47 protein-coding genes and 2 pseudogenes (2 of these 49 running past the window's edge) are annotated in these 57,152 nt (G+C 72.2%); 29 read left to right on the plus strand and 20 right to left on the minus strand.

Going from position 1 to position 57,152, the window contains the following annotated elements:
* The 3 genes and pseudogenes from N4G70_RS07355 to N4G70_RS07365 all read right to left on the minus strand — a co-directional run.
* Positions 1–314: pseudogene (locus N4G70_RS07355) on the minus strand (His/Gly/Thr/Pro-type tRNA ligase C-terminal domain-containing protein); its annotated part reaches 129 nt to the left of the window's first position; the annotation flags it as partial.
* 25 nt (positions 315–339) lie between these two features.
* Positions 340–588, minus strand: coding sequence for a type B 50S ribosomal protein L31 (locus N4G70_RS07360; protein WP_261711650.1), 249 nt, complete (start codon positions 586–588; stop codon positions 340–342).
* Between the two features lie 21 nt (positions 589–609).
* Positions 610–1,125, minus strand: a complete 516-nt coding sequence (locus tag N4G70_RS07365; RefSeq protein ID WP_261711651.1) for a DUF5709 domain-containing protein — start codon at positions 1,123–1,125, stop codon at positions 610–612.
* 183 nt (positions 1,126–1,308) lie between these two features.
* On the opposite strand from N4G70_RS07365, the gene N4G70_RS07370 reads away from it, so the two are divergent.
* The 6 genes from N4G70_RS07370 to rho all read left to right on the plus strand — a co-directional run bounded on the left by N4G70_RS07370 (position 1,309) and on the right by rho (position 8,309).
* Positions 1,309–2,265: a TIGR01777 family oxidoreductase gene (locus tag N4G70_RS07370; RefSeq protein WP_261711652.1), complete on the plus strand. Its 957-nt coding sequence runs from the start codon at positions 1,309–1,311 to the stop codon at positions 2,263–2,265.
* Between the two features lie 479 nt (positions 2,266–2,744).
* A complete protein-coding gene (locus N4G70_RS07375; RefSeq protein ID WP_261712066.1) occupies positions 2,745–3,749 on the plus strand; it encodes a hypothetical protein in 1,005 nt (334 codons plus the stop codon).
* A 136-nt stretch (positions 3,750–3,885) separates the two neighbouring features.
* Complete coding sequence (locus N4G70_RS07380; protein WP_261711653.1) at positions 3,886–4,263, plus strand: DUF488 domain-containing protein; 378 nt, start codon at positions 3,886–3,888, stop codon at positions 4,261–4,263.
* 42 nt (positions 4,264–4,305) lie between these two features.
* A complete protein-coding gene (locus N4G70_RS07385) occupies positions 4,306–5,883 on the plus strand; it encodes a bifunctional phosphatase PAP2/diacylglycerol kinase family protein (protein ID WP_261711654.1) in 1,578 nt (525 codons plus the stop codon).
* Between the two features lie 103 nt (positions 5,884–5,986).
* A complete protein-coding gene (locus N4G70_RS07390) occupies positions 5,987–6,838 on the plus strand; it encodes a carboxymuconolactone decarboxylase family protein (RefSeq protein WP_261711655.1) in 852 nt (283 codons plus the stop codon).
* Positions 6,839–7,184: 346 nt separating this feature from the next.
* On the plus strand, positions 7,185–8,309 hold the full coding sequence (rho, locus tag N4G70_RS07395) for a transcription termination factor Rho (RefSeq protein WP_261711656.1): 1,125 nt from the start codon (positions 7,185–7,187) through the stop codon (positions 8,307–8,309).
* 195 nt (positions 8,310–8,504) lie between these two features.
* Here the strand turns inward: rho and N4G70_RS07400 are convergent, their stop codons facing one another.
* Positions 8,505–8,702, minus strand: a complete 198-nt coding sequence (locus N4G70_RS07400; RefSeq protein ID WP_261711657.1) for a hypothetical protein — start codon at positions 8,700–8,702, stop codon at positions 8,505–8,507.
* A 248-nt stretch (positions 8,703–8,950) separates the two neighbouring features.
* Here N4G70_RS07400 and N4G70_RS07405 point away from each other — a divergent pair, with 248 nt between their 5' ends.
* From N4G70_RS07405 to N4G70_RS07420, 4 genes and pseudogenes are all read left to right on the plus strand, one after another.
* Positions 8,951–10,141, plus strand: a complete 1,191-nt coding sequence (locus N4G70_RS07405) for an acyl-CoA dehydrogenase family protein (protein WP_261711658.1) — start codon at positions 8,951–8,953, stop codon at positions 10,139–10,141.
* Between the two features lie 131 nt (positions 10,142–10,272).
* Positions 10,273–11,202, plus strand: a complete 930-nt coding sequence (locus tag N4G70_RS07410) for an oxygenase MpaB family protein (protein WP_261711659.1) — start codon at positions 10,273–10,275, stop codon at positions 11,200–11,202.
* Positions 11,184–12,242, plus strand: a pseudogene (locus N4G70_RS07415) (serine/threonine-protein kinase); the annotation flags it as partial. The gene N4G70_RS07410 and the pseudogene N4G70_RS07415, both read left to right, overlap by 19 nt.
* 628 nt (positions 12,243–12,870) lie before the next feature.
* On the plus strand, positions 12,871–14,436 hold the full coding sequence (locus tag N4G70_RS07420; RefSeq protein WP_261711660.1) for an NAD(P)/FAD-dependent oxidoreductase: 1,566 nt from the start codon (positions 12,871–12,873) through the stop codon (positions 14,434–14,436).
* Between the two features lie 33 nt (positions 14,437–14,469).
* On the opposite strand, the gene N4G70_RS07425 is transcribed toward N4G70_RS07420, so the two are convergent.
* Positions 14,470–16,161 carry a serine hydrolase gene (locus tag N4G70_RS07425; RefSeq protein ID WP_261711661.1) on the minus strand — a complete coding sequence of 564 codons (1,692 nt, stop codon included), beginning with the start codon at positions 16,159–16,161 and terminating at the stop codon, positions 14,470–14,472.
* Positions 16,162–16,430: 269 nt separating this feature from the next.
* Here N4G70_RS07425 and N4G70_RS07430 point away from each other — a divergent pair, with 269 nt between their 5' ends.
* From N4G70_RS07430 to N4G70_RS07440, 3 genes are read left to right on the plus strand one after another with little or no spacing between them, the layout of a single operon-like run.
* The gene (locus N4G70_RS07430; RefSeq protein WP_261711662.1) at positions 16,431–17,540 is read left to right on the plus strand and encodes a nitronate monooxygenase; all 1,110 of its coding nucleotides are present in this window, start codon (positions 16,431–16,433) and stop codon (positions 17,538–17,540) included.
* Positions 17,537–19,087, plus strand: a complete 1,551-nt coding sequence (locus N4G70_RS07435) for an acyl-CoA synthetase (protein WP_261711663.1) — start codon at positions 17,537–17,539, stop codon at positions 19,085–19,087. Before N4G70_RS07430 ends, N4G70_RS07435 begins: the two co-directional genes overlap by 4 nt.
* A gap of 41 nt (positions 19,088–19,128) precedes the next feature.
* Entirely contained in the window at positions 19,129–20,619 is a 1,491-nt protein-coding gene (locus tag N4G70_RS07440; RefSeq protein ID WP_261711664.1) for an acyl-CoA synthetase, read from the plus strand.
* 37 nt (positions 20,620–20,656) lie between these two features.
* Here the strand turns inward: N4G70_RS07440 and paaK are convergent, their stop codons facing one another.
* Positions 20,657–21,949: a phenylacetate--CoA ligase PaaK gene (gene paaK, locus N4G70_RS07445; RefSeq protein ID WP_261711665.1), complete on the minus strand. Its 1,293-nt coding sequence runs from the start codon at positions 21,947–21,949 to the stop codon at positions 20,657–20,659.
* A gap of 219 nt (positions 21,950–22,168) precedes the next feature.
* Here paaK and N4G70_RS07450 point away from each other — a divergent pair, with 219 nt between their 5' ends.
* Positions 22,169–23,683 carry an alpha/beta fold hydrolase gene (locus N4G70_RS07450; RefSeq protein ID WP_261711667.1) on the plus strand — a complete coding sequence of 505 codons (1,515 nt, stop codon included), beginning with the start codon at positions 22,169–22,171 and terminating at the stop codon, positions 23,681–23,683.
* Here N4G70_RS07450 and N4G70_RS07455 read toward each other — a convergent pair.
* The gene (locus tag N4G70_RS07455) at positions 23,676–25,322 is read right to left on the minus strand and encodes an acyl-CoA synthetase (protein WP_261712067.1); all 1,647 of its coding nucleotides are present in this window, start codon (positions 25,320–25,322) and stop codon (positions 23,676–23,678) included. The genes N4G70_RS07450 and N4G70_RS07455 overlap by 8 nt on opposite strands.
* A gap of 164 nt (positions 25,323–25,486) precedes the next feature.
* On the opposite strand from N4G70_RS07455, the gene N4G70_RS07460 reads away from it, so the two are divergent.
* The 5 genes from N4G70_RS07460 to N4G70_RS07480 all read left to right on the plus strand — a co-directional run bounded on the left by N4G70_RS07460 (position 25,487) and on the right by N4G70_RS07480 (position 30,119).
* Positions 25,487–26,287, plus strand: coding sequence for a crotonase/enoyl-CoA hydratase family protein (locus N4G70_RS07460; protein WP_261711668.1), 801 nt, complete (start codon positions 25,487–25,489; stop codon positions 26,285–26,287).
* 277 nt (positions 26,288–26,564) lie between these two features.
* Positions 26,565–27,521 (plus strand): Zn-ribbon domain-containing OB-fold protein, encoded by a 957-nt coding sequence (locus N4G70_RS07465; protein WP_261711669.1) that lies wholly within the window; start codon positions 26,565–26,567, stop codon positions 27,519–27,521.
* A complete protein-coding gene (locus N4G70_RS07470) occupies positions 27,521–28,582 on the plus strand; it encodes a thiolase domain-containing protein (RefSeq protein ID WP_261711670.1) in 1,062 nt (353 codons plus the stop codon). The genes N4G70_RS07465 and N4G70_RS07470 overlap by 1 nt, the downstream gene beginning before the upstream one ends.
* Complete coding sequence (locus N4G70_RS07475) at positions 28,579–29,745, plus strand: thiolase domain-containing protein (RefSeq protein ID WP_261711671.1); 1,167 nt, start codon at positions 28,579–28,581, stop codon at positions 29,743–29,745. Before N4G70_RS07470 ends, N4G70_RS07475 begins: the two co-directional genes overlap by 4 nt.
* A 107-nt stretch (positions 29,746–29,852) precedes the next feature.
* Positions 29,853–30,119 (plus strand): DUF397 domain-containing protein, encoded by a 267-nt coding sequence (locus N4G70_RS07480; RefSeq protein ID WP_388724849.1) that lies wholly within the window; start codon positions 29,853–29,855, stop codon positions 30,117–30,119.
* Positions 30,120–30,278: 159 nt separating this feature from the next.
* On the opposite strand, the gene N4G70_RS07485 is transcribed toward N4G70_RS07480, so the two are convergent.
* Positions 30,279–31,352 carry an isoafricanol synthase gene (locus N4G70_RS07485; RefSeq protein ID WP_261711673.1) on the minus strand — a complete coding sequence of 358 codons (1,074 nt, stop codon included), beginning with the start codon at positions 31,350–31,352 and terminating at the stop codon, positions 30,279–30,281.
* 331 nt (positions 31,353–31,683) lie between these two features.
* Here N4G70_RS07485 and N4G70_RS07490 point away from each other — a divergent pair, with 331 nt between their 5' ends.
* The 3 genes from N4G70_RS07490 (at position 31,684) to N4G70_RS07500 (ending at position 37,251) form a co-directional block, all read left to right on the plus strand.
* A complete protein-coding gene (locus tag N4G70_RS07490; RefSeq protein ID WP_399034502.1) occupies positions 31,684–34,542 on the plus strand; it encodes an ATP-binding protein in 2,859 nt (952 codons plus the stop codon).
* Between the two features lie 129 nt (positions 34,543–34,671).
* A complete protein-coding gene (locus tag N4G70_RS07495) occupies positions 34,672–35,172 on the plus strand; it encodes a hypothetical protein (protein WP_114034819.1) in 501 nt (166 codons plus the stop codon).
* Between the two features lie 750 nt (positions 35,173–35,922).
* Complete coding sequence (locus N4G70_RS07500) at positions 35,923–37,251, plus strand: N-acetylmuramoyl-L-alanine amidase (RefSeq protein WP_261711675.1); 1,329 nt, start codon at positions 35,923–35,925, stop codon at positions 37,249–37,251.
* Between the two features lie 73 nt (positions 37,252–37,324).
* On the opposite strand, the gene N4G70_RS07505 is transcribed toward N4G70_RS07500, so the two are convergent.
* Positions 37,325–38,458: an aminoglycoside phosphotransferase family protein gene (locus N4G70_RS07505; protein WP_261711677.1), complete on the minus strand. Its 1,134-nt coding sequence runs from the start codon at positions 38,456–38,458 to the stop codon at positions 37,325–37,327.
* A 234-nt stretch (positions 38,459–38,692) separates the two neighbouring features.
* Here N4G70_RS07505 and N4G70_RS07510 point away from each other — a divergent pair, with 234 nt between their 5' ends.
* Positions 38,693–40,186, plus strand: a complete 1,494-nt coding sequence (locus N4G70_RS07510; protein ID WP_261711678.1) for a hypothetical protein — start codon at positions 38,693–38,695, stop codon at positions 40,184–40,186.
* A 136-nt stretch (positions 40,187–40,322) separates the two neighbouring features.
* Here the strand turns inward: N4G70_RS07510 and N4G70_RS07515 are convergent, their stop codons facing one another.
* Together N4G70_RS07515 and N4G70_RS07520 are read right to left on the minus strand one after the other, a co-directional pair.
* Positions 40,323–41,756: a PP2C family protein-serine/threonine phosphatase gene (locus N4G70_RS07515; RefSeq protein ID WP_261711679.1), complete on the minus strand. Its 1,434-nt coding sequence runs from the start codon at positions 41,754–41,756 to the stop codon at positions 40,323–40,325.
* A gap of 189 nt (positions 41,757–41,945) precedes the next feature.
* Entirely contained in the window at positions 41,946–42,572 is a 627-nt protein-coding gene (locus tag N4G70_RS07520; protein ID WP_261711680.1) for a YoaK family protein, read from the minus strand.
* Positions 42,573–42,761: 189 nt separating this feature from the next.
* Here N4G70_RS07520 and N4G70_RS07525 point away from each other — a divergent pair, with 189 nt between their 5' ends.
* A complete protein-coding gene (locus N4G70_RS07525) occupies positions 42,762–43,532 on the plus strand; it encodes a DUF2127 domain-containing protein (RefSeq protein ID WP_261711682.1) in 771 nt (256 codons plus the stop codon).
* Positions 43,533–43,633: 101 nt separating this feature from the next.
* Complete coding sequence (locus N4G70_RS07530; RefSeq protein WP_261711683.1) at positions 43,634–44,044, plus strand: hypothetical protein; 411 nt, start codon at positions 43,634–43,636, stop codon at positions 44,042–44,044.
* Positions 44,045–44,048: 4 nt separating this feature from the next.
* Here the strand turns inward: N4G70_RS07530 and N4G70_RS07535 are convergent, their stop codons facing one another.
* Positions 44,049–45,053, minus strand: coding sequence for a cytochrome c oxidase assembly protein (locus tag N4G70_RS07535; RefSeq protein WP_261711684.1), 1,005 nt, complete (start codon positions 45,051–45,053; stop codon positions 44,049–44,051).
* Between the two features lie 195 nt (positions 45,054–45,248).
* Between N4G70_RS07535 and N4G70_RS07540 the strand changes: the two genes are divergently transcribed.
* Together N4G70_RS07540 and N4G70_RS07545 are read left to right on the plus strand one after the other, a co-directional pair.
* On the plus strand, positions 45,249–46,481 hold the full coding sequence (locus N4G70_RS07540; RefSeq protein ID WP_261711685.1) for a cytochrome P450: 1,233 nt from the start codon (positions 45,249–45,251) through the stop codon (positions 46,479–46,481).
* A 31-nt stretch (positions 46,482–46,512) separates the two neighbouring features.
* Positions 46,513–46,707 (plus strand): ferredoxin, encoded by a 195-nt coding sequence (locus N4G70_RS07545; protein ID WP_261711686.1) that lies wholly within the window; start codon positions 46,513–46,515, stop codon positions 46,705–46,707.
* A gap of 39 nt (positions 46,708–46,746) precedes the next feature.
* On the opposite strand, the gene N4G70_RS07550 is transcribed toward N4G70_RS07545, so the two are convergent.
* The 5 genes from N4G70_RS07550 to N4G70_RS07570 all read right to left on the minus strand — a co-directional run bounded on the left by N4G70_RS07550 (position 46,747) and on the right by N4G70_RS07570 (position 52,620).
* Positions 46,747–47,319, minus strand: a complete 573-nt coding sequence (locus tag N4G70_RS07550) for a TetR/AcrR family transcriptional regulator (RefSeq protein WP_261711687.1) — start codon at positions 47,317–47,319, stop codon at positions 46,747–46,749.
* Positions 47,316–48,791: an MFS transporter gene (locus tag N4G70_RS07555; RefSeq protein WP_261711688.1), complete on the minus strand. Its 1,476-nt coding sequence runs from the start codon at positions 48,789–48,791 to the stop codon at positions 47,316–47,318. Before N4G70_RS07555 ends, N4G70_RS07550 begins: the two co-directional genes overlap by 4 nt.
* Positions 48,792–48,900: 109 nt before the next feature.
* Positions 48,901–50,436: an alpha/beta hydrolase gene (locus tag N4G70_RS07560; protein WP_261711689.1), complete on the minus strand. Its 1,536-nt coding sequence runs from the start codon at positions 50,434–50,436 to the stop codon at positions 48,901–48,903.
* A gap of 190 nt (positions 50,437–50,626) precedes the next feature.
* Positions 50,627–51,295: a transcriptional regulator gene (locus tag N4G70_RS07565; protein ID WP_261711690.1), complete on the minus strand. Its 669-nt coding sequence runs from the start codon at positions 51,293–51,295 to the stop codon at positions 50,627–50,629.
* 206 nt (positions 51,296–51,501) lie between these two features.
* On the minus strand, positions 51,502–52,620 hold the full coding sequence (locus N4G70_RS07570; protein WP_261712069.1) for a hypothetical protein: 1,119 nt from the start codon (positions 52,618–52,620) through the stop codon (positions 51,502–51,504).
* Between the two features lie 191 nt (positions 52,621–52,811).
* Here N4G70_RS07570 and N4G70_RS07575 point away from each other — a divergent pair, with 191 nt between their 5' ends.
* Positions 52,812–53,612 carry a methyltransferase domain-containing protein gene (locus N4G70_RS07575; RefSeq protein ID WP_261711691.1) on the plus strand — a complete coding sequence of 267 codons (801 nt, stop codon included), beginning with the start codon at positions 52,812–52,814 and terminating at the stop codon, positions 53,610–53,612.
* A gap of 23 nt (positions 53,613–53,635) precedes the next feature.
* Here the strand turns inward: N4G70_RS07575 and N4G70_RS07580 are convergent, their stop codons facing one another.
* Together N4G70_RS07580 and N4G70_RS07585 are read right to left on the minus strand one after the other, a co-directional pair.
* The gene (locus N4G70_RS07580; protein ID WP_261711692.1) at positions 53,636–54,463 is read right to left on the minus strand and encodes a tyrosinase MelC2; all 828 of its coding nucleotides are present in this window, start codon (positions 54,461–54,463) and stop codon (positions 53,636–53,638) included.
* A 79-nt stretch (positions 54,464–54,542) separates the two neighbouring features.
* Positions 54,543–54,932: an apotyrosinase chaperone MelC1 gene (locus tag N4G70_RS07585; protein WP_261711694.1), complete on the minus strand. Its 390-nt coding sequence runs from the start codon at positions 54,930–54,932 to the stop codon at positions 54,543–54,545.
* 528 nt (positions 54,933–55,460) lie between these two features.
* Here N4G70_RS07585 and N4G70_RS07590 point away from each other — a divergent pair.
* On the plus strand, positions 55,461–56,978 hold the full coding sequence (locus N4G70_RS07590) for an FAD-dependent monooxygenase (protein WP_261711695.1): 1,518 nt from the start codon (positions 55,461–55,463) through the stop codon (positions 56,976–56,978).
* A 99-nt stretch (positions 56,979–57,077) separates the two neighbouring features.
* Here N4G70_RS07590 and N4G70_RS07595 read toward each other — a convergent pair whose 3' ends face one another.
* Positions 57,078–57,152 carry the end of a phosphatidylinositol-specific phospholipase C domain-containing protein gene (locus N4G70_RS07595; protein ID WP_261711696.1) on the minus strand. Its footprint extends 1,017 nt past the window's final position, so only the last 75 of its 1,092 coding nucleotides appear in the window; its start codon lies off the right edge, out of view; its stop codon occupies positions 57,078–57,080.

A 57,152-nucleotide genomic window follows, 5' to 3' on the forward strand; every position in this document is an offset into this window, starting at 1 on the left:
AATGGCGACCTCGGCCGACGCGGCCTCCCGGGCGCCGATCACCACCTGGTGCGGGACGAGACGGGCGGCCCGGATGCGGGCGCCGAGGGAGCCCTGCTCCGGTCCGGCGAGCTCCGCGCGCAGGCCGTCGGCCACGGCCCGCTCCACCACGTGGGCGGCGGCCCGGTCCGTGCGCCGGAGACGGGCACGACCACCAGTTGGACGGGCGCGAGCCAGGCCGGGAAGGCACCCCCATGGCGCTCGACGAGGTGTGCCACGGCGCGCTCCACGCTGCCGATGATGCCGCGGTGGACCATCACCGGACGGTGCCGGGCAGACCGGGGCGAGTGTGCGGCGGGCTCACTCCTTGCCCTCGTACCGCCGCTCGAACCGGGCGATCCGGCCCTCCGTGTCCACGGTCCGGGCCTTGCCGGTGTAGAACGGGTGGCTCTCGGCGGAGATCTCCACGTCGATGACCGGATAGGTGTTCCCGTCGTCCCAGTCGATGGTCTCCTCGCTGGTCGCGGTCGAGCGGGTGAGGAAGGCGAAGCCGGCCGCCCGGTCGCGGAAGACGACCGGCTGGTACGGGGGTTGCTTGTCGCGCTGCATGGGGGCTCCGGGGGTTGTCGGTCAGCGGGTGTCGCCGGGTTCGGCGCGGGCGGGGTCCTCGAAGCCGTCGAGGTACTCCGTGTCGTCCTCGTCCACTATGTGCATGGCCGCCTCCTCCGCCGAGGCGGCGGCCCCGTCGATGCCCACGTCCGTGGCGAGCATCCGGGTCTCGTCGTCGGGGTGGGCGCCCTCGTCGGGGGCCACCAGGCGTCCGGCGCGGGCGCCGCCGACCTCGTTGTCGCGCGGCTCGCCGTCGGTGTCCCAGGTGTCGCCCATGCCGTCGCCCTCGGCCGCGGCCACCTCGGGGAGCTCCGTGGCCAGGCGCTGCTCCAGACTGTCGCCGCGCAACCGCTCGGCGGCCGTCACGCCGGTGCGCTCCACGGCCCAGGGCCGCTCCGGCGGGGAGTAACCGACGTCGAGGGGGTCCGCGGGCCCGTCGTCCAGGGTGTCCTCGGCGCCGAGGATGCCTTCGTCGTCCTGGACCTCGGAGCCGTCGGGCTGGTAGACCTCGTCCCCCCACGCCTCACTGTCGACCACGGCTACCTCCTGGGTCGCGACCGGTGGCTCGCACGCCGCTCGGTCCGATCCGGCAGCCGTCCCCAGTCTCGGCGCGGCCCGGCGCCCGGCACCACCGCACGCCAGCCACCCGGGTGAGCGCCAGATCACTTTGAACGCGTTCAAGTTCGTGCGGTAGGGTCGCTTCCACATCGAGGGGGCGCCATGAAGATAGTGATTCCCGGCGGAACGGGGCAGGTCGGAACGGTTTTGGACCGGGCGCTCACCGCCGCAGGACATGAGGTCGTCATCCTCACCCGCAGCCCGCGCCACGAGCGGGAGGTGGCCTGGGACGGCGAGACGCTCGGCGCGTGGGCGGACGCCGTGGACGGCAGCGATGTCGTCATCAACCTGGCCGGCCGCAGCGTGAGCTGTCGCTACACCGAGGCCAACCTGCGAGCCATGATGGACTCGCGAGTGCGCTCCGCACGCGTCGTGGGTGAGGCGATCGAGGCCGCCGCGCGCCCGCCGAAGGTCTGGCTCCAGATGAGCACCGCGACCGTGTACGCCCACCGCTTCGACGCGGCCAACGACGAGGCGACCGGAGTCGTGGGCGGCGCCGAGCCGGACGTCCCGGGCTACTGGGGGTTCAGCGTGGAGATCGCCAAGGCGTGGGAAGCGGCCCAGGAGCAGGCCCGCACCCCGGACACCCGCAAGGTCGCCCTGCGCTCCGCGATGGTGATGAGCCCCGACCGTGCAGGCGTCTTCGACGTGCTCCTGAAGCTGGCCCGGCTCGGGCTCGGCGGCCCGGTCGCGGGCGGCGCGCAGTACGTGTCCTGGATCCACGACCGTGATTTCGTCCGGTCGGTGGAGTTCCTCGTCGAGCGCGAGGACATCACCGGTCCGATCAACCTGGCCGCGCCGGCACCGCTGCCGCAGCGGGCCTTCATGCGCGATCTGCGCCGCGCCTCGGGCATCCCGGTGGGGCTGCCCGCGACGAAGTGGATGGCCGAGCTCGGCGCGTTCGCCCTGCGCTCGGACACCGAGCTGCTCCTCAAGAGCCGCCGCGTGGTGCCCGGCCGACTCCTGGACGAGGGCTTCACCTTCGAGCACCCCGAGTGGCCCGGCGCCGCCGCCGACCTGGTCCGCCGGGTGCGCGCCGCGCGTCGAGAAGCCAACTAGCCGGTCCTGCACGGCAGTTGGGCCCGCTGTCGCGCCGGCCCGGCGGGCGTGAACACCCGGGCGAGCCCGGCGGTTGTGAACTGCCGGGCGCACCCGGCGGGTGTGAACTTCCGGGCGGCCCCGGCTCGCGCGTGAATGGCCGGGCCGCGCGCCGCGACCGTGATCCACGGCGCGACCTGCCGAGCGTGTGCACCCCGCCGCGCTCGCCGCCGTCGCCGCCCCCCACCACGATGCCCAGGACCCGCCTCTCGATCCCGGGTGGCTTCCGCGAGGAGATGCTTGTAGAGTACAACTCATTGGAGTTGTAAAAGCCAACCATTGGATGCGGGATCGCTCCCGGCCCTGCGTCCGATCAGAAGGGTCCTGTCATGTCCGGAGGCCACAAGGCCGGCCGGGTCGCCGCGCCCGGCGACGCGCGTACGGCGCCGTCGAACCCCGCGCTGCGGCACGTCCTCACCCATCTCGTCACCCCCCTGCTGATGTGCCTCGGCATGGGGCTCGCCTACCTCGGCACGTTCGTCACCCCCGAGCCGCACCACCTCCCGGTCGCGGTCGTCGGGGCGGGCCCCGAGGCGAAGGTGTTCGCGCAGACGGTGAAGGACAAGGCGGGCGACGCGCTCGACGTCCGTACGCTCGCCGACCGGGCCACCGCCGTCGACCAGCTCAAGGACCGGGACATCACCGGCGCCTACGTCCTGGACGCCAAGGCCCCCGAGCTCATCGTCGCTTCCGCCGGATCGGACATGAGCGCCACGGCCGTCGAGAAGGTCTTCACCCCGGTCGCCACCGCCCAAGGCGTCCCGCTCAAGGTCACCGACGTCGTCCCGCCGGTCTCCGGCGACCCGACGGGCTCGGGCATCTTCTTCCTGCTCATCGCCGTCAGCATCGGTTCCTACGCCTCCGTCGCCGTGCTCGGCGCCGCCGGGGCCGGCCTGTCCACCCGTACGAGGGCGGCGCTGGTGACCGGGGTCTCCTTCGCGGTCTCCCTGATCGGCGCGGCCTTCGCGGGACCGCTGTTCCACCTCGTCGACCACGGTCTGTGGGGCGTGTGGGCGATGTCCTGGCTGTACTCGGCGGGCATCCTCTTCCTCGGCGTGGGACTGCACACCTTCCTCAAGCGCTGGACCACGCTCGCCGTGATGGTCCTGTTCGTGATGCTCAACTTCACGAGCTCCGGCGGGCTCTTCCGGCCCGAACTGCAAAACGGCTTCTTCGCCGGCCTGCACGCCTTCTGGAACGGCGCCGGCCTTGTTGAGGGAATCCGCGATCTGGTCTACTTCGGCGGCCACGACCTCGCCCGCGATGTGTGGGTGCTCGTCGCCTGGTTGGTCCTCGGCCTCGCCGTCATGGCGATCGCGGCCACCGTCGAACGCCGCCGCACACCCGCCTCCGTCGCCCCCGCGCCGTCTTCCTCCCCGGCCGAGGCCGTCGAGGAAGAGGAAGAGGAAGAGCAAGAGGAGATCGAGGAGGCCGTGGGCGTCTGACACCGGCCCCACGCACCAGGGCGGCCCGCTCGGCGGAGCCGCCCCGCGCGTCACGGGCGCTCGGTCGCGCCGGGCGCGGGCCATTGACAGGGTGGCCGTCGAGACCGAAGCACGGCGCGACAGCGAGGAGGCAACGATGACGGCACGACACACACTCCGGGTCCGCCGCGTCTACGACCCGCCCGAGAAGGCCGACGGCGTACGCGTCCTGGTCGACCGGCTCTGGCCCCGGGGCCTGTCCAAGGAACACGCCGCCGTCGACGAGTGGCCCAAGGAGCTCACCCCCTCGACGGAGCTGCGCCGCTGGTACCACGAGGACCGCTCGCGCTACGCCGAGTTCCGGAAGCGGTACGAGGCCGAGCTGACCGGGACCGAACAGGCCCGGGCGCTCGACCGGCTCGCCGAGCTGGCCAAGGACCGTACCGTCACCCTGCTCACCGCGGCCAAGGACGTCGACCACAGCCATGTGCCGACCCTGGTCGCGGCCGTGGGCCGGGACCGCCCGTCCGGGTGAACCCGGCGGGCGGCCGCTCGCCATCCGGGCTAGGCAGGGGGCATGTCACCGATGTCACCGATGTCACGGATGGGGACGATCGACCGCCGCTGGTTCGAGCGCGTGGCCACCGCACGGCCGGCCGGCGCCGACCAGGTACTGCCCCGGCTCAGCCGCGCCGCCAACCACGGGGGCCTGTGGTTCGCCGCCGCGGGCGTGCTCGCGCTGGCCGGCGGCCCCGCCGCCCGCAGGGCCGCCCGGCGCGGAATCGGCGCCCTCGCGCTCGCCTCGCTCACCACCAACACCGTCGCCAAATACGCCACCCGGCGCCGGCGCCCGGTGATCGATGCGGTCCCGCTGGTGCGGCGCCTCACCAAGGCGCCGGTCACCACCTCGTTCCCCTCCGGCCACTCCGCGTCGGCCGCCGCCTTCGCCGCCGGGGTCGCCCTGGAATCCACCCGGTACGGGGCGGTGGTCGCGCCGCTCGCCGCCGCCGTGGCCTTCTCCCGCGTCTACGTCGGTGTGCACTATCCGGGCGACGTGCTCGCCGGATGCGCGCTCGGCGTGGCCGCCGCCGCCGTCACCTGCTACTGGTGGCCGCCCCGGCCCAGCCCCCCGCACTCCCTGCACACCCGGGTCGCGGCGGCCGAGCTGGCGCGCGGTCAGGGTCTCGTGGTCGTCCTCAACAGCGGCGTCGGCAAAGGAGTTCCGGGCCGTCTGCCCGCCCGGGACCACCTGAGGCTGCTGCTGCCCGAGGCCGAGATCATCGAACTCGGACCGGGCCAGGACCTGGGGGACCTGCTCGACGACGCCGTCGAACGGGCGGGCGCGCGCGCCAAGGTGCTCGGGGTGTGCGGCGGCGACGGCACGGTGAACGCGGCCTGCGAACGCGCCGCCCGCGCCGGGCTCGCCCTCGCCGTGTTCCCCGGCGGCACCCTCAACCACTTCGCCCTCGACGCGGGCGTCGCCGCCTTCGAGGACACCGCGTACGCCCTCGAACACGGCGAGGCGATCCGCGTCGACTTCGCCCGCGTCCGCGACGGGGCGGGCCACGACGTCGCCGCCTTCCTCAACACCTTCAGCATCGGGCTCTACCCCGACCTGGTACGTAGGCGCGAGGCCATGGAGAGCCGGATCGGCAAGTGGCCGGCCGCCGCCATCGCCCTCGTCCGGACGCTGCGCACCGCCGACCCCGTACGCCTCCAAGTGGACGGCCGGCCGCGCGCGTTGTGGCTGCTCTTCGCGGGCAACGGCCACTACCAGCCCGAGGGACTCGCCCCCTCCCACCGGCCGCGCCTCGACGAAGGACTCCTGGACGTACGCACCGTCGACGCCGAAGCACGTCTGGCCCGCACCCGACTCGTCATCTCCGCCCTCGCCGGCGCCCTGCGCCGTTCGCACGTCTACCGCGCCGAACGCGTCCGGTCGATCCGGCTCACCGGCCTGGAGAACATCAACGCCCTGGCGTACGACGGGGAGACCGCGGCCGCGCCGGACGCTCTGCTCCTCGACAAGGCGGAACGGGCGCTCGTCGTCTACAGCCCCGCCGAACCCCAGGACGAGATCGCCCAGCGAGCCCGCACCGCGCGGGCCGCCCTCGTCGCGGGGGCCACGGCGAGCAGGGCGCGGGCGGCCACGTGAGGTCCCTGGGTGTGGCGGCGGCCGGGACCGGGCGCCCGCCCCGAAGACGCGCCGGTCGCGGCCCCTTGTGCTGGAGCACACTCCAACTCGTAGCGTCTGTCGCATGAACAGCGCAGAGCACGCACACCACGCCTCCCCCCTCTCCTCCGGCAGTGAGACCAGCGACGAGCGGTTCGAGCGGGGCCTCGCCCTGCTGCGCACCGTCGGCGGCCAGGAGCACCCGGCGGTCCTGGACAGCCTGGCCGACATCGCCCCCGACCTCGGCCGCATGACCGTCGCCTTCGGCTACGGCGATGTCCTGTCCCGCCCCGGACTCACCCTGCGCCAGCGGCAGATCGCCACCGTCGCCGCGCTGGCCGCCATGGGCAACGCGGCCCCCCAACTGCGCTTCCACATCGACGGCGCGCTCAACGTGGGGGTCAGCCCGGCCGAGGTGGTCGAGATCCTCATCCACACCGCCGTGTACGCGGGCTTCCCCGCCGCCCTCAACGGCATCGGTGCCGCCCGCGAGGTCTTCGAGCGCCGCCCCGACGTCGCCGCCACACCGGTCGACTCCGAGCCGCTGCCGGGTGACCGGTACGAGCGGGGACTCGCCAAGCTCGCCGAGGTCGACGGACACGCCGGGGACCAGGTCGTGGCCTCGATGCGGGACATCGCGCCCGATCTGACGCGCTACATCGTCGAGTTCGCCTTCGGGGACGTCTACTCCCGCCCGGGGCTCGACCTCAAGTCGCGCGAACTGGCCTCCGTCGCCATGTGCACCGCGCTGGGCACGGCCGCCCTCCAACTGCGCGTCCACATCCACGGACTGCTCAACGTGGGCGGCAGCCGCGAGGAGGTCGTCGAGGTCATCACGCAGATGGCGGGCTACGCCGGCTTCCCCGCCGCCCTCAACGGCATCGCCGCGGCGCGCGAGGTCTTCGAGGAGCGCGGGGACGAGGGTCGCAGGGAGTAGCAGGGAACAGGGCAGCGGGGCCGGGAAGGGCAGGGGAGAAGGGGCCCGGGGCGCACACAGCCGAGGCCGCCTGGGACGGGCAGGCCGGCCGGCCCCGGCCAGGGCGGCTCATATGGCCCTGGTGGATGGGGAGTTGAGGAGAAGCGGTTCCGGCGTCGAGCGCTTTTCGGGACCGCCGGGCAGCAAGGGTGCTACTCTGCCCACAGCACGTGTGTACGCCCCTTCGTCGCGGCGTCCGTGCTTGTTTCCTCCCGGTGCCGCCTCCGGCGCGGCGCCCGCTGTTCCCCTCCCGGCCGCTGTACGGCCCGGACTTCTCCTGCGCCCCGTCGCGCGAAGGGACCCTCCTGTGCTGAGCACGCTCGACAAACCCACCATCCACCACGACCACCCCACCCGGACCCCGCTCGCCGGCGTCCTCGACCTCGCGGGCGGGCAGGGCAGAATCCGGACCGCCGGGTACGCCCCGGCCCTGGGCGACGTAAGACTTCCGCCCGCTCTCATCCGCCAACTCGGCCTGCGCAACGGCGACTTCATCGAATGCGAAGGCGTCGCGCCCGAACGTGTCGTGCGGGTCAACGGCCTCCCGGTCCAAGAGCTGCGCCACCGGCCGCACTTCGCCGACCTCACCCCGCTGCACCCGCGCGAACGGCTGCGCCTGGAGACCCGTTCCGAGCGGCTCACCACCCGTGTCATCGACCTCGTGGCGCCCATCGGCAAGGGACAGCGGGGTCTGATCGTGGCCCCGCCCAAGACCGGAAAGACCGTGCTGCTCAAGGAGCTGGCCCAGGCCGTCGCCGAGAACCATCCCGAGTGCCACCTCATGGTGCTGCTCATCGACGAGCGGCCCGAGGAGGTCACCGACATGATGCGCTCGGTCCGCGGCGAGGTGCTCGCCTCGACCTTCGACCGGCCGCCCAGGGAGCACATCGCGCTCGCCGAACTCGCCATCGAACGTGCCAAACGCCTGGTCGAGCAGGGTCAGGACGTCGTCCTGCTCCTCGACTCCCTCACGCGGCTGTGCCGTGCGCACAACAACGCGGCGGTGCCCGGCGGGCGCACCCTCAGCGGCGGCGTCGACGCGGCCGCGCTGCACGGCCCCAAGCGGCTGTTCGGCGCCGCACGGCTCACCGAGGAGGGCGGTTCCCTCACGGTCCTCGCGACCGCTCTGGTCGACACCGGGTCGCGCGCCGACGACTACTTCTTCGAGGAGCTCAAGAGCACCGGCAACATGGAGCTGTGCCTGAGCCGCACCCTCGCCGACAAGCGGCTCTTCCCCGCCGTGGACATCACCACCTCCGGCACCCGGCGCGAGGAACTCCTGCTCGCACCGGGGGAGTTGAGCGCGATGCGCGCACTGCGCCGGGCACTGCACCACCAGGACGCGCACGGCGCGCTCCAGGCGCTGCTCGACAAACTCCGCCGCACGCCCGACAACGCGGCCTTCCTGCGCCAGGTGCGCCTCACCGCCTGAAGCGTCCGTCCCGGGCCGGCTCCACCCGGGGGCCCATGGCCCGGCCGTGCGACGGAACGGCACGAGCGCGTGGCCCCGCCATGTGGCGCACCGGCACGAGCGCGGTCCAGCGCGGGCGCCGAGCCGCGCGGGCGCAGGCCCGCACCCCGGCGCGGCACCGGGCGCGCCCGCGCGGCCCCGCTCGCCGGGTGTCTCCTACGGCAGCAGCTTGTCGAGGGCGGCGGGGCCCTCGGCGGCCAGCTTGCGCTCGGCCCAGGCCAGGTTCTGCGGATTGATGTCCCGCCCGGACGCGAGCACCAGGTCCTCCGCGGTGACCTCGCCCCCCGCTCCCGTGTGCAGCAGGGCGTCGGGGGTCACGGGCTCGTGCGGGCTGGAATCGGGCCGGTCGTTCATACCGCCTCCTACGTTCGTCCGGTAATGCACCATTCTCGCCCCCGCCTACCCGGACCGCATCCGGCCCACACGCCCCCTCCGTCCCCGGGCCGCACGGGCGGGGGAGGCGGCGGTCCGCCCGGCGCGTACCGGGTGTCCGAAAGCGGGCGCCCAGCGGGCCGGGCGGGCGGGAGCGGCACTTCTCTTCCGGATTCTTGGAACACGTTCTACTGTGTGCGCCGCCGTACCGCGACCGTCCTGGAGGCGCCGTGCACCTCGAATACACGCCTGAGCAGCAGCAGTTGCGCACCGAGCTGCGGACCTACTTCGCCGGACTGGTGCCGGCCGACGTCCACGCCCGGTACGCCGACCCGGCCGCGCAGAAGCGGTTCTACCGCGAGACCGTGCGCCGGCTCGGCGAGGACGGCTGGCTGGGGGTGGGATGGCCCACGGAGTACGGCGGACGCGGACTCAGCCCCATGGAACAGTTCATCTTCTTCGACGAGGCCGCCCAGGCGGGCGTCCCCCTGCCGCTGATGGCGCTGAACACCGTCGGCCCGACGATTATGCGGTTCGGCACGGACGAGCAGAAGGCGTACTTCCTGCCGAAGATCCTCTCCGGCGAGATCGACTTCGCCATCGGCTACAGCGAACCCGACGCCGGCACCGACCTCGCGGCCCTGAAGACCCGGGCGGTACGCGAGGGCGACGAGGCCACCGGTACGTACACGGTGAACGGCCAGAAGATCTGGACCACCAACGGGGACACCGCCGACTGGGTCTGGCTGGCGGTGCGCACCGACCCGGACGCCCCCGCGCACAAGGGCATCACCATGCTGCTCGTGCCCACGTCCGACCCGGGATACAGCTGCACCCTCATCAACACGCTCGCCTCGCACGACACCACGGCCAGCTACTACGAGAACATCCGGGTGCCCGCCACCCGCCGGGTCGGCGAGGAGAACAAGGGCTGGCGCCTGATCACCAACCAGTTGAACCACGAACGGGTCACCCTGGCGGCGCACGGCACCATGGCGATCCGCGCCCTGCACGACGTCCAGCGCTGGGCGGCGGACACCAAGCTCGCCGACGGCCGCCGCGTCATCGACCTCGGCTGGGTCCGCAAGAACCTCGCCCGCACCCACGCCCGCCTGGACGCGATGAAGCTCCTCAACTGGCAGATGGTCAACGCCGTCCAGGAGGGCACCCTCACCCCGCAGGACGCCTCCGCCGTCAAGGTGTACGGCTCGGAGGCGCGCCGGGACGCCTACGCCTGCCTCATGGAGGTCGTGGCGGCCGCCGCCCCGATGAAGGAGGGCTCCGCCCACACCGTCCTGCACGGCGAACTCGAACGCGGCTACCGCTCCGCCGTGATCTTCACCTTCGGCGGCGGGAACAACGAGATCCAGCGGGAGATCATCGCCTGGATCGGCCTGGGGATGCCGCGGGTGCGGCGTTAGCCCCGGCCCCCGCATGCCCGCCCTCCTGACCGGACATCCCTGCCGCCGGCCCGTACCCCCGGAGGAACGCGGCGACTAGCCTCGGCGGAAGGCGCGCACGGTGCTGGGCGCACGCTCACTGGAGGTGGGGGATGACGGACGCCGACCCCGGGTACTTCGGGCCCGACTCGGTCACCTGGCAGTTGCACAGCGACCCCATGATGTGGATCGCGGGCGTCCGCGCCCTCTACCTCCAGGCTCTGCATCCACGGGCCGTGCGCGGGGTCATGCAGAACTCCGACTTCCGCCAGGACGCGTGGGGCCGCCTGATGCGTACGGCCGACTTCGTCGGAACGCTCTCGTACGGCACGAAGGAGGCCGCCGAGCGGGCCGGCGCCCGGGTGCGGCGCATCCACGCCCTGCTCACGGCGGACGACCCCGAGACGGGGGAGCGGTTCGGGATCGACGACCCCGAGCTGCTCCTGTGGGTGCACTGCGCCGAGATCGACAGCTACCTCGGCGTCGTCCGGCGCTCCGGATTCCGCCTCCACGACGCCCAGGCGGACCGCTACGTCGGCGAACACCGGGTGGACGCCCGCCTGGTGGGGCTCGACCCGGCCGGTGTGCCGGGCACCGTCGCCGAGCTCGCCGCCTACTTCGACTCGATACGGCCCCGTCTCGCGGTCACCGCCGACGCCCGGGCCGTCGACGACTTCCTGCGCCGCCCGCCCGTCCATCCCCTGCTGGTCCCGGCGCGCACGCTGGTGTGGCGGCGCGTGGCCGCCCTCGCCTACGCCTCGCTGCCCCCGTACGCCCACGAGCTCTACGGCCGTCCCGCCCCCGCCACAGGGGTGGTGGACCGCCGTCTGACCATGGCCGGAACCGCGCTGCGCCGCATCCCCGCGACGATCCGCTGGCAGCTCCCGCCGCGGCACATCCTGAAGGCGGTCGCCCGGCTCGGGCCCCAGGTCCGACCCGCGCCGTACACACTGCGCCGGGAGGCGGCCATACTGGACGGGCCCGGGAGGCGCGGGGTGGTGAGTGACGGGGGCGACGGCATCAGATGGCGGAAACCAGGCTGATCCACGGCCGCTACCGGCTGCTCGACGTGGTCGGGCGCGGTGGCATGGGCGAGGTGTGGCGGGCCCGCGACGAGTCGCTGGAGCGGCGGGTCGCGATCAAGCTGCTCAAGCCGCCCGCCCCGGGCCACGAGGAGTCCGTCGCCCGGGTCCTCGGGGAGCGCTTCCGGCGCGAGGCCCGGCTCGCCGCCGCGCTCCAGCACCGCGGGGTGACCGTCGTGCACGACTTCGGGGAGTACGAGGGCGGGCTCTACCTCGTGATGGAACTGCTCGACGGGCGCAACCTCAGCGAGTGCCTCGACGACAACGAGCAGCGGCCGTTGCCGGTCGCGGACGTCGTGGACATCGCCGAACAGGTCGCGGCGGCCCTCGCCTACACCCATCAACAGGGCATCGTGCACCGGGACTTGAAGCCCGCGAACATCATGCGGCTCGACGACGGCACCGTGAAGATCTGCGACTTCGGCATCGCCCGGCTCGACGCCGACATCGACCTCACCGGCCGCCTCACCGGCACCGGCATCGCCATGGGCACCCCGCACTACATGTCACCGGAGCAGATCGGCGGCGCCGAGGTCGACCACCGCAGCGACCTGTACTCGCTCGGCTGTGTGCTCTACGAGATCTCCACCGGCGTGCCCCCGTTCGACCTGGACGACGCCTGGGCGGTGCTCGTCGGCCACCGCCACACCGAACCCCGCCCCCCACGCGAACACCGCGCCGAGCTGCCCGGCTTCCTCGACCGCGTGGTGCTCGACCTGCTGGCCAAGGAGCCCGGTCAACGACCGGACAACGCGGGGGAGGTGGCGGCGCGACTGGCCGCGGGGCGGGGCGGGCGCCCGCTCGCCGACCCGGTGCCGCTGCGCCCGCGTGCCGCGCCCCGGCTGCCGTCCTGGACGAAGGGGATGACCACCGGGCACAAGGCGACCCGTGCCATCTCCCCGGCCGCCCCGCCCGACCACACCGCGGGCCTCACCGGCGCATGGACCGCCCCGCACCGCGCCCCGGCCACCCCGGCCCCGCCGCCCGCCGACCGGCCGCCGGGGGAGGTGCGGGGTGCGTCTTGAACCCGCTCTCGCCTGCGGGCGGGCGCGTTTCGCGCAGTTCCCCGCGCCCCCCAACCCCGCCTCCTTCTGCGGACCGTGCCCGCGTCTCGCGCAGTTCCCCGCGCCCCCAACCCCGCCTCCTTCTGCGGACCGTGCCCGCGTTTCGCGCAGTTCCCCGCGCCCCTAAACCCGCCTTCATCTGCGGACCGTGCTCGCGTCTCGCGCAGTTCCCCGCGCCCCTTGACTACGCGGTGCCGGTCAGCACGGGACGCCTCAGCCCGTCTGGCGTCTCCGGTACCGGCCGGCATGGGACACCTCAGCCCGTCCGGCGTTTGAGGACGAGGGCCCTTCAGGCCCGAACGGGGTCTGGGGCGGAGCCCCAGGGCGCCTGCGGACCGTGCCCGCTTCTCGCGCAGTTCCCCGCGCCCCCAAACCCGCCTTCTTCCGCGGACCGTGCCCGCGTCTCGCGCAGTTCCCCGCGCCCCCAAACCCGCCTCCTTCTGCGGACCGTGCCCGCGTCTCGCGCGGTTCCCCGCGCCGCTGAACCCCCCTTGGGCGCGCGGTTTCCCGGGGCCGGGAAGGTTGGGGGGTGGGGTGGGAGGAGGGTGGCGTGTTATCAAGGGGCATGTCCGTACGTAGCGCGTTCGACCGTGAGCTGTACGACGCCGTCATCGTCGGTGGAGGCCACAACGGCCTGGTTGCCGCCGCCTATCTCGCCCGGGCGGGCAAGTCCGTCCTGGTGCTCGAACGGCTCGACCGCACCGGTGGCGCGGCCGTGTCCACCCGGCCCTTCGCGGGGGTGGACGCCCGGCTCTCGCGCTACTCCTACCTCGTCTCGCTACTCCCGAAGAAGATCGTCGACGACCTGGCGCTGGACTTCGCGGTCCGCAAGCGCACCGTGTCCTCGTACACGCCGACTCTGCGTGAAGGGCGGCCCGGCGGACTTCTGGTGGGTGGGGGGCGGGAGCGTACCGCCGCGTCCTTCCGGCAACTGACCGGATCCGGCGCCGAGTTCGCAGCCTGGCAGGGTTTCTACGACACGATGCGTCAGGTGGCCGAGCGGGTCTTTCCCACGCTGACCGAGCCGCTGCCGAGCGCCGCCGCGCTGCGGGCGCGGGTCGGCGACGACGCGGCGTGGCGGATGCTGTTCGAGGAGCCCATCGGCGTCGCCGTCGAGGACCGCTTCAGCGACGACCTGGTGCGGGGCGTCGTGCTCACGGACGCTCTGATCGGCACCTTCGCCGACGCCCACGACCCCTCGCTCGCCCAGAACCGCTGCTTCCTCTACCACGTGATCGGCCAGGGCACCGGGGACTGGGACGTGCCCGTGGGCGGCATGGGCGCCCTCACCGACGCGCTCGCCGACGCCGCCCGCGCGGCAGGCGCGGAGATCGTCACCGGGCACGAGGTGACCGCGATCCGCACCGACGGGACCGAGGCCGAGGTCGGCTATGTCACCGGCGAGACCTCCGGCACCGTGGCCGCCCGGCACGTCCTGGTGAACGCCTCGCCGCGTGCCCTGGCCGACCTCACGGGCGCTACGCCGCCCGAACCCGCCGAGGGCGCCCAGCTCAAGGTCAACATGCTGCTCGAACGGCTGCCCCGGCTCCGGGACACCTCGGTGGACCCGAGGGAGGCCTTCGCCGGTACCTTCCACATCGCCGAGGGATACGCGCAGTTGGCGACCGCCTACGCCGAGGCCGCGCGGGGCGAGCTGCCCAGCGCGCCGCCCTCGGAGATCTACTGCCACTCGCTGACCGATCCCTCGATCCTCGGTCCCGAGCTCGCGGGCCGGGGCTACCAGACCCTCACCCTGTTCGGTCTGCACACCCCGGCCCGGCTGTTCGCCGAGGACAACGACAAGGCGCGCGAGCTGCTGCTCCGCGCCACCCTCGCCCAACTGGACGCCCACCTCGACGAACCGCTCGCCGACTGTCTGGCCCGGGACGCCGACGGCCGCCCCTGCATCGAGGCGAAGACGCCCCTCGACCTGGAGCGCGACCTGCGGTTGCCCGGCGGCCACATCTTCCACCGCGGCCTGGCCTTCCCCTACGGCGACGAGTCGACGGGCCGCTGGGGCGTCGAGACGAGCCATCCGAACGTGCTGCTGTGCGGGGCGGGCGCGGTGCGCGGCGGTGGTGTGAGCGGCATCCCCGGGCACAACGCGGCGATGGCCGTGCTCGGCCGGTGAGGGATCGCCCTCCTCAACGCCCGTCCGCACAGGTCAGTTCGGGGAGCGTGTCCAGCCGCGCGCCTCGATCCGGGCGGCGTCGTGCGGCCGCGACTCGTCGAACAGGACCCGGCCGTCCTCGACGATCCGCAGCCCGTCGACGTAGACCCCGCGACCGACATACAGGGGGCCGGTGGTGTACCGCCAGCGCAGCCGCACCGGTTCCGTCGGCCAGTCGGTCAGATCCGCGCTCACCTCGTGCCAGACCCGCCCGGACCACCCCGTCACCGATCCCGCCGGATGTTCCACGGCCGCCTTTCCGGGGAGCGCGGTCGTGAACGGCACGGGCCGCCAGGCTCCGCCGGATCCCGGCGAGGCCTCCAGGGCGACGGTGCCCACGCCCGGCTCGGTGTCCCACCACAGGGCGCAGCCCAGGCGGCGCTGGGCGGCCGGGGGAGAGGGGGGCAGGGTGAGGGTGGCGGTGGTCCCGCGCGCCATGCCCGCGAACCACGACTCCCCGCCGTGTGCGGGGCGTACCGGGACCGCGCGGGCGAGGGCGTCGCCCGCGGCCACTCGGGGCGCCGAGCCGGAGCGCCACGTACGGACCGGGTGAACGGAGTTGGCGAGCAGCACGAGAAAGGTGTCGGTGCCGGGGTCGATGACGATGCTGGTGCCGGTGAAGCCCGTGTGCCCGGCACTGCGCGGGGTGGCCATCGCGCCCATGTACCAGTGCTGGTACAGCTCGAAGCCCAGGCCGTGCTCATGGCCGGGGAAGGCCGTGTTGAAGTCGGTGAACAGCAGCTCCACGGAGTCGGGGCGCAGGATCCGGGCCCGTCCGTAGAGGCCGCCGTTGAGCAGGGTCCGGGCGAGGACCGCGAGGTCCCAGGCGCAGGAGAACACCCCGGCATGGCCGGCCACTCCGCCGAGGCAGTACGCGTTCTCGTCGTGGACCTCGCCCCACACCGGGCCCCGGTCGATCCCCGACCACGGCCGGCGGGCGTCCTCGGTCGCGGCGATCCCCGGCTTCCAGGACGCGGGCGGGTTGTAGCGGGTGCGGCGCATTCCGAGCGGAGCGGTGATCTCGTCGTGGAGCAGCGCGTCCAGGGGACGTCCGGTGATCCTCTCCAGGACCAGTTGGAGCGAGATCAGATTCAGGTCGGAGTAGAGGTAGGCGCTGCCGGGCGCGGTGGCCGGGGCCTCGTTCCAGATGAGCCCCAGCCTCGCTTCGTACGTCGGCGCCTCGTACAGCGGGATCCAGGACCGGAACCCCGAGGTGTGGGTGAGCAACTGCCGTACGGTGACCGCCTGTTTGCCCGCCGCGCCGAACTCGGGCAGATACGCGGCGACGGGACGGTCGAGGGCCAGCGCGCCCCGCTCGATCTGCTGGACGGCGAGCAGCGAGGTGAACAGTTTGGAGAGGGAGGCGAGGTCGTACACCGTGTCCTCGGCCGCCGCGATCCGGTCCTGGGGCGCCAGCTCCACGGCCCTGTCGCTCTTCTCGTCGTACCTCGCGTAGCGCACCGCGCTGCCGATCGCCCGGTGCAGGGCGACCGTGCCGCCGCGCCCCGCGAGCAGCACGGCTCCCGCGTACCAGGGGTGCTGGGGCGAGGGGCCGAGGTAGCGCTCGGCCTCCTCGGCCAAGCGGTCCAGGTGCTCCGGCAGCAGCCCGGCCCGCTCGGCCCGGCCGTGCCGCAGGGTGCGGCCCCGTTCGTCCGCCGTCGCCGTTCCCGGCGTCGAGCCCACCATCAGCGCGCCTCCACCACCATCGCCGCACCGGCCGGTTGTCGTCTGCTCATGCCCGGGACTTCCGCGGCCACCGGCCCGCACCCCTTCCCTTACGCGCCGCCCTGGCGCGGTGAAAGTATCTTTCGTGGTCGCGCAGATCCCCGGGAACTTTCTTCCCCGGCGTCGGCCGTGTCATGACCTGGCGGGCGTCCGGGGCATGGCGCAAAGAAACTGACGCAGCATCAGAAAATCTCTTCCCTCGTCGCTTCCGCTACGGCATCCTGCGCCCCATGCAGACGGAGCTGAGCAAGAAACTCGGAGTGGAGCACGCCGTCTTCGGCTTCACGCCGTTTCCGGCGGTGGCCGCGGCCATCACCCGGGCCGGCGGATTCGGCGTGCTCGGCGCGGTCCGTTACACGGCGCCCGACGACCTCGCACGCGACCTGGACTGGATGCAGGAGCACACCGACAACCTGCCCTACGGCCTCGACGTGGTGATGCCCGCCAAGAAGGTCGAGGGGGTCGGCGAGGCCGAGGTCGAGGCCATGATCCCCGAGTCGCACCGGCGGTTCGTGCGGGAGACCCTGGCCAAGCACGGCGTGCCCGAGCTCGCCGAAGGAGAGGCCTCCGGCTGGCGCATCACCGGCTGGATGGAACAGGTGGCCCGCAACCAGCTCGACGTCGCCTTCGACTATCCGATCAAGCTGCTGGCCAACGCGCTCGGCTCACCGCCCGCCGACGTCGTCGAGCGCGCCCACGAGCGCGGCGTGCTCGTCGCCGCGCTCGCCGGCAGCGCCCGCCACGCCCGCCACCACGCGGACGCAGGCATCGACGTCGTCGTCGCCCAGGGCTACGAGGCCGGCGGCCACACCGGGGAGATCGCCACCATGGTGCTGGTCCCCGAAGTCGTCGACGCCGTCGGCCCGTTGCCGGTCCTCGCGGCCGGGGGCATCGGCAGCGGCGAGCAGATCGCCGCCGGGCTCGCCCTCGGCGCCCAGGGCGTCTGGCTCGGCTCGCTCTGGCTGACCACCACCGAGGCCGACCTCCACTCCCGCGCGCTGACCCGCAAACTCCTCGCGGCCGGCTCGGGCGACACCGTCCGCTCCCGGGCCCTCACCGGCAAGCCCGCCCGCCAACTGCGCACCGAGTGGACCGACGCCTGGGACGACCCGGCGGGACCCGGCACCCTACCCATGCCGCTCCAGGGCCTCCTCGTCGCCGAGGCCGTCTCGCGCATCCAGAAGTACGAGGTCGAACCGCTGCTCGGCACACCTGTGGGCCAGATCGTGGGGAAGATGACCGCCGAACGCAGCGTCCAGGACACCTTCGACGAGCTGACGCGCGGCTTCGAGCGCGCCGTCGACCGCATCAACCGCATCGCCGGGAGGGACGCCCGATGAACCAGCCGCCCAACGGTTTCTGGGCCCAGGCCACCGCCGACCCCGACCGGCCCGTGCTCCTCGCGCCGGACGGCGAGGAGTGGACCGCGGGCCGGCTGCACGCCGCCGTCAACCAACTCGTCCACGGGCTGCGGGCCGCCGGCCTGGAGCGCGGCGACGCGTTCGCCGTGGTGCTGCCCAACGGCGTCGAGTTCTTCACCGCCTACCTCGCCGCGTCCCAGGCCGGGTTTTACCTCGTGCCGGTCAACCACCACCTGGTCGGCCCCGAGATCGCCTGGATCGTCGCCGACTCCGGCGCCAAGGTGCTCATCGCACACGAACGGTTCGCCGACGCGGCCGTCGCCGCCGCCCACGAGGCGAACGTCCCCGCCTCCCATCGCTATGCCGTGGGCGCCGTGCCCGGCTTCACCCCGTACGCCCAACTCCTCGACGGGCAGCCCGAGTCGGCGCCGCCGGACCGCACGCTCGGCTGGGTCATGAACTACACCTCGGGCACCACTGGACGCCCGCGCGGCATCCGGCGCCCGCTGCCCGGAAAGCTCCCGGAGGAGACCTATCTCGGCGGCTTCCTCGCCATCTTCGGCATCAAGCCGTTCGAGGACAACGTCCACCTGGTGTGCTCGCCGCTCTACCACACGGCCGTCCTCCAATTCGCGGGCGCCTCCCTGCACATCGGGCACCGCATCGTCCTCATGGACAAGTGGACGCCGCAGGAGATGCTGCGTCTCATCGACCAACAGGCCTGCACCCACACGCACATGGTGCCGACCCAGTTCCACCGGCTCCTGTCGCTGCCCGACGACGTGAAGGCGCGCTACGACGTGTCGTCGATGCGGCACGCCATCCACGGCGCCGCGCCCTGCCCCGACCACGTCAAACGCGCCATGATCGACTGGTGGGGGAACTGCGTCGAGGAGTACTACGCGGCGAGCGAGGGAGGCGGGGCGTTCGCCACCGCCGAGGACTGGCTGAAGAAGCCGGGAACCGTCGGAAAGGCCTGGCCCATCAGTGAGTTGGCGGTCTTCGACGACGACGGCAACCCGCTGCCGGCGGGGCAGCTCGGCACGGTCTACATGAAGATGTCGACGGGCGGCTTCAGCTACCACAAGGACGAGGGCAAGACCAGGAAGAACCGCATCGGCGACTTCTTCACCGTCGGCGACCTCGGCTACCTCGACGAGGACGGCTACCTCTTCCTGCGCGACCGCAAGATCGACATGATCATCTCCGGTGGCGTCAACATCTACCCGGCCGAGATCGAGGCCGCCCTGCTGACCCACCCGGCCGTCGCGGACGCCGCCGCCTTCGGCATTCCGCACGCCGACTGGGGCGAGGAGGTCAAGGCCGTCGTCGAGGTGGCCGAGGGCCACACCGCGGGAGAGGAACTCGCCGCGGGGATACTCGCCCACTGCGCGGACCGGCTGGCCGCGTACAAACGCCCCAAGACCCTCGACTTCATCGCGGCGATGCCCCGCGACCCCAACGGCAAGCTCTACAAGCGGCGGTTGCGCGAACCGTACTGGGAGGGCCACGAGCGCGCGATGTGACACGGCTTGACCCCGGCCTCCCGGCCGCCCAGGATCCAGCCATGAACGAGGTACGCAGCAGCACCGTCGACGGCATCGTGCGCCGCAGCGCCCGGCGCACCCCCGACCGCATCGCCCTGCGCTACGCGGAGCGCTCCTGGAGCTATGCCGAACTGGACGCAGCCGTGTCCACCGCGGCCGCCTTCCTGACCGCGCGGGGCTTGCACAAGGGCGACCGGGTCGCCGCCTACGGCCACAACTCGGACGCGTATCTCATCGCGTTCCTCGCCTGCTCCCGCGCCGGGTTCATCCATGTGCCGATCAACCAGCACCTCACCGGCGACGACCTGGTGTACATCCTGGAGCAGTCCGGCGCGGCCCTCGTCCTCGCCGACCCGGCGCTCGCCGAACGGGTGCCCCCACGCTTCACGACGCTCCCCTTGCGTGACGGCGCGGGCTCGCTGCTGGCGGCCCTGGCCGAGCCGGTCCCCTACGTGTGCGACGGCGACCGGCACGACCTGGTGCAGCTGCTCTACACCTCCGGCACCACCGCGCTGCCCAAGGGCGCGATGATGACGCACCGGGCGCTCGTGCACGCATATGTCTCCGCCATCACGGCGCTCGACCTGCGCGCCTCGGACCGGCCCGTCCACACCCTGCCGCTCTACCACTCGGCGCAGATGCACGTCTTCCTGCTGCCCTACCTGGCGGTCGGCGCCGAGAACACCGTCCTGGACGCACCCGACGCGGGCCGTCTCTTCGATCTGGTGGAGGCGGGACGCGCCGACTCGCTGTTCGCGCCGCCCACGGTGTGGATCGCACTCGCGGGCCATCCCGAGTTCGCCACCCGCGACCTGAGCGGCCTGCGCAAGGCCTACTACGGGGCCTCGATCATGCCGGTGCCGGTCCTGGAGCGGCTGCGCGAACGGCTGCCGGGGCTCGCCTTCTACAACTGCTTCGGGCAGAGCGAGATCGGCCCGCTGGCCACCGTGCTCGGCCCCGACGAGCACGAGGGGCGGCTCGACTCGTGCGGGCGACCCGTCCTGTTCGTCGAGGCGAGGGTCGTCGACGAGAACGGCAAGGAGGTGCCCGACGGGACGGCGGGCGAAGTCGTCTACCGCTCCCCGCAGTTGTGCGAGGGGTACTGGGACAAGCCGGCCGAGACCGAGGAAGCCTTCCGCGACGGGTGGTTCCACTCCGGGGACCTCGCGGTGCGCGACACCGAGGGCTACTTCACCGTCGTCGACCGCGTGAAGGACGTCATCAACTCCGGCGGCGTACTGGTCGCCTCGCGCCAGGTCGAGGACGTGCTGTACACCCACCCGGCGGTCGCCGAGGCCGCCGTCGTGGGGCTGCCCGACGACCGCTGGATCGAGGCGGTCACCGCGTTCGTCGTACGGCGGGGCGAGGTCACCGAGGCCGAGCTCATCGAGCACGCGCGGCGGTCGCTGGCCGGCTTCAAGACCCCCAAGCGGGTGCGGTTCGTGGACGAACTGCCCCGGAACGCGAGCGGGAAGATCCTCAAGCGCGAACTGCGCGACCGGTTCGCCTGAACTGCCGCGCGCAGGGCAGTAGTTGTGGCCGTGGAGGTCAGCTCCGCTCCTGTCTCAGATCGACGATGCGCTTGAACTTGCCGACCGAGCGCTCGATGGTCTCGGGGTCGACGACCTCCACGTCCGCCGAGACGCCGATACCGTCCTTGACCGCCGTGACGATCGAGCGGGCGGCCGCCTCGCGCTGCTCCGGCGCCAGTCCCGCCCGCGCCTCCACCCGTACCGTCAGCGCGTCGAGCCGGCCCCGGCGGGTCAGCCTGAGCTGGAAGTGAGGGGCGACGCCGGGCGTGCGCAGCACGATCTCCTCGATCTGGGTGGGGAAGAGATTCACCCCGCGCAGAATGATCAGGTCGTCACTGCGCCCGGTCACCTTCTCCATGCGCCGGAAAACCCTGGCCGTACCGGGCAGCAGCCGCGTCAGGTCCCGCGTCCGGTAGCGGATCACCGGCATCGCCTCCTTGGTGAGCGAGGTGAAGACCAGCTCGCCGCGCTCACCGTCCGGCAGCACCTCGCCGGTGAGCGGGTCCACCACCTCGGGGTAGAAGTGGTCCTCCCAGATGTGCAGCCCGTCCTTGGTCTCCACACACTCCTGCGCGACACCGGGGCCCATCACCTCGGACAGCCCGTAGATATCGACCGCGTCGATGGCGAACCGCTCCTCGATCTCGCGGCGCATCTCCTGCGTCCACGGCTCGGCGCCGAAGATGCCCACCTGGAGCGAGGTGGAGCGGGGGTCGACGCCCTGCCGCTCGAACTCGTCGAGCAGCGTCAGCATGTAGGACGGCGTCACCATGATGATCTCGGGGCGGAAGTCCTGGATCAGCTGGACCTGACGGGCCGTCATGCCCCCGGAGGCGGGGATCACTGTGCAGCCCAGCCGCTCGGCCCCATAATGCGCACCGAGTCCGCCCGTGAACAGGCCGTATCCGTACGCCACATGGACCTTGTGGCCGGGGCGCCCGCCCGCCGCGCGGATCGAGCGGGCCACCACGTCCGCCCAGGTGTCCAGGTCCCGCTGGGTGTAGCCGACGACGGTCGGGCGGCCCGTGGTGCCGCTGGAGGCGTGGATGCGGCGGACGTCCCCCTCGGGGACCGCGAACATCCCGAACGGGTAGTGGTCGCGCAGATCCGATTTCGCGGTGAAGGGGAAGCGGGCCAGATCGGCGAGCGAGCGACAGTTCTCCGGGCGGACCCCCGCCTTGTCGAAGGCCTCCCGATAGAACGCGACGTTGTCGTACGCGTGGCGCAGCGAGGCGCGCAGCCGATCGAGCTGAAGGGCTTCGAGCTCCGGCCGGCTCAGCCGCTCGGCCTCGTCCAGCTCAGCCGCCATGGTGCGCTCCCGTCCTCACCCCACCCCGCAAAGGGTGACGAAATCGGACGACCGATCATTCGGTCGATCTGTTTCGGATCAGTAATTCACCAGCCCCAGGGATGCGTCAAGGCCTGTGGACAACCCGGAACGAGTCCCTCGGCCCGACCGGCCGTCCAAGATCGCGCCCTGAGCGAAAGGCGTTGCCGCGCCCCGCGGACGGCTGTGAGGATCGGCGTCATGCCGAAGTTCACGACGTACGACGGAACCCGACTCGCCTACCACCTGCGCGGCGAGGGCGAACCACTGCTCTGCCTGCCGGGCGGCGCGATGCGCGCCTCGGCGTATCTGGGGGACCTCGGCGGCCTGGCCGCCCACCGCCAACTGGTCCTGCTCGATCTGCGCGGCACCGGGGACTCGGAGATACCGCGGGACCCGTCGTCCTACCGCTGCGACCGGCAGGTGGCCGACGTCGAGGCGCTGCGCGCCCACCTCGGGCTCGACCGGATCGATCTGCTCGGGCACTCGGCGGGCGGCAACTTGGCGATGCTGTACGCGGCGGCCCACCCCGAACGGGTCGCTCGCCTCGCGCTGATCACCCCGACGCCGTGGGCCCTCGGCATGCCGCCCACGCCCGAGGAGCGGCTCGCCGCGGCGCGGCTGCGCAAGGACGAGCCGTGGTTCGAGGAGGCGTACGCGGCCTACTCGGAGGTGCTCGCGGGCCGGCCGGCACACGCGGGCTACGAGGCGCTCATCTACGGCCGGTGGGACGCGGCGGCCAAGGCCCACGCGGCCGCCGGTGAGCAGCAGTACAACGACGAGGCGGCGGACCTCTACGGCTGCGACGGCGCGTTCGATCCCGTGACCACCCGTGCGGCCCTGGCCCGACTCGACGCCCCGGCCCTGGTGCTGGCCGGGGAGTGGGACGGCGGCCCCTGCCCGGACCTGGCGGCCAGGACCGCGGCCTGCTTCGCCGACGGACGGCTCCAAGTCCAGCCGCTCGCCGGGCACTTCCCCTGGCTCGACGACCCCGGAGCCTTCACCCGCACCGTGGCCGCCTTCCTCGATCCGGACGTCCGCACGGTCACCGTCGGCGGGCTCCGGCTCGCCTATCGCGTGTGGGGCGACGAGTCCGCGCCGCCCCTGGTCCTCGTGCACGGCCGGGGCGGCGACAGCCGGGACTGGGAGGTGATCGCCGGACGGCTCGCGGCCACCCGCCGCGTGTACGCCCTCGATCTGCGGGGCCACGGTCTGAGCGACTGGCCGGGCGGCTACTCCTTCGAGGCGTTCCGCGACGACCTCCGCGGCTTCCTCACCGAACTGGGCCTGGCGGGGGCCGACTTGGTGGGCCACTCCATGGGGGGCGCGGCCGCGGCGCTGCTCGCCGAGGACGAGCCCGGCCTCATCGGCCGTCTCGTCCTGGAGGAGACCCCGCCGCTCTTCCCCCTCAAGCCGCCGCGCGGCCCTGCCGAGCGCCCCACCGGCGAGCTGAACTTCGACTGGGCCGTGGTGCCGGCGATCGACGCCCAGCTGAACGACCCCGACCCGTCGTGGCGCGGCCGCTTCGCCGCCATCGCGGCGCCCACCCTGGTCGTGGCGGGCGGCCCGGCCAGCCATGTCGACCAGAAGAAGCTGGCCTGGATGGCCTCGCGCATACCGGACGCCCGCCTCGTCACCATCGACGCGGGCCACCTGGTGCACGCCGAGCGGCCCGCCGAATTCCTGGGCGCGCTCGCCGATTTCGGCATCAAGTGAGGGCCGCACCGCTTCCTTCTCCGGCGTCCGCCTCGGAGGCGACCGACCGCGCCCAGCGGTAGTCCGCCTTGCCGCTCGGGGAGCGCTGGATGGCGGGGGCGATCACCAGTTGGCGCGGCACCTTGTAGCCGGCCAGCCGTGTGCGGCAGTGCGTCTGGATCGCTTCGAGCGTGGGCCGGGCCGCGCCGTCGCGGACCTGGACCACCGCCGCCACATGGCTGCCCCAGGTGGCGTCCGGCACCCCGGCCACCAGCGCGTCGTACACGTCCGGATGCGACTTGAGGGCCTGCTCCACCTCTTCCGGATAGACCTTCTCGCCGCCCGTGTTGATGCACTGCGAGCCGCGCCCGAGCACCGTGACGATGCCGTCCTCGTCCACGGTCGCCATGTCGCCCAGGAGCACCCACCGTTCGCTGCCCCGCTGGAAGAAGGTCTCGGCGGTCTTCACCGGGTCGTTGTAGTAACCGAGCGGCACGTGCCCGCGCTGGGCAAGGCGCCCCGGCTCGCCGACCGCGACCATCTCGTGCGTCACCGGATCCACCACCCTGGTGCGGTCGTTGACCTCCAGGCGGAAGCCCTTCTCCGGACCCGAGTCGTCGGTCGCCTTCCCGTTGGAACCCGACTCGGAGGAGCCGAAGTTGTTGAGGATCAGCGCACCCGGTATCAGCTCCTGGAGCTGGTCGCGGACCGTCTGCGACATGATCGCGCCGGATGAGGAGACGCTGAACAGCGAGGAGAGGTCGGTCCCCCTGAGCGGGCCGTGCAGCGCGTCGATCAGCGGCCGCAGCATCGCGTCGCCCACCAGGGACACGCTGGTGACCTTCTCCTTCTCGATCGTGCGGAGCACCTCTTCGGGCACGTACTTGCGGTGGATGACCACCCGCTGGCCGTAGTCGAAGGCCACGAACGAGGTCAGAGTCGAGGTGCCGTGCATCAGCGGAGGAGCGGGGAAGAACGTCAGGCCAGCCCCGCCCTTGGCGACCCGCTCGGCCAGTTCCTCGGGCCGTTCCACCGGTTCGCCGGCCGGGTCTCCGCCGAACAACCCCGCGAAGAACAGGTCCTCCTGACGCCACATCACGCCCTTGGGCAGGCCCGTGGTGCCGCCGGTGTAGATGATGAACAGGTCGTCACCGGAGCGCGGCCCGAAGCCCCGCCCGGGCGACCCGGCGGCCTCGGCCTCGGCGAACGCGACCGTCCCGACAGGCGCCGCGCCCTCCTCGGCGGGCCCCACCCGGATCAGGTGCCGCAGCTTCTGGGCCTGCGTCAGCGCACCCGTCACCCGGGGGGAGAACTCGGTGTCGAACACGAGCGCCGCGAGGTCGGCGTCCTGGTAGAGGTAGGCCAACTCCTCTTCCACATAACGGTAGTTGACGTTGACCGGCACCAGGCGCGCCTTGAGCGCGGCCAGTACGGTCTGGAGGTACTCGACGCCGTTGTAGAGGTGCAGGCCCAGGTGCTCACCGGGCTTGAGCCCCGCGTCGATCAGATGGTGCGCGAGCCGGTTCGCCGCCGTGTCCAACTGGCGGTAGGTCAACCTGCGTTCGGCGCCCGTTCCGGGATGGTCGAGGTAGACGAGGGCTTCGCGGTCCGGAACCACGTCGACGACGGACTCGAACAGGTCGGCAAGGTTGTACTCCACCATTCCTCCTGACACCGGCCCCGACTGACTGGGGGTCATCAGAGCAAAGGCGCGCACAACTGGGAAGGGCGCCGCCGAAGAAATCTGACTGGCTGTCAGAAAACTATTGAACTGGCACCTCCCCTACTGCAACCTGTTCTAGGTCTTGAGACGGGAGGACGGCAATGGGTGGTACCGAACACCTCACCGTGCAGCGCGAAGGCGCCACACTGGTGCTCACCCTCAACCGGCCGGAAGCGAAGAACGCGCTCTCGCTGCCGCTGCTGGTGGGGCTCTACGACGGCTGGCTGGAGGCCGACGCCGACGACTCGATCCGCTCGGTCGTCCTCACCGGCGCGGGCGGCGACTTCTGCGCGGGGATGGACCTCAAGGCCCTCGCCGGGCGGGGCATGGCGGGGGACCACTACCGGGACCGGCTCACCGCCGACCCCGATCTGCACTGGAAGGCGATGCTGCGCCACCACCGGCCCCGCAAGCCGGTGATCGCCGCGGTCGAGGGGTACTGCGTGGCCGGGGGCACCGAGATCCTCCAGGGCACCGACATCCGGGTCGCGGGGGCCGGTGCGACGTTCGGGCTCTTCGAGGTCAGGCGCGGGCTCTTCCCCATCGGGGGCTCCACCGTGCGCCTCCAGCGGCAGATCCCGCGCACCCACGCGCTGGAGATGCTGCTCACGGGGCGGCCCTACAGCGCCGAGGAGGCCGCGCGGATCGGGCTGATCGGGCGGGTCGTGCCGGACGGTACGGCGCTCGACGCGGCGCTTGAGATCGCCTCGGCGATCAACGCGTGCGGGCCGTTGGCGGTGGAGGCGGTCAAGGAGTGTGTGTACGCCACGGCGTCCATGAGTGAGGCGGAGGGGCTTGCGATGGAGCTTGAGCGGGGGTGGCCGGTGTTCGCGACGGAGGATGCGAAGGAGGGGGCTGCCGCGTTTACCGCGAAGCGGGTGCCTGTCTATCGGCGGGCCTGAGGTTTCCCCACCCCGCCCCTTCCCGAAACCCTCCGGGGGCTCGTTCGGGTGCGGGTCGGTGGTCGCTCCCGGGGCTCCGCCCCGGACCCCGTTCGCGCCTTGACGGCGCTCGTCCTCAAACGCCGGACGGGCTGTAGGTGGCCCCACGTCTCACATGTCGGACGGGCTGTAGGTGGCCCCACGTCTCGAACGCCGGACGGGCTCTAGGTGGCCCCAGCGACCCGAGGGCCCGAACGCCGGACGGGCGTCAAGTCGTCCAGGATCTAGGAGTTGGACCATGGCAGGATCTGCCGCTACCGACGTGTTGCGTGCGCCGCTCGTCGTCGAGTTTCCGTTCACCCGGTCCCTCGGGCCCGTGCAGAGCGCCTTTCTCACGGGGCTGCGCGAGCGGGTCGTCCTCGGGGTGCGGGCCGGGGACGGGCGGGTGCTGGTGCCGCCCGTCGAGTACGACCCCGTCACCGCCGAGGAGATCCGCGAGCTCGTCGAGGTCGCCCCCACCGGCACCGTGACCACCTGGGCCTGGAACCCCGCCCCGCGCCGGGGCCAGCCCCTGGACCGGCCCTTCGCCTGGATTCTCGTCAAGCTGGACGGGGCCGACACCTCGCTCCTGCACGCCCTCGACGCGCCCGGACCCGACGCCGTGCACAGCGGGATGCGGGTCCGGGTCCGCTGGGCCGCGGACCGCACGGGCGCCATCACCGACATCGCCTGCTTCGAACCGGGCGAGGGGGACAAGCCCCAACTGGTCGCTCACAGCGGGCAGTTCGAGGATGCCGTCACCGGGATCGTCGCGCCCGCCAGGCTCGACTACACCTACAGCCCCGGCCGCGCCCAGTCCGCGTACATCAACGCCCTGTCCGCCCGCAAGACCGTCGGCGAGCGGTGCCCGGACTGCCGCAAGGTGTACGTGCCGCCGCGCGGCGCCTGCCCGACCTGCGGGGTCGCCACCGTGGAGCGGGTCGAGGTCGGGCCGGCCGGGACCGTCACCACGTACTGCATCGTCAACATCAAGGCGAAGAACCTCGACATCGAAGTGCCCTACGTCTACGCGCACATCGCGCTCGACGGCGCCGGGCTCGCCCTCCACGGGCGGATCGGCGGGATCCCGTACGACCAGGTGCGGATGGGGCTGCGGGTCGAACCGGTGTGGAGCGAGGGCGGCCGCTACCCCGACCACTACCGGCCCACCGGCGAACCCGACGCCGACTACGAGACGTACAAGGAGCTGATCTGATGGCGCCCACCGGGCCCGGCCGGGACGTGGCGATCGTCGCCTTCGCGCAGAGCGACCACCGACGCCGCACCGACGACCTGTCCGAGGTCGAACTCCTCATGCCGGTACTGCACCAGGTCCTCGACGTGACCGGCCTCAAGACCAGCGACATCGGCTTCACCTGCTCCGGCTCCAGCGACTACCTCGCCGGGCGCGCCTTCTCCTTCACGATGGCGCTCGACGGCGTCGGAGCCTGGCCGCCGATCTCCGAGTCCCATGTGGAGATGGACGGGGCCTGGGCCCTGTACGAGGCCTGGGTGAAGATCCTCACCGGCGAGGCCGACACCGCGCTCGTCTACGGATACGGCAAGTCCTCGCCCGGCGAGGTGCGCGACGTGCTGACCCGGCAGCTCGACCCCTACTACGTGGCGCCCCTGTGGCCCGACTCCGTCTCGCTCGCCGCCCTCCAGGCGCAGGCGCTCATCGACGCCGGTGAGACCGACGAGGCGGCGCTCGCCTCGATCGCCGGGCGCAGCCGCTGCGACGCGGCCGCCAACTCCCATGCGCAGGTGCGGGGTTCACGCCCGCAGGGCGACTACCTGGTGCGTCCGCTGCGCACCGGGGACTGCCCGCCGATCGGGGACGGCGCGGCCGCCGTGATCCTCGCCGCCGGAGACCGGGCGCGCGAGCTGTGCGCGCGGCCCGCCTGGCTCCGCGGCATGGACCACCGCATCGAGGCCCACAGCCTCGGCGTGCGCGACCTCACCGACTCGCCGTCCACCCGACTCGCCGCCGAACGGGCCGGAGTCTTCGAACGGCCGGTGGACACGGCCGAGTTGCACGCGCCCTTCACCTCGCAGGAGGTCGTCCTGCGCAAGGCGCTGCGGCTCGGCGAGGAGGTCAGCGTCAACCCGTCGGGAGGCGCGCTCGCCGCGAACCCCGTCATGGCCGCCGGGCTCCTCCGGCTCGGCGAGGCGGCGGCCCGCATCCACCGCGGCGACTCCGACCGGGCCCTCGCGCACGCCACGTCCGGCCCCTGCCTTCAGCAGAACCTGGTCGCCGTCCTGGAGGGGGAGTCATGAGCAAGGAACCCGTGGCCGTCGTCGGCGTCGGCCAGACCAAGCACGTGGCCGCCCGGCACGACGTGTCCATCGCCGGTCTCGTGCGCGAGGCGGCCCAACGAGCGCTTGACGACGCCGAGTTGACCTGGGCCGACATCGACGCCGTCGTCATCGGCAAGGCGCCCGACTTCTTCGAGGGCGTCATGATGCCCGAGCTCTACCTCGCCGACGCGCTCGGCGCGGTCGGCAAGCCCATGCTGCGGGTGCACACGGCGGGCTCCGTCGGCGGCTCCACCGCGCTCGTCGCCTCCAACCTGGTCGCCGCCCGCGTCCACCGCACGGTGCTCACCCTCGCCTTCGAGAAGCAGTCCGAGTCCAACGCCATGTGGGGTCTGTCCCTGCCCGTGCCCTTCACCCAGCCGCTGCTCGCGGGCGCCGGGGGCTTCTTCGCGCCCCACGTACGGGCCTATATGCGGCGCACCGGCGCCCCCGACACCGTGGGCTCCCTCGTCGCGTACAAGGACCGGCGCAACGCACTCAAGAACCCCTACGCCCACCTCCACGAGCACGACATCACCCTGGAGAAGGTCCAGGCCTCGCCCATGCTGTGGGACCCGATCCGCTACTCCGAGACCTGCCCGTCCTCCGACGGCGCCTGCGCGATGATCCTCACCGACCGGGCGGGCGCCGCCCGTTCGCCCCGTCCGGCGGCCTGGGTGCACGGCGGCGCCATGCGCAGCGAGCCGACCCTGTTCGCCGGCAAGGACTTCGTCTCGCCCCAGGCGGGCAAGGACTGCGCGGCCGATGTGTACCGCCAGGCCGGCGTCGCCGATCCGCGCCGCGAGATCGACGCCGTCGAAATGTATGTGCCGTTCTCCTGGTACGAGCCGATGTGGCTGGAGAACCTGGGCTTCGCCGCCGAGGGCGAGGGCTGGAAACTCACCGAGGCCGGTGTCACGGAACTGGACGGCGACCTGCCCGTCAACCCCTCGGGCGGCGTCCTGTCCACCAACCCCATCGGCGCCTCCGGCATGATCCGGTTCGCCGAGGCCGCCCTCCAGGTGCGCGGTCTGGCGGGGGAGCACCAGGTGGAGGGCGCCCGCAAGGCGCTCGGCCACGCCTACGGCGGCGGATCCCAGTTCTTCTCGATGTGGCTGGTAGGCGCCGAACCGCCCACCCGCTGAGGCCGACGGGCGACGGGCGGGCCCCGGTACTCCTTCCGCGGCCTGTCCGTCCCTCCGCGCGATCGCTAGTGTGGCCCCGGACGACAGCACCGGGGAGGAGCACGGACGTGGCCGACACCACCACCACCCAGCACACCTTGCAGACCCTTGCGGGGCACACCCGTTCCGGCTGGGAGAAGCCGGAGCTCGACCTCAGCGAGGCCGAGTGGCGGTCGAGCAGTCAGGGGGCGGGAGACGTCCAGATCGCCTTCGTCGAAGGCTTCATCGCCATGCGCAACAGCGCCAGCCCCGGCAGCCCACCCCTGATCTTCAGTCCCGCCGAATGGCGGGCCTTCGTGATCAACGCCCGCGACGGCGAGTTCGACCTCACCTAGCCCAGCCGGGCGCGGCAGTGCGCGCGGGTCCGCAGCCGCCACCCCCCGTGGTGCCGGCTACGGACGCGCCCCGCCCGCCTCCGGGCGCCCAACTGCCGGGCCGACAGCGCAGGATGAGGGCCTCGGCCACCTGCTCCTCGCCGCAGAGGCGAGCAGCCGCTACGCTCCCTCGCGCTCCCCGGAGGCCTGCTCCGGGAACAGCTGGGCCCAGGGTCGCTGCCGGCCCTCGCTGACCGCGGCGATGCCCGCCTCGCCGTACCGCGCCGTCTCCAGGGACCAGGCGAGGTTTCCGCTCATCAGGGCGCGCATGCCGTCGACGTAGTCGTCCACCTGGGCCCGCACCTGCTCGGGCAGCTCGGTCTTGTCGAGCCGCGCGGCGAGTTCCCCCGTCAGCTCCTGGAAACGCGCGATCCGGGAGTTGGCCATCGCCGCCACCCGCCGCACCGCCTGATCGACGGTGCACATCTCCTGCCGCAGCAAAATGATGACGCTGTTGTTCACGTCGCCCGCCGCCAACTCCTTGTCCACGGACACCATGTCGTTGACGAAGATGACCACATCGGCGGTGATCACCCTCATCTCCGCCAGGGGCGCCCCCTCGTGCAGCTCCCTGGGCAGCGTGTAGCCCCCACAGCGCTCCACCAGGTCGAGACAGGGCTGCACCCCTATGGAGTCCCGGCGGCCGCGCAGAAAGAGAGGCAGCGTCAACGTGCCGTTGCGGGTCCGGTTCAGCGCCTCCCAGTGATAGGCCGTCAGATACTCCCGCCAGTGCGCCCGGAAACGGTCCTGCCACAGGAGCGGGGTTCCCGCGGTCACCCGCTGCCACAGATCACGGAAACTTTCGGCCAGCCGGTTCGTCGCCTCGCCCGGCACCGGCGGTTCGTCGCTCATGGTGCGCAACACCGTGTCGATCTGGCGAACCACCACGTCGGGGCGTTTCCCGAGCGGCCCGTCGAACTGGTCGTCGAAGACGAAGAACCAGGCGTTGAGATCCGTCGCGAGGGCCAAATGCGCGTCCGAGGCATCCGGATAGAAGTACGCCATCAGCCGTTCCAGGCCCATCGCGTCGTATTCGGCCGTCGCGTGCTCCCCGGCCAGCATGCCGAACTCGTACAGCCAGTCCAGCGTGTGCCGCCGGGCCAGCTCGTGCCGGGGATGCCTGCGCGCCGGGAAGGGAATGTCAACGAACCCCGTCCGCGTCCGGGCCGACCGGACTCTGCCAGTGCTGCCCATACGGCACCGCCTCCTTAGTACTCCGTACGTCGTTCAATCATCAAGGGGCGGTGGGCCGGTGACCAGTCGCATCACGCCGGAGCCCGACAGCGCGCCGGGGGCGTACGCGGCCCTTCCTGGCGCCCCTCGGGGACATTCCGAGCCCAACCGCCCATGGATTCAGCCAACTTAACGAGTCAAGGAGAAGACGGAAGTAGGTTATTCATGTCACGGTACGTGTCCGGGGCGTAGGCTCGGCGCTACTGCCAGAAGGGGAACCGCTGTGGCGGAGACGAGAGGTCGGGGCGGAGCTCCGCGCCGGACGCTCTTTGAGCGCGACGAAGAACTGCTGGTGTTCGACAGCATGTTGAACGATCTGTGCGGCCGGGCCGGTGAGGGGAGCGCTGCCAACGGCGGCCTGCTCGCCATCGCCGGATCGGCCGGCCTGGGCAAGACCACACTGGTGGCCGAAGTCCGGCGAAAAGCCGCCGCACGCGGCTGCACCCTGCTGGCCGCACGCGGCAGCGAGCAGGAGGAGGGCGTCGCCTTCCACGTCGTGCGCCAGCTCGTGCAGCCGGTGCTCGCCGCGACCACCGAGGCCGAACACCGCAAGATACTGGGCAGTTGGTACGACATCGTCGCGCCCGCCGTCGGCCTCATCGCGGGACAGAGCGGGGTCTCACCCGACCCCCAGGGCGTGCGGGACGGCCTCGACTGGCTCGTCACCCGCTTCGCCGTCCAGTACGCGCCCGTGGTGCTGGTCGTCGACGACGCGCACTGGGCGGACGAGGAGACGCTCGCCTGGCTCAGCTCCTTCGCGCTGCGCGCGGGCGACCTGCCCCTGCTGATCGTCGTCGCCTACCGGCCCGAGGAACTCCCGCGCCACGCGGCCGAGTTCCGCCGGCTCGCCATGCGGCACGGCTCGCGCCCGCTGGACCTGTCACCGTTCACCCCGGCCGCCGTCAGCGACCTGGTGCGCGGTGTGCTCGGCGACGGCGGCGACGAACTGTTCGCCCGCGAGTGCTGGGCGCTGACCGCGGGCAATCCGTACGAGGCCGTCGAACTCGTCGCCAGGATCCGCGACCGGGGCATCAAACCGCAGTACGCCAACGCCGGCGAACTGCGCGAGCTGGCCTCCGCGGTACGCGGCAGCGGACTCATCGAGCGCCTGGAGCGGCTCGGCCCCTCCGCGGTACGGCTCACCTGGGCCGTCGCCGTGCTCGGCACCGACGCCGACCGGGAGATGGCGGCCGGGGTCGCGGGACTGGGCGCCGAGGAGATGGCCGACGCCGTCGAGCGACTGCGCGACGCCCGCATCCTGGCCGCGCCGGCGGAAGGTTCCAGCCGGCTCGACTTCTTCCACCCGCTCGTCGGCACCGCCGTCTACCGGGCCATCCCGGCGGCCATGCGGGTCGCGATGCACGGCCAGGCCGCCTTCGCGGTCACCGAGGCCGGACTCGGCGCCACCGCCGCGGCCCGGCACATCCTGGAAATGCATCCGGAGAACGACCGCTGGGCGGTCCGCCAACTGCGCTCCGCAGCCCGCGACTATCTGCGGGCCGGCGCCCCGGACGCGGCCCGGCGCTGTCTCTCCCGCGCCCTGCGCGAACCACCCGCGCTCGAGGAACGCGCCGAGGTGCTGTACGAACTGGGCTGCTCGGCGCTCCTGAACGAGCCCGCCACCACCGTCAACCACCTCAAGGCCGCCCTCGAAGAGCCCGAACTCGCCCCGGAACTGCGCGAAGCCGTCACCTACCGGCTCGCCCAGGCTCTGGCCCACACCGACCGCATGGCTGAGGCCGCGGCCCTCGTGGCCGCCGAGGCCAAACACTCCTCCAGCGCCCGCACCCGGCTGCGCATGCAGGCCGAGACCTTCCAGTGGAACGCGTTCCGCGCCGACGAGGAGGACTCGCCGACCCGCTCGCGCAGCCTGGCCCGGCTCGCCGAGCACCTCACCACCCGCGGCAAGGCCGAGCGCTACATCCTGGGCCTGCGCGCCTGGGACGCGATGGTGCGCGGCGAACCCGCCGAGACCGCCCTGCGCTACGCCGAGGAGGCCCTGGAGGGCGGGCTGCCCTGGACCGACGACGACTGGGGCTTCGAGGTGCCCGTCCTGGTCGCGCTCACCTTCATGTACTGCGACCAGCCCGGCCGCGCCGACGAACTGTTCACCCAGGGCATCGCCGACTGCGAACGCAAGGGCTGGCGCGGCGCCCACCTCTCCTTCGGCCTGACGCTCCTGGGGTACATCAAGTTCCACCGCGGCCGGCTCGCCGAGGGCGAGGACCTGGTACACAGCGGCCTGCGCATCGCCGACCGGGTCGGCCAGCAGATCCCCGCCCAGTGGTTCGCGCTCGGCATCCTCATCGAGATCCTGCTCGCCCGCGGCCGGGTGCAGGAGGCCCAGGAACTGTCCGACGCCTACAACTACGGCCAGGTCGTTCCCAACGCCGTCGTCTACCCCGACTCCGAGACCGTCTACAGCGAACTCCTCCTCGCCCGGGGGCTGCGCACCGACGCCGAGGAACGGCTGCGCGCGGTCGGCCGCAGGCTCGAACCGCGCGGCATGCGCAACCCGATGTGGTGCCCGTGGCGGCCGCTCCTGGCCCAGACGATCGCCCACACCGATCCCGCCGAGGCCGCCGCGATCGCGCAGGAGGGAGTCGAGATCGCCCGGCGCTTCGGCACCCCGGGCGCCATCGGCCGAGCCTTGCACGCGGCCGCGAAGGTCGCCTCCGGCGCAGACAGCCTGGCCCTGATGTCCGAGGCCGTCCGGCAACTCGAACGGTCGCCGGCCGCCTACGAGCTGGCCCAGGCCCTGGTCGACCACGGCGCGATGCTCAGCCGCGCCGGGCTGCCCCAGGACGCCGCCGACCTCCTGATGCGCGGCCTGGAGAGCGCCGCGCTCTGCGGGGCCGACGCTCTGGCGGCGCGGGCCCGCGAGGAACTCGCCGCCTCCGGTCTTCGCCCGCTCCAGCTGCGGGCCGTCGACTCGGACTCGCTCACCTCGCAGGAGAAGGCGGTGGCCGAGCGGGCCGCCCAGGGCTGGGAGAACCGGCGCATCGCGGAAGACCTCGGCATCAAGGAACGCACCGTGGAGCTCCTGCTCTCCGGCGCCTTCCGCAAGCTGGGCACCGACCGCGGCGGTCTGGCCGGGCTGCTGCCCCACCAGACCCGGGGCGCCGGCATCCGAGGCGTCCCCGGCCCCTGAGCCCGGTGACCCGGCCCCGGCCCCCGAGCCCTGACACGGCGAGGGAGCCGGGGCCGCGCCCCGCGCCGAACCGCCCAGGGCGCCGGGCCCGGCTCCGCCGGGGCACCGGGGGCACGTACCATTGACGGCATGTCCTTCCTCCGCCGCCGCAGCGCCGCCACCCCCGCGGGCCCGGACTTCGATGTCCTGGCCATGGACCCGGGTGACTGGCCCGGCAACCTGGGTGCCGGTCTGCTGCCCGCCCCCGACGGCAGCTGCCAGGGTGTCTTCCTGCGCTACGACCTGTTCGGCGGCCGCGGCCCGGCGATGATCATCGGCAATCTGCCGGAGGGATCCCCGGCCCGCGAGATGGCCGAGGGCCAGGTCCCCTTCGAGGTGGCGCAGCTCCTGGTGGCGCTGGAGAACGACGAGCCGATCGAGGTCGTCGGCAGCGAGGACATGCCGGTGATGCAGGGCGACAACCTGCTGATCGTGCGCCGCCTCAAGCTCTCCGAAAGCCGCATCTCCTGCGTGCAGTTCGACCGCAGCGACAACGTCCTGGTCACGATCGCCAGCTGGGACCGGCCGATCACCGACGACCTGTACGCCCTCCTGAAGCCGCTGCCCGCGGAGCTGTTCCAGCAGAGCTGAGCGGACACGCCCGCGACCGGCCCGGCACCTCCCGTCCGAGGTGCCGGGCCGCTTCATGTCCCACGCGCTGGGGCCCGCCCGGGGGCAGTTGAGGCCACCGCGCATCGCCAGGCCAACCCCGACTCCGGCTGCGAGCCGTGGCCGCTTTTTTGCGCAGTTCCCCGCGCCCCTGAACCCGCTGTCGGCTGGCGGACCGTGTGTGGCTGGTCGCGCAGTTCCCCGCGCCCCTAACCCCGATTCCGTCCGCGGGCCGTGGCGGCTTCTCGCGCAGTTCCTCGCGCCCCTGAACCCGCTGTCGGCTGGCGGGCCGTGTGTGGCTGGTCGCGCAGTTCCCCGCGCCCCCAACCCCGCCTTCGTCCGCGGGCCGTGGTCGCTTCTCGCGCAGTTCCCCGCGCCCCCAAGAAACCCGCCTTCGTCCGCAGGGCGTGTGTGGCTGGTCGCGCAGTTCCCCGCGCCCCTGGCAGGACCGGTGCCGGCCCGTATGGAGGCATTTCAGCCCGTCCGGCGTTTGAGGACGAGCGCCCTTAAGGCGCGATGCGGGGTCTGGGGCGGAGCCCCAGGAGGGGCGGGAGGGGATCGGCCGGCATGTTGGGGATGCCGCGCCCGCCACAGGTCTCGCCCACTGACACAAGTCGCTTTCCGCGACGACCACTTGACGAAGCGTCATCGCGGGTCACAGTGTGTCCCCGCGCGGACCCGCGCGCCGCACGGCGAGAGAACCCACCGCACCCCCGGCAAGAAGGGTTGTCCATGACGTCCAAGAAGAGGATCAGACTCGCGCTCGCGACGGCGACGGCAGGCGCCCTGGGCCTCGCCCTGGCCCCCGCCTCCCCGGCGGGCGCGGCCGGGCCGGACACCGAGTGCCCGCGCACCCTCACCTGCGACTGGGTTCCGGCGGCCTACCAGCAGACCGGCGACCCCGCCGACAAGAAGACGTACGGCAACTACGACGTCTCGGACCGCCCGGGCACCAACAAGATCAAGTACATCGTCCTGCACGACACCGAGGAGACCTTCGCGACCACCCTGAAGATCTTCCAGGACCCCAAGCGGGCCGCCTCCGCGCACTATGTGGTGCGGTCGAACGACGGGCACGTCACCCAGATGGTGAAGACCAAGGACGTCGCCTGGCAGGCCGGCAACTGGTACATCAACTCCGAGTCCATCGGCATCGAGCAGGAGGGCTACGCCACCGCCGGCGCCGCCTGGTACACCCCCGAGATGTACCGCTCCACGGCGGCGCTGGTGCGCTACCTCGCTGCCAAGTACGACATCCCGCTCGACCGTCAGCACATCCTCGGCCACGACAACGTGCCGCCGACCACCGCCGCCGGCACCCCGGCCATGCACTGGGACCCGGGGCCGTACTGGGACTGGAACCACTTCATGTCCCTGCTCGGCAGGCCCACCGAACAGACCGGCCGCCCCGGCGGTCAACTGGTCACCGTGGACCCGGTGTTCAAGAAGAACGTCCAGGCCTTCCGCGACTGCGAGAAGAACGTCGACCTGCCGGCCGCGCCCTCCAGCGCCGTCCCGCTGTACACCCGACCGTCCACCGACGCGCCGCTGTTCGCCGACCCCGGCCTCCATCCGCCCGGCACGCCCGGGACCAACTGCGCCAACGACTGGGGCAGCAAGATCAGCGCCGGCCAGCAGGCCGTGGTCGCCGAACGCAAGCCCGGCTGGACCGCGATCTGGTGGTACGGGCAGGAGGCCTGGCTCCAGAGCCCCGCCCACACCCGCACCACCACCCCCACCGCGGGCCATGTCGTACGCCCCAAGCCGGGCCTGACCGATGTGCCCGTCTACGGAACCGCCTACCCGGCGGCCGGCGACTACCCGGCGGACTTCACGGCGCCTCGCGTGAGCACCCCGCTCGCCTACACCATCAAGGCCGGCCAGTCCTACCCCGGCGGAACACCGACACCCGCCGGATACTTCTACGCCCCCACCATCGACTCGTCGTACCCCTACGACCACACGTACTTCCCCGGCAGCACCCGCTATGTGACGGTGCAGATCGGCCACCGGATCGCGTTCGTCAAGGCCTCCGACGTGGACGTGGTCCGGGTGCGCTAGGCCCACGACAGCGTGCCGCGCGCCCAGTGTGTCGGCACTGGGCGCGCGGCGCGCTTCCCCCTCGGACCGGTCGTCAGCGCGTGCCGACCGCCGCCCGCACGGCCCGCCGCGCCAGGGCGCAGTCGTCGTGCAGCCTGCGCAGCAGCAGCCTCTGCTGTTCCCCCGCGGACGGCACACCCGGCGGGTGGTTCTGCGCCGCGCTCGCCGGCGCCGCGTCGCGCATGGTGCGCTGCACCGCCGTCTCGTACGTCCTGATCTCCCGGGTCAGTACGAGCATCAGGTTCACCAGGAACGCGTCCCGCGAGGCGGGGCCCGCAAGTTGGGCGGCCTGGCTGATCCGCCGGCGCTCCATCGGGGCGTCCCCGAGCACCGCCCACAGCGTCGCCAGGTCGTACCCGGGCAGATACCAGCCCGCGTGCTCCCAGTCGACGAGGACCGGACCGGCCGGCGAGAGCAGGATGTTGGACAGGAGCGCGTCGCCGTGCGAGAACTGCCAGTCCACCCGGCCCGAGAGGGCCAGACCGTGCACCAGTTTCTGAAGGTCACTCAGATCCCGGTCGGTGAACAGGCCGAGCTCGTGGTAGCGGGCGATGCGCGGCGCGTAGTCCAGGGGCCTGCCGAACATCTCGGCGGGCGGCCGCCAGGCGTTGACGCGCGCGATCGCGCCGAGGGCGGCCCGGACGTCGGCTCGGGGCGGAGCCTCGACCGGATGTCGGGTGAGGGCCGCGGCCCGGCCGGGCATCCGCTCGATCACCAGGGTGCAGTTGTCCGGGTCGGCGGCGATCAGTCGCGGCACCCGCACCGGCGGGCGGTGCCGGACGAACGCGCGATATGCCGCTATTTCGTGCCGGAAGCGCTCGGCCCAGGCCGGCGAGTGGTCCAGTAAACACTTGGCGACGGCCGTGGTGCGTCCTGTCGTGCCGACGATCAGTACGGAGCGTCCGCTGTGCCGCAGCACCTGCACCGGGTTGAACTCAGGACAGATCCGCTGCACCGAGGCGATGGCGATGCGCAGTTGGGCACCCTGGGGGCCGGACAGGTCGATTCTTCCGCTGAGCGGCTGTGTGCCCGTGCCGGAGCGGCGCGGCATCCGGCTCGCGCCGTATGCCGATCCGGCGTGGGTGGGGTCCAGATACGGTCCGCCACCCGCTCCCAGAGGACGGTGCGGCCGGGGCGGCGTGGACACGGAGGACGATGCTGTGTACATGGGGGTGACAGATCCCTTCGTGTGCCGACAAGTTGCGTGCGCTACCCGCCCCGGTGGCCGAGCCGCACCCTGGGGAATGAGGTCCGGCCCCCGGGTCGGGGTGGCGCTCTCTTACCTGACACCCGGCCGCGGGTGGCACACCATCTGGCGTGCCCTGGCGAACCCTGGCGAATACTCGCGCCGCATCTGACAGGGGGATTACTGTCAACTCAGCCGAGAACCTGGGGGCTTGACGTGAGCGGACAACCCAACACCCGCCTGAACGACCTGTTCGGCCTCGCCGGATGGTCCAAGGGTGAACTCGCGAGAATGGTGAACCGACAGGCGGCGGCCATGGGCCACCCCCAACTGGCCACCGACACCTCACGGGTGAGGCGTTGGATCGACATGGGGGAGACCCCGCGCGATCCGGTTCCCCGGGTGCTGGCGGCGCTGTTCACCGAGCGGCTCGGCCGTGTCGTGACCATCGAGGACCTCGGGTTCGACCGGCACGGGCGCGCTGGAAAGCGGAACGACGTCAGGAACTCCAAGAATCCGGACGGCCTTCCGTGGGCGCCCGAACGGACGGCAGCGGTCCTCACCGAATTCACGGGAATGGACCTCATGCTCAACCGACGCGGTCTGGTGGGCGCGGGCGCCGCGCTCGCCACCGGCTCAGTACTCAGCAGCGCCATGCACGACTGGCTGCACACCGACCCCGTACTCTCGGCCGACGCCCCCCGCCTCCACGACCCCCTGCACGCCGATCCCGCCGGGTTCGACCGCTATGAGGCCGCCCCCATCGGATCGCAGGAGATCGACGCGCTGGAGCGCTCGGTCGACGTCTTCCGCGCCTGGGACGCCTCCCGGGGTGGCGGACTCCAGCGCAAGGCGGTGGTGGGCCAGCTCAACGAGGTGGGCGGCATGCTCGCCTACCGCCACCCCGACCATCTCCAGCGGCGCCTGTGGGGCGTCGCCGCCAATCTCGCCGTCCTCGCGGGCTGGATGTCGCACGACATCGGCCTGGAGCCGACCGCCCAGAAGTACTTCGTCATCGCCGCCCACGCGGCCCGTGAGGGCGGCGACCGCCCCCGCGCCGGCGAAGCCCTCTCCCGGGCCGCCCGCCAGATGGTCCACCTGGGCCGCCCCGGCGAGGCCCTCGACCTCATGAAGCTCGCCAAGTCCGGTTCGGGCGAGGAGACCCTGCCGCGCACCCGGGCCATGCTCCACACCATCGAGGCCTGGGCGCAGGCGTCGCTGGGGCGCGGCCAGGCGATGCGTCGCACCCTCGGTGAGGCGGAGGAACTCTTCGTCTCCGACAAGGGCGATGTGCCGCCGCCCAGTTGGATGCAGATGTTCGACGAGGCGGACCTGCACGGCATGGAGGCGCTGGCCTTCCGTACGCTGGCCGAGCACGATCCGAGCGCGGCCACCATCGCGCAACACCACGCCAAACAGGCCCTGGAACTGCGGGTGGGCGGCCGTCAGCGCTCGAAGATCTTCGACTACATCTCACTGGCCTCGGCCTGCTTCATCGCCGACGACCCGGAACAGGCGGACCGCTACGCCCGCCTGGCGCTGGTGTCGATGGGGGAGACCTCCTCGCACCGCACCTGGGACCGGCTGCGCGAGATGTACCGGCTCACCAGTCAGTACGCCGGGTACGGAAAGATCCAGGATCTGCGGGAGGAGATCCAACTCGCCCTGCCCCAGGCACCGGTGAAGCGCAGCCGGGTCGCGGACATCTAGGCCCGCCCGGCGGGTGGCTCAAGAGGGCGGCGGTCGCAGGGCCGTGGTTCGGACGGGCCGCGCCGGCAGTTCGGATGTACTGACCGTTCAGATGTGCCAGTAGTAGAGAAGGCCTGTGTGTGACAAGCCCCGGGCGTCAGGACCCGATGCGGGCCACCAGCACACAGGCGTCGTCCTCACGCTCGTGCTCGCCGAACTCCTCGACGATCATCCGTACGCAGTCCTGGGCTGTACGGCCACCGTCGAAGAGCGGGGCGAGTGCGAGCAGTCGGCGCTGGTCGCTCTCGTCGCAGGCGCCCCGCCGGGTGAGCCCGTCGGTGTGCAGGACGAGCAGATCGCCTTCGTGCAGGGTGGCCTCGGCCTGGTCGTAGGCGGCCCCGTGCGTGGCACCGAGCAGGACCCCGCCCGACGCGCCGAGCGCCCGCCCCGTCCCGCCGCGGAACAGCAGCGGGGCGGGGTGGCCGGCCCCGGACCAGACGAGCCTGCGCCGGGCCGGCTCGTAACGGCAACAGACCGCGCTGCCCAGGGCGGGCTGCACGGTCGTCTCCAGGAGCTGGTTGAGATGGCCCATCAGGGGGCCGGGCCCGATGCCCGCGACGGCCATGCCACGCAGCGCCCCGAGCAGCATCGCCATGCCGCCGGTCGCCGTCACGCCGTGGCCCGTCAGATCGCCGACGGTCAGTAAGGAGGCGCCGCCCGGGAGTTCGAGCGCGTCGTACCAGCCGCCGCCGATGAGGTCGCTGGCCGAGGACGGCAGATAGTGCGCGGCGATGTCGAGCGCGCCGGGCCCGCCGTGCGGCAGGCGCAGGGAGCCCCGCCACGGTGGCAGCACGGCCTCCTGCAACTCGACCGCGAGGCGGTGCTCGGTCCGCGCGATCCGGCGTTCGCGCTGGAGGCGGTCGCGGCTCTCCCGCACGGCGCGCTGACCGCGCCGCAGCTCGCTCACATCGCGCAGGACGGCCCACATCGAAGCCGTGCAGCCGTCGGCGTCGAGCACCGGCTCGCCCATCATGTGGAGCGTACGGACCGTGCCGTCGGGCCGCACGATCCGGAACTCGCCGTCGATCGGCCTGCCGTCCACCAGGGCGCCCGTCACCATGGCGGTGAGCAGGGCCTGGTCCTCGTCGACGACCACGGTGGGCAGTTCGTCGAGCGACATGCCGCCGCTCTCGGGGGGGCGGCCGAAGATCTGGAAGAGCTCCTCGGACCAGCTCACCGCGTCGGTGAGCAGATTCCACTCGGCGCTGCCGACCCGGCTGAGCGGACCGGGGGTCTCCGGGTCCGCGCCGAACGCGTTCTCGACGGCGAGCGTCGCGGCGTCCTGTTCTTCGGCGGTCGGGCCGTCGCGCAACTGGTCCAAGTGCGCGCCCAGGTCGTCGAGTTGATGGACCGCCAGATCGCACAGGGCGCGCTGCCAGCGGACCTGGGCATCGTCGTCGTCCACGAAAACGTCGCGGCGCACCGCGTCCACGCCCCCGCGCAGCCTGCGGGTCTGCGTGATCAGTGCGTCGACCGTGCCCCGCTCGGGCGGTTGAGGAGCGGGACGGTCCGCGAACAGATGGGACGGCATGACGTTCTCCGATGCGGCCGCGGTAGAGCCTGGTCTGGTGAAGTGGACCGGTTACGACTCTTGCACAGGGAGCGATGCCCCGTAAGGGATTTGGCAACACTCGATACGGTGGTGCTCGTGACATATGCCAACGGCGACCGGTTTCGGCGGCCCTGAGCGGGGTCCGGCACCCGGCATATGCGGATCCGGTCAGCCGCGGGGCAGCAGCGCGAAGGCCGCCAGACACAGCGCCACCCCGGCGCCGCCCCCGGCCCGGGGGCAGCACTGGACGAGCAGGGCCGTGACGGCCGCCCCCGCCACCACGGCCGCCAGCCGTCCCGCCACCCAGCGGTCCCCGTGCCCCGCCGCCCGGTCGGCGAGCCGTCCCGCGAGGCCGGTGACCGTACCGGTGAAGTACGTGGTCGGCGCGGACCAGGCCCGCGCCTGAACCCCCATCGCGAGAGCCGCCGCGAGCAGCGGCACCAGCTGCGAGCCGAGCGAACGCCCGGACCCCAGAGCCCAGCCCCCCGCCGCGAGGGCGAGCAGCGCCGTCTGGACCGCGAGCAGCGGACGCGGTGACCGGCGCGCCCCGGCAAGGGCCACCCCGGCCGCGCCGAGCGCGTACCCGATGAGGGCCGTCAGGGCGCGCGGCACCACCGCGCGGTCCCCGGCGCCCACCGACGCGCCGACCAGGACGAGATTGCCGGTCATCACTCCGGCGAACACCTTTCCCAGGCAGAGGAAGGCGAACGCGTCGGTGGCGCCGGACGCCGCCGAGAGCGCCAGCAGGAACCGCTCGTCGGCCGCGGCGGAGGGAGTCGAGATCGCGGAACTCATCGGCGCATTCTCGCCCCCACGATCCCCGGCGGCGCGCCGCGACGTCCCGGATCCCTGAGGAGACCGTCCGCCAACCGGCACGGACGCGTTACGCAACGGACGCGACCCCGTGGCACGTCCACGACAAGGGTCCACTACGGTCCCAGTGAGCACACCGGCCCGCCCCGCGGGCCTCACGGGAGGAAGAGCATGAAGATCGACTGGGACCGGCGCACCTGTGCGCGCCGCGGCCACGTGACGTACGCGCCGCACGAGGACGTGCTGCGGGAGCGGCTGCGCGCCGACACCGGTCTCGGCGAGGCCTGGCGCTGTCTGCGCTGCGGGGACTTCGCCCTGGGCGCGCCGCACGGGTCGGGCCCCGCCGACGAGGCGCCGCTGGTGCCGCGCGGCAAGGTACTGCGCGATCTGTTCATCCTGCGCTTCCTGGCTTTCGAGCGGGCCGTGCGCGGCGTGTTCATCGTGCTCGTGGCGATCGCGGTGTGGAAGTTCAGTAACAGCCAGGACGCGGTGCGCCGGTTCTTCGACGAGTACCTCGACGTGTTCCGGCCGGTCTTCCGCCACTTCCACTACGACCTGGACCACTCGCCGGTCGTCGGCACCGTCCAGAAGACCTTCGACTACAAGCACTCCACGCTGGTGATCGTCGCGGTGGCGCTGCTCGTGTACGCGCTGATCGAGATCGTCGAGGCCGTCGGACTGTGGCGCGCCAAGCGCTGGGCCGAGTACCTCACGGTCGTCGCCACGGCGATGTTCCTCCCGCTGGAGATCTACGAGCTCACCGAGAAGGTCAGCTGGGTGAAGATCGCCACGCTGACGCTCAACATCCTCGCGGTCCTCTACATCCTGCTCGTCAAGCGCCTGTTCGGCCTGCGCGGCGGCCACGCCGCGTTCGAGGCGGAGCGGCACAGCGCCTCGCTCATCGAGGTGGAGACCACGGCGGGCGTCGCGGTGCACCACTGACGGATACGGCCCACGGCGCGTACGAACCGCCTGACGGGTAACAGATACAGACAGCCTGCGGCAGGTCCGCCGCACCGAGCGTCCTTGGGGGATGACCCACCATGCAAGAACCACGTTCCACCCGCACGACGAAGACCGGCCCGGGGCCGCTGCGCAGGGCGGCCGTCCTGCTCGCCCTCGTGCTCGGCGCCTCGCTCGCGGCGGGCCCGGTGGCGGCCGAGGCCGCCCCGCGTGCCGCCGTCGCCACCGCTGTCACGGCCCAACAGGCCGCGCCCACAAGCGCATTGGGCGGTGCGACTCAGGCCTCGGCGCGGGCCGGCCAGCACACCGTCGCGCTGAAGTCCGGCATCACGGCGTCGAAGGCCAAGAAGTCCAAGAAAAAGAAGAAGGGCGGCTTCTTCAAGAAGGCCGGGATCGTCCTGCTGATCCTGCTCGTCCTCTTCATCGCGCTCGTCGTCTTCGTCATCTGGTTCATCGTGAGCCGGCTGCGCAAGCGCCGCGACCGGCACTGACCGGTCAGCTCCCCGGCGGCGTCCGGCGCATCCGCTGTCCGACCGTCCCGCCGTCGGTCTCCCACCACGGCCGCGTGAGTTCCGCGGTCTCCGGCCGCCCCTCCACAGGGGCGGCCGGAGCCAGTTCCCGGTCCAGACGGCGGTCGAGCACGGCGCGCTGGGCGCGGTCGGCCCGGGACCACTGGACGAGGATCGCCAGCAGGAACGGCAGCGACACCAGCTCCGCGATGGTGACCATCGCGCCGCCGCCGAGCTGCTGGTCGCGGTAGACGTCCGGGGCCCACGCGGGAGCGTGGTGCAGATACCAGGCGCCCGCGATCAGGGTGCCGTGGGTCATGACGACGATGCCCGGCACCGCGTCGATCAGGCCGTCCAGGAAGACCAGCGCGGCCCGCACCGGATGGCCGCACCAGGCGGGCAGCGTCTGTTCGCGGGTGAGCATCGGCAGCACGAACAGGCTTCCCGCGAGCAGCAGATGGAGGTACATCAGCTCGTGCAGCGGGCCGTACCGCAGCGCCGTCTCGAAGTACGGCGTGAAGTACACACACAGCTCGGTCGTCAGCACCAGGCCGGTGCTGACCAGCGGGAAGGTGAGGAAGCGCACCAGGCGTCCGCTCATCGCGCCCCTCAGCCTGCCCGCACCGCGCTCGGGCAGGGCGAGCACCCCGAGCCGCAGCGGGTCGCCGAGGGCGAGGCCGAGCGGTGCGATCAGGTCGAGCAGGACGTTCTGCACCGCGGCCGGCCAGAACAGCTCGGTGTCGTACACCGCCAGCGCCGACATCGTGGCGACCGCCAGGCTGCCCAGGCCCAGCACCGCGAAGGCCACGACGCGCGCCACCGGCCAGGGCTCGCCGCGGCGCCGAAGACGGAACACGCCCCACGCGTACAGGCCGCCCAGGACGACGATCAGCAGCAGCGCCGCCGCGTCCGGCTGCCACACCGACAGCAGGCGTTGCGTCGTCAGCTCGGGCAGGCCGTCCGCGGGGCCGCCGGGCGTCGGGGTGGACATCGACTCGCTCTCCTCACCGGCCCGTGACGTACGACGGGCCGCCCACACGCTAGCCCCGCCGCCCGGCGGCCCCCGCACCGGGCCCGCCCCCCTCGCCCGAACGACGGAATCGGCCGAAGAACGCGTAGACGGCATAGGTGCCTGAGGCATGTAGTGGAGATCGGCGAGACGGAACCCTTCGCTAGCGAGGTCTCCATGACAGGCAACACCACCGGCGTCACCACGGACCACACCGTCACCGACAGCGGCAGCGTCGTCTTCCCGCAGGACCGCAGCTGCCCCTACCAGCCACCCACCGCCTATCAGCCACTGCGCGACGAGCGTCCGCTGGCCCGCGTCAGCCTCTACGACGGCCGGACCGTGTGGATGGTCACCGGGCTCGCCGAGGCGCGCGCCCTGCTGGCCGACCCCCGGCTCTCCTCCGACCGCCAGAACGAGGCGTTCCCGTCCCCGACGGCCCGGTTCGCCGGGGTCGCCCGGCGCAGGACCGCGCTGCTCGGCGTCGACGACCCCGTCCACGCCACCCAGCGCCGGATGCTGATCCCCAGCTTCACGCTCAAGCGCACCGCGTCCTTGCGGCCCCGTATCCAGGAGACCGTGGACCGGCTCCTGGACGACATGATCGCGCAGGGCCCGCCCGTCGACCTGGTCGAAGCCTTCGCGCTGCCGGTGCCGTCGATGGTGATCTGCGCCCTCCTCGGCGTCCCCTACGAGGACCACGAGTTCTTCGAGGGCCAGTCCCGCAGGCTGCTGCGCGGGCCGGAGTCCACCGACATCGAAGCGGCCCGCGACGAGCTGGAGGGCTACTTCGTCCGGCTCATCGAACGCAAGAAGAAGGAGCGGGGCGACGGCCTGCTCGACGAACTCATCGAGCAGCGCCTGAACCAAGGCGCCCTGGACCAGAGGGAGTTGGTGGACTTCGCGACGATCCTGCTGGTCGCCGGCCACGAGACGACGGCCAACATGATCTCGCTGGGCACCTTCACCCTGCTCCAGCACCCCGAGCAGTTGGCCGAACTGCGCTCCGACGCGTCCCTGATGCCCGCCGCCGTCGAGGAGCTGCTCCGCTATCTCTCGATCGCCGACGGGATGCTACGGGTCGCCCTGGAGGACATCGAGATCGGCGGGCAGACCATCCGCGCCGGCGACGGCGTGGTCTTCTCGACCTCGGTCATCAACCGGGACAACGCCAGCTACGAGGAACCCGACCGGATCGACTGGCACCGCACCAGCCGCCACCACGTCGCGTTCGGCTTCGGCATCCACCAGTGCCTCGGCCAGAACCTGGCGCGGGCGGAGATGGAGATCGCGCTGCGCTCCCTCTTCGACCGGCTGCCCGGGCTGCGCCTCGCGGTGCCCGCCGCGGAGATCCCGTTCAAGCCGGGCGACACCATCCAGGGAATGGTCGAACTCCCCGTCGCCTGGTAGCGGGCGGACAACCCAAGGAAAGGAGCCGCTCATGCGGATCAGCATCGACAAGGACGTCTGCATCGGCGCGGGACAGTGCGCGCTGACCGCGCCCGCCGTCTTCACCCAGGACGACGACGGGTTCAGTGAACTGCTGCCCGGCCGGGAGGACGGAGCGGGCGATCCCCTCGTCCGCGAAGCCGCCCGCGCCTGCCCCGTAGGGGCCGTCACCGTGCACGACCGGTGAGGCGACCGGCGATACGCCCGGCGAAACGTCCGGTTCCGGTCAGTCCTCGGAGCCGGTGATCAGACGCTGCACAGCCGGCGCGTAGAGATCCGCCAGCCGCTCGGGCGTGGCGCGCTCCCCGGCGCCCGGCCGGTGCAGACTGAGCGTCGCACCCAGCCCCAGCAGCAGACCGGCGATCAACTCGGCCCTCAACTCGCTGTCCCCACCCCGCAGTTGACCGGCCAGTCGGGACGTGACCTGCTCGCGGAACCGCTCCCGCAGCAGCGTCCGTTCGTCCATGTTGCCCAGTGAGAAGACCGCCCGCAGCAGCGGATCCCCCTGGTCCTCGCGCCGCATCCGCACCAACGTCAGGACCAGGTGCCGCCCCAGATCCTCCAGGGGCGCCGCGAACAGAGCGTCGGCGGCGGGCCCGAAGTCCGCGACCATGTGGAACAGGCGCTCCTTGCTGCCGAACCGCTTGACGATGAGCGAGGCGCTCACCCCCGCGTCGGCGGCGATCGAGCGCATCGTCACCTCCGCGTAGGGGCGCAGCGTGAACGCCCGCCGCGCCGCCCGCACGATCGCGTCCCGGCCCGTCCCGGTGTCGGCAGCAGCGGCCCGCCGCTCCGTCATGCGCTCTCCTCGGCCGTCGTACGCCCCGTCGCGCTCCCCGCGCCGTCCCACCCGACGCTACCGGTGCCGGACGCCGTACCGCCCGGCAGACACAGGGTCGCGGCGAGTGCGGCAAGGGCCGCGCCCCCCGCGATCAGGAACACCAGAAGGTAGGCGTGCAGGGTCGGGGCGGTGTGGCCGCCGGCCCGGAAGGTGATGTTGGCGAGCACCGCGGCGACCACCGCGCTGCAACAGGCCTGGCCGACCGAGCGCATCAGCGTGTTGAGCCCGTTGGCCGCGCCCGTCTCGCTCACCGGCACCGCGCGCATCACCAGGGCGGGCAGCGCCGAATACGCGATCGCGGTGCCGCAGGCCACCACCGTGGCCCCCGCGATGATCAGGGGAAGGCTGTGGCTGGTGAAGAAACGCACCCCGTATCCCACCACCATGATGGCCGCGGCGAGCGCGAGCGCCGTCTTCGGGCCGTACTTCGCGGAGATCTTGGCCGACACGGGGGAGAGCGCCACCATCGCGAGCCCGCCCGGCAGCAGACACAGCCCGCTGACCACGATGGAGGCGCCGAGCCCGTACCCGGTGGCCCTGGGCTCCTGCACCATCTGCGCGGTGACCAGCGAGTTCGCGTAGAAGGCGAACCCGATCAGGAGGGCCGCCACATTGGTGAGCAGCACCGCGGGCCGCGCCGAGACGCGCAGGTCCACGAGGGGGGAGCGGGTGCGCAGTTCGTAGGCGCCCCACAGCGGCCAGATCACCACGGCCGCGCCGAGCAGGCCGAGGGTGCGCGGCGAGGTCCAGCCCCAGTCGGCGCCCTGAGTGATGGCGAGCAGCACCGAGACCAGCGCCGCCGACAGACCGAGGGCGCCCACCGCGTCGAACCGCCCGCGCGAGCGCAGCGGCGACTCGGGCACGCACCACAGCACCAAGGCGATGTCGAGGACCCCCAGAGCCGCCGACGCCCAGAACATGGTGTGCCAGTCGAAGTGCTCCACGACCAGGGCCGCGACGGGCAGACCGACCGCCGCGCCGATGCCCAGGGTCGAACTCATCAGGGCCACCGACGACAGGACCTTCGCGGGCGGCAGTTCGTCCCGCATGATGCTGATGCCGAGGGGGATCACCGCGAGCGCGGCGCCCTGAAGGGCGCGGCCGGCGATCAGCACGCCGATGTGGGAGCTCACCGCGCACATCACCGACCCGGCCGTCAGCACCCCGAGCGAGCCGACCAGGAGCCGCCGCTTGCCGTACATGTCCCCGGCCCGGCCGAGCACCGGCGTGAAGACCGCCCCGGTCAGCAGCGTGACCGTGACCAGCCAGCTCGCCGCGGCCGGAGTGCTGCCGGTCAGCGCCGGGACATGGGGAAGCAACGGCACCACCAGCGTCTGCATGACGGCCACGACGACACCGCAGAACGCGAGGACCCCGACGAAGAAACGGGGGCGCGGCGGGTCGGCGGCCAGGGGTATCGCTGGGGACATGGCTCTCCGTACGAGTGCGACGCGGGCAGGGGTGCACATGTGTTCACCCCCAGGGTAAACGCTTGTGCACCCCTGCCGGTCCGCCTCCGCCGGGGTTTTCCGCCCCGCGTCAGCCGCGTGCGGCCGGCTCGGGCAGCGGCACGCCCGGGCAGGTGCTGTCCCGGTCCGGCAGAGCCCCGTCCAGGAGGTACTTCTCGACATGGGCGTCCGCACACGCGTTGCCCGTCTGGAACTGGCCGTGGTCACCGTCGTCCACGGTGATCAGACGCGAGCCCGCGAAGTTCCGGTGGACGCGCAGCGCGCCCTCGTAATAAGTCGCCGGATCCAGCGTCGAGTTGAGCATCAGCACCGGCGGAAGCCCCTTGCCGGTCACCTCGATCCGCGGCGCGTGCGTGCCCGGCCAGTTCGCGCAGATCGCCGCGAACGTCAACTCCCGTGCTCCCGCAAGGGGGTTGACGCGGGTCGCCTCGGCACTCTTGTCGATCCAGTAGCGGCTGTCGCGCTTCCACGGCGTGTCGCCGCAGGTGACCGCGAAAAAGTCGGCGAAGTAAGGGGCACTCATGATCGGCTGCAAATCGTCGACGGCGTCCCTCTTCGCCTCCTCGGACGCGCCCTCGGGGTTCTCCAGCAGACCCATCATCGCGGCGAAGCGCGGGAAACCCTGGCGGGCGCTGTACACCGAACCCGTCGCGGCTGCGTCCAGATGGTTGGGTGTGATGCGGGTGCCTTCGAGGTCGAGCGGATGGTCGCGCAGCGCGGCCCGCAACCGCTCGTAGGACGCCTTGGCCTCGGCGGGGGTGCGGCCCTGGTGATAGGTCGCGTCGTTCTTCGCCAGCCACGGCAGGAAGTCGTGCTCGAACCGGCGCTGGAAGCTCAGCGGCTGGTGCACCATGTACGACTCCCAGCCGCGTGTGAGGTCCACCGTGCTGTCCAGCACGACCCGCTCCACCCGGCGCGGGAACTCGGTCGCGTAGTACGCCCCGAGGACGGTGGCGTAGGACGGCCCGTAGTAGGAGATCTTGTCCACGCCGAGCAGCGAGCGGTACAGATCCATGTCGTGCACCGCCTGGTCGGAGGTGATGTACGGCAGCATCCCGCCCGAACGGCGCTCGCACTGCGCCACGAAGTCACGGGCCCGGTCGAACGTGGCACGGATCGCCGGCTCCGAGCGGTCCCGCAGATCGCCGCTGGTGAAGAACGCGTCCACCGTGGCCTGGTCCGAGCAGACCACGTTGGTGCTCGCCCCGACGCCCCGCTGGTCGAAGCCGACGACGTCGTAGGCGGCCGCGATGCCGGGGCTCTGGCGGGCCAGGTTCGCCGGGCGCTTGTACCCGGACGAACCGGGCCCGCCCGCCGCCATCATGAGCACGCCCCGCTTCTTGGCCGGGTCGGTCGCCCGGTGCCGCGACACCTGGATGCTGAGGCTGGGCCCGGCGCCCGGGTGGTACCAGTCCCGGGGCACGGCCATCGTGGCGCACTCCAGGGTGTCGGACACGCACGGCTGCCAGTCGAGGTGCTGAAGGCGGTAGCGGTCGGGCACGGACGGCGCGGCGGCGCTCGCCGCCGTGCCCGGCAGGGCCGCGGCGGCCAGCAGCCCGCACGCGACGGCCACGGCCCATCGGGCCGGTTTCCTGAGCAACTGCATTGATCTGTCTCCCCGTTGGGATCGTTCTCCCGGTGCTGCATCGGTCGCACCGATCGTCCACCGTCCACACCCCCCTCTCGATCCCGCCACCACCCCGATCGGGGGTGGCACGAATGCCACCTCGACGGTGGCCCAGGGGTGACTACGCGCGGCCCTGCCACGCCACCCACCACCCCCGCCCGCAAGCCCGTCAGGCCGCGAGCGTGTTCCAGAACATCGACTCGTACCTCTGGAGCAGGCGGCCGTAGTGCGCACCGGCGCCCACGCCCTCGCCGTGTTCGTCGTCCGAGCCGGTGGCGACCGCCGCCACCGCCCAGCGCGCCGGCTCCGGGGACGGCGTCGCGAAGAAGTCGAAGAAGCCGCACGCCTCGTCGTCGAAGCCGTACCGGGCGCGCAGCGCCGCGGCCAGCCGGGAGCAATAACCGCCCCACGCGGCGAAGTTGGTGGTCAGCGCGAGCGCCACGCTCGGCGGCTCCCCGTTCAGCGCCAGCCACGCCACATACGCCGGGTAGGCCTGACAGCCCGCCTTCGGCCGGTACTGCCCGACGGTCTCGGGGGTGAGCCCACAGGCGCTCTCGTACGCCCCGAGCCGAGCGAGCGCCAGCGTCTCGCCCTCGGCGAGCAGGGTGAAGAACTCCGCGCACGCCGTGCCCCTGCCCGAGCGTTCGGCCAGGTGCGTGAAGGCGCGGCGGTCGGCGGCGAGGATGTGGCGCTGTTCCAGGGCGAGTCCGGCGAGCGCGGACCGCGGCGCCGTGCCGGCCTCGACGAGCGGCACGAGGCGGTTGTCGTCCGCCGAAGGGGCGAGTTCCGCGGACGTCGCCGCGATGATCTCCTGGGCCGAACGCGTCTGACGAGTCATGAGGGACCCTCTTCGCAGGTCTGGCGATGCGGTCCCGGCCAGCGTCTCATGTGAGCCGCCCACCATCTGACGGTTCGTCGGTGGGGCCCCTGGCCCCTCTGGCCCCCGAGGACGCCGGATGTCAACTGCCCGGCGGGAACGGCTGACCTGTCATCAGGCGTGCCTCATCTGCCTTGCGTCATCCGTCATCCGTCATTCGTCATTCGTCATCCGGCGACGGACGGAGCGCGCTGCCTTCGTCTGCGGTCGCGGGTCCTGTCCCGCTGCGGCCACAGCAGGACGTACGCCGTGGAGACGAGTACGAAGGCCAGCCGGATGAGGCCCCGCGCCGCGTCGTCCGGCACCACGAACACGCTCCCGTACAACGTCAGGAGGGCCAGCCAGCTCCACCACGGGACCAGCCTGCGCTGCCCGATCACATCCCAGAGCAGGGTGCCGAGCAGCACGGACGCCGTGTAGTACGTGTAGACGCTGGGGTCCAGGACGATCCGCGCGTTCGCACCGAGCAGCACCACCGCCGCCCAGCGCCCCCGCCACACCGCGACCGCCCCGAGGAGCAGGCCGAGCGCCGCCTGGGCGGGCCGGTCCCAGCCCGGTGTCTCCGCGTCGGCCACCCCCAGCCAGCGCAGCGCGGACGCGGGCTGGTTGGGTATCGCGAAACCGGCGGCCGACATCGAGTGCGGGTTGCTGAGGAAGAACGGTGCCCAGGCGACGGCGAGCACCGCGGCGCACCACAGGGCCGCCCGCAGCCACTGGTTGCGTGGCAGGGCGAAGAGCAGCGCGGCGAACGTCACCGCCGTCGGTTTCGAATCCATCGCGAGCGCCAGCCACACCCCGGTGCCCACCGCGCTGTTCCGGGTCACCGAGCGCACCGCGAGCGCGGTGAAGAACAGGGCGAGGACGTCGTCGAGGTGGCCGAAGCGCACCGACACCTCGATCCACATGGGGATGAAGGCGAGCCCCGCGATCAGGACCCGCTGCCGCAGCCGCTGGTGGTTGGTGCCGGTGCCCAGGAAGTACCAGGCGGCGCTGCGCCCGGCGAGCACCACGATCACCAGGCCCAGCACCGACATCAGGAGCGCCGCGAGGAACTGGCCGGTCCGGTCGGGGAACGGGTTGAACAGTCCCGCCGTCAGGAAGCTGACCGGGCCCATCTGGAGCTCGGGGTGGTGGGCGTAGAGGTTGAGCCCTCCGGTGCCGTCGCCGGAGGGCCCCTGGTAGATGAGCTCGCCGCCGGCCCGCAGATAGTGCCAGGAAAAGCCGCCGTTGGGCTCCACCACCGCGAACCAGAGCGCGGTCCAGACGGAGAGCAGGATCAGATGCATCCTCTGACTGATGGCCGGCACGTGTGTTCAGCTCCTGTTTCCCTGCCCGATGCGAATGGCGTTCCGTGGAGCGCGCGGGGGCCCCGGGGAAAGATGTCATGGGGCGCCGGTTCGTTCTCACACGGGTCCACATGTGCCGCTCGCCACACGCCGCCGGGCCCGTCCGGGCGGCCACTGCCATCATGAGGATCATGACCGAGGACAACGGATACCTCCTGGACAACCGGCGGGCCGAGGCGGGCGAGCGCTTCGAGGCACTCTCCGCGCTCTTCGACGGCTCGACGTTCCGCCGCTTCGACGCCCTGGGCCTGGGCTCCGGGCAGCAGGTGTGGGAGGTGGGCGCCGGAGGCCCGTCCGTACCGCTCGGACTGGCCCGGCGGGTGGGGCCCGAAGGGCGGGTCCTCGCCACCGATCTCGACACCGGATGGTTCGGCGGGGTCGCGCTGCCGGGCTGTGTCGAGGTGCGGCGGCACGACGTCGGCCGGGACGAGGCGCCGTCGGGCACCTTCGACTTCGTCCACGCGCGTCTGGTCCTGGTCCACGTCGGCGACCGGGACCGCGCCCTGCGCACGATGTTCGCGGCGCTGCGCCCCGGCGGCGTCCTGTTCGTCGAGGACGCCGATCCCGCGCTCCAGCCGCTGCTCTGCCCCGACGAGTACGGCCCCGAACAGGAACGCGCCAACCGGCTGCGCCGGGGCTTCAGGGAACTCCTCGCCGAACGCGGCGCCGATCTGTCCTACGGCCGCAAACTCCCGCGCCTGCTGCGGGAGTTGGGCCTGGAGGGGGTGGAAGCCGATGCGTACTTCCCGGTCACCTCGCCCGCCGGCGCGGTCCTTGAGGCCGCGACCGTGCGCCAGGTCAGGGACCAACTCGTCGAACGGGGACTGGCGGACGACGAGGAGATCGAGCGTCATCTGGCGAGCGTCGCCGCGGGCCGCCTCGATCTGGCGACCTCGCCGATGATCTCCGCCTGGGGCCGCCGCCCGAGCTGAGCGACGGCGGCCCGCACCGGCGGCTAGGCCGCCGTGTCGTAGGTGTAGTAGCGGGTGTGGTCGAGCATGTCCGCCGGGGTCACGTTGTTCCACGGCCGCATCGTGTCGTGCAGGTCGACCACGTCCCGCGTCCCCGCCGCCGGGAGATACGGCGAGCGCGGGTGCCTGGCCTGCCACTGCGCCCAGAGCTTGTCGACGAACGCGTGATGCATCCAGAACACCGGGTCGTTGGGCGAGGCGCCGGTCGCCATCTGGCCGCCGACCCAGACATGGACGCGGTTGTGCAGGTTGACCCCGCGCCAGCCCTCCAGATGGTTGCGGAAGCCGTCGGAGGCACTGTTCCACGGCGCCATGTCGTACGTCGCCATCGCGAGGACACCGTCGACCTCGGCGCGGGTCGGCAACTGGGCGACGGAGGTGCCGAGCGCGCGGCGCAGGTAAGTGCGGCCGTCCACACGGACGTTGACCGGCCAGTTGCCCGCCTCGTACGCGAACGGCCCGTCCATCACCTGGCCGTCGCGGCTGCGTCCGGTGCCGCCGAGGAAGTCGGCCGCCCACAGCGTGGCGGCGGGGGTGCGGTCGACCGTCCAGTCCCAGTACGGCACGCTGACCGACGCGTCGACCGTTTGCAGGGCCTGCTCGAACTCGATGAGGAATCTGCGGTGCCAGGGCAGGAAGGACGGCGAGCGGTGGCCGACCCGGTCGCCGGTGTCGGTGTCGCTCATGATGAAGGCGTTGTGGGTACGGACGAACGTGTCGTACCTTCCGTCGCGTTTGAGCTGGAGCAGTGCGTCGATGAGACGGCGCTTCTCGGGTGCGGTGAGGTCCGCCTGGTTCTTGCGAACGGCCATGGCTGTGCTCCTGGTTGGGCTGAATGCGGGCGGGACGTCGTCGGCGTCCGGACCGGGCGTACGGATCAGGGCGTCCGGATCAGGCGAGCGGGACCAGGGCGGCGCCCTGGAGCTCGACCACGGCGGCACGCGCGACCGCGCGGGGCGTGGCGAACGTCTCGTAATGGTTCACGACGCTGATCCAGGTGCCGTCGGCGTTTTGCATCACATGCAGATCCTGGCCGTCTATGCGCACGGAGTAGCCACCGCCGTGGTGCATGTGCCCGGCGCCGGGCAGGCCCTGTATGCGGCGCCCCTGGAAGACCTCGTCGAAGGCCTCGGACATGTCGTGCGCGGCACCCGGTGCGGGGCGGACGCTCGTGGGGGCGGCTTGGGCGCTGCTCGCGAGGGCGAGTGCGGCGAGGGTGCCGGCGGTGACGCCGATGGCGTGGCGGCGGGTGGGTCGGGATGGTTCGGACGGTCGAGGCATCGCAATTCCCAGGGTGGCGCGGTCGGTTGGCGCACACGCGAGCACCGGGAAACAGTCGACCGACCTGATCACGGCCGTGCTGTCCGGTGAAGCGGTGCGCCCCCATGCCTACCGGTAGGGGTCGTCGCGCAAGAAGGGGCGGGCGATTGGTTGGCCGCTATGTGGACATGTCCAGATTCGAAGTGCAGTGTTCAACGACGGCGATCTTGTCGGCAGGGCCGTGCCAGACGGCCAGGCGTGAAGATTCTCGTTGCAATGTGCCACTGGCGTGAAGATTTTGTTGCGCTGACGTGTCCCATGTGTCCGGCCTCACGTGCGAAAGGTGACCGGAAACGCCTGTCGGTCCCGCCGGGTGCGAACGTTCCCGAGCACATCCGAACACAGGGCACCACCAGGGGAGATGGAGGTGGTCCCGGGCCTGGGTGTCGGCGGTCTGTCGGGCGCTGTCGGCGCGGTGTCGGTGGGTCCCCGCACCGTGGGAGAGGTCCGGCCGGGTGCCCATCCGGCCGGGGTTGGAGGGGATCTCTCGTGCATGACGTAGTGATTGTCGGGGCCGGCCCGGTCGGTCTGTTCCTCGCTTGCGAACTCGGTCTCGCGGGCTGTTCGGTCCTGGTGCTGGAGCGCGAGCCCGGCCCTCAATCCCCGCTGAAGGCGGCGCCGTTGGGGGTGCGGGGCCTGTTCGGGGCGTCGACCGCGGCGTTCCACCGGCGCGGGCTGCTGCGCCAACTCCTTTCCGCCTCGGGGGTCTCCGACGAGCCGGGCACGGATTCCGGCGCTCCGGCGCCCTCACCCCTGCGCGGGGCGGGTCACTTCGCGGGGATGGTGCTCGACCCGGCCCGGGTCGACGTCGACGCCCTGCCCTACTGGCTGCCCAGCGCGGCGCCGCGGAGTCTGCGGACCCACCTCGAAGCGGTCGAGACGGTGCTGGCCGAGCGGGCGGCCGAGCTCGGGGTGGACGTGCGGTACGGGGCCGCCGTCACGGACGTCACCCAGAACGAGGAGGGGGTGGTCGCCCACGCGGACGGACATCCGTACCCGGCACGCTGGCTCGTCGGCTGCGACGGCGGACGCAGCGCCGTGCGCAAGCTCGCCGGCTTCGCGTTCGAGGGCACCGAGCCTGAGTTCACCGGCTACTTGGCGCAGGTCACCATCGCCGACCCGGAGAAGCTGGGCGTCGGATTCAATCCGACGCCCCAGGGCATGTACCTCAGGATCATGCCCGGATACCTCGCCCTGATGGACTTCGACGGCGGCGCCTTCGACCGTTCGCGGCAGCCGGCCCTCGACCACCTCCAGTCGGTGCTGCGCCGCGTCGCGGGCACCGATGCGACGCTGAGCGAGGTCCAGCTCGCGACCAGCTTCACCGACCGGGCCATGCAGGCGACGACGTACCGGCAGGGGCGTGTCCTGCTCGCGGGGGACGCCGCCCACATCCACTCGCCGCTCGGCGGCCAGGGCCTCAACCTCGGTCTCGGCGACGCCATGAACCTGGGCTGGAAGCTCGCGGCGACCGTGCACGGGCACGCGCCGGACGGCCTCCTCGACACGTACACCCGCGAGCGGCATCCGGTCGGCGCGGCGGTGCTCGACTGGTCGCGCGCCCAGGTGGCGGTGATGCGTCCGGGCCCGTATGCCCAGGCGGTGCAAGGAGTGGTGCGCGATCTGATCGGGACCCGCGACGGCACGACGTATGTCTTCGAGCGGATGTCGGGATCGTGGATCCGCTACGACCTGGGCGACGAGCATCCCCTGGTCGGCCGCGACGCGCCGGACTTCCAGCTGGAGGACGGCACCCGCCTGAGCGATCTGATGGCCGACGGCCACGGCGTCGTACTCGATTTCGGCACCGAGCAGTCCCTGCGGCCCGCGGCGAAGGGCCGGGAGAGCCGACTGCGGTACGTGGCCGGAGCGGCCCGCGACGACCTGGGGCTGGGCGCCGTGCTGGTCCGGCCCGATGGCGTGGTCGTGTGGGCGGACGGCCGCACTCCGGATCGTCCGGCGTTCGAGGCGGCCCTCGCCCGGTGGTTCGGCCCCCTGGAACACTGACGGCTGCCGGAACCCGCACGGCCGTCCGCGACGCGGTGTCCCGGGACGGACGCGCCCACCGGGCGGGCCGGCCGGGGGCCACCCCGGCCGGCCCAGCCGTCAGCCCGCGCCGCGCGGCAGCGCGAGCGACTGGATCTCGGGGAGGGCGGTCCAGTCGTTCGAGGCCACGCTGGC

The sequence above is a fragment of the Streptomyces sp. ASQP_92 genome (assembly GCF_025399895.1).
Classification (GTDB): Bacteria; Actinomycetota; Actinomycetes; order Streptomycetales; family Streptomycetaceae; genus Streptomyces.

Excerpts from the sequence above, each read along its gene's own strand:
- N4G70_RS07565 (WP_261711690.1), bottom strand. The coding sequence starts at position 51,295 with ATGACTCGTCAGACGCGTTCGGCCCAGGAGATCATCGCGGCGACGTCC.
- N4G70_RS07555 (WP_261711688.1), bottom strand. The coding sequence starts at position 48,791 with ATGTCCCCAGCGATACCCCTGGCCGCCGACCCGCCGCGCCCCCGTTTC.
- N4G70_RS07450 (WP_261711667.1), top strand. The coding sequence starts at position 22,169 with ATGCCGAAGTTCACGACGTACGACGGAACCCGACTCGCCTACCACCTG.
- N4G70_RS07385 (WP_261711654.1), top strand. The coding sequence starts at position 4,306 with ATGTCACCGATGTCACCGATGTCACGGATGGGGACGATCGACCGCCGC.
- N4G70_RS07560 (WP_261711689.1), bottom strand. The coding sequence starts at position 50,436 with ATGCAGTTGCTCAGGAAACCGGCCCGATGGGCCGTGGCCGTCGCGTGC.
- N4G70_RS07375 (WP_261712066.1), top strand. The coding sequence starts at position 2,745 with ATGTGCCTCGGCATGGGGCTCGCCTACCTCGGCACGTTCGTCACCCCC.
- N4G70_RS07545 (WP_261711686.1), top strand. The coding sequence starts at position 46,513 with ATGCGGATCAGCATCGACAAGGACGTCTGCATCGGCGCGGGACAGTGC.
- paaK (WP_261711665.1), bottom strand. The coding sequence starts at position 21,949 with ATGGCGGCTGAGCTGGACGAGGCCGAGCGGCTGAGCCGGCCGGAGCTC.
- N4G70_RS07485 (WP_261711673.1), bottom strand. The coding sequence starts at position 31,352 with ATGGGCAGCACTGGCAGAGTCCGGTCGGCCCGGACGCGGACGGGGTTC.
- N4G70_RS07515 (WP_261711679.1), bottom strand. The coding sequence starts at position 41,756 with ATGCCGTCCCATCTGTTCGCGGACCGTCCCGCTCCTCAACCGCCCGAG.
- N4G70_RS07370 (WP_261711652.1), top strand. The coding sequence starts at position 1,309 with ATGAAGATAGTGATTCCCGGCGGAACGGGGCAGGTCGGAACGGTTTTG.
- N4G70_RS07585 (WP_261711694.1), bottom strand. The coding sequence starts at position 54,932 with ATGCCTCGACCGTCCGAACCATCCCGACCCACCCGCCGCCACGCCATC.
- N4G70_RS07535 (WP_261711684.1), bottom strand. The coding sequence starts at position 45,053 with ATGTCCACCCCGACGCCCGGCGGCCCCGCGGACGGCCTGCCCGAGCTG.
- N4G70_RS07440 (WP_261711664.1), top strand. The coding sequence starts at position 19,129 with ATGAACGAGGTACGCAGCAGCACCGTCGACGGCATCGTGCGCCGCAGC.
- N4G70_RS07390 (WP_261711655.1), top strand. The coding sequence starts at position 5,987 with ATGAACAGCGCAGAGCACGCACACCACGCCTCCCCCCTCTCCTCCGGC.
- N4G70_RS07580 (WP_261711692.1), bottom strand. The coding sequence starts at position 54,463 with ATGGCCGTTCGCAAGAACCAGGCGGACCTCACCGCACCCGAGAAGCGC.
- N4G70_RS07520 (WP_261711680.1), bottom strand. The coding sequence starts at position 42,572 with ATGAGTTCCGCGATCTCGACTCCCTCCGCCGCGGCCGACGAGCGGTTC.
- N4G70_RS07475 (WP_261711671.1), top strand. The coding sequence starts at position 28,579 with ATGAGCAAGGAACCCGTGGCCGTCGTCGGCGTCGGCCAGACCAAGCAC.
- N4G70_RS07400 (WP_261711657.1), bottom strand. The coding sequence starts at position 8,702 with ATGAACGACCGGCCCGATTCCAGCCCGCACGAGCCCGTGACCCCCGAC.
- N4G70_RS07425 (WP_261711661.1), bottom strand. The coding sequence starts at position 16,161 with ATGGTGGGCTCGACGCCGGGAACGGCGACGGCGGACGAACGGGGCCGC.
- N4G70_RS07360 (WP_261711650.1), bottom strand. The coding sequence starts at position 588 with ATGCAGCGCGACAAGCAACCCCCGTACCAGCCGGTCGTCTTCCGCGAC.
- N4G70_RS07530 (WP_261711683.1), top strand. The coding sequence starts at position 43,634 with ATGCAAGAACCACGTTCCACCCGCACGACGAAGACCGGCCCGGGGCCG.
- N4G70_RS07430 (WP_261711662.1), top strand. The coding sequence starts at position 16,431 with ATGCAGACGGAGCTGAGCAAGAAACTCGGAGTGGAGCACGCCGTCTTC.
- N4G70_RS07410 (WP_261711659.1), top strand. The coding sequence starts at position 10,273 with ATGACGGACGCCGACCCCGGGTACTTCGGGCCCGACTCGGTCACCTGG.
- N4G70_RS07380 (WP_261711653.1), top strand. The coding sequence starts at position 3,886 with ATGACGGCACGACACACACTCCGGGTCCGCCGCGTCTACGACCCGCCC.
- N4G70_RS07420 (WP_261711660.1), top strand. The coding sequence starts at position 12,871 with ATGTCCGTACGTAGCGCGTTCGACCGTGAGCTGTACGACGCCGTCATC.
- N4G70_RS07435 (WP_261711663.1), top strand. The coding sequence starts at position 17,537 with ATGAACCAGCCGCCCAACGGTTTCTGGGCCCAGGCCACCGCCGACCCC.
- N4G70_RS07470 (WP_261711670.1), top strand. The coding sequence starts at position 27,521 with ATGGCGCCCACCGGGCCCGGCCGGGACGTGGCGATCGTCGCCTTCGCG.
- N4G70_RS07505 (WP_261711677.1), bottom strand. The coding sequence starts at position 38,458 with ATGTACACAGCATCGTCCTCCGTGTCCACGCCGCCCCGGCCGCACCGT.
- N4G70_RS07460 (WP_261711668.1), top strand. The coding sequence starts at position 25,487 with ATGGGTGGTACCGAACACCTCACCGTGCAGCGCGAAGGCGCCACACTG.
- N4G70_RS07525 (WP_261711682.1), top strand. The coding sequence starts at position 42,762 with ATGAAGATCGACTGGGACCGGCGCACCTGTGCGCGCCGCGGCCACGTG.
- N4G70_RS07465 (WP_261711669.1), top strand. The coding sequence starts at position 26,565 with ATGGCAGGATCTGCCGCTACCGACGTGTTGCGTGCGCCGCTCGTCGTC.
- N4G70_RS07550 (WP_261711687.1), bottom strand. The coding sequence starts at position 47,319 with ATGACGGAGCGGCGGGCCGCTGCTGCCGACACCGGGACGGGCCGGGAC.
- N4G70_RS07570 (WP_261712069.1), bottom strand. The coding sequence starts at position 52,620 with ATGCATCTGATCCTGCTCTCCGTCTGGACCGCGCTCTGGTTCGCGGTG.
- N4G70_RS07495 (WP_114034819.1), top strand. The coding sequence starts at position 34,672 with ATGTCCTTCCTCCGCCGCCGCAGCGCCGCCACCCCCGCGGGCCCGGAC.
- N4G70_RS07500 (WP_261711675.1), top strand. The coding sequence starts at position 35,923 with ATGACGTCCAAGAAGAGGATCAGACTCGCGCTCGCGACGGCGACGGCA.
- N4G70_RS07540 (WP_261711685.1), top strand. The coding sequence starts at position 45,249 with ATGACAGGCAACACCACCGGCGTCACCACGGACCACACCGTCACCGAC.
- N4G70_RS07575 (WP_261711691.1), top strand. The coding sequence starts at position 52,812 with ATGACCGAGGACAACGGATACCTCCTGGACAACCGGCGGGCCGAGGCG.